Raw genomic sequence first — 55354 nt, 5'->3', positions numbered from 1 at the left:
GATTCGTCACCAGGCCGAGAGCACAGAAATCTTTGTCAGCATTTCACCAATTTGTCCGAATTGATGGCTCGACTCGCCCGATCGTGGCGACCGAACCGGGACGGCCTAGGATCGGGCCATGACCTGGTTGATCACCGGCGGTGCCGGATACATCGGCGGACACGTCGTCCGTCAGTTGCTCGACGCGGGCGAACGCGTGGCCGTCCTGGACGACCTCAGCACCGGCGACGCCTCCCGGCTGCCGGCCGGCGTGGCCCTGGTCGAGGGTTCCACCTTGGACCGCGCCGCCCTGGATGCCGCGATCCGCACGCACGAGGTCGAGGGTGTCCTGCACTTCGCTGCGAAGAAGCAGGTCGGCGAGTCGGTCGAGAAGCCGTTCTTCTACTACCGAGAGAACATGATCGGCCTGCAGACCGTGCTGGAGGCCGCCGCCGAGGGAGGCGTCAAGCGCTTCCTCTTCTCTTCCTCCGCCGCGGTCTACGGCATGCCGGACGTCGACCTGGTCACCGAGTCCACCCCGTGCGCCCCGATGAGTCCGTACGGCGAGACCAAGCTGGCCGGCGAATGGCTGGTCGCCGCGGCCGGCCAGGCCTACGGGATGTCCACCGTGGCCCTGCGCTACTTCAACGTGGCCGGCGCCGCCTCGCCGGAGCTCTCCGACGCCGGGGTGTTCAACCTGATCCCGATGGTCTTCGAGCGGCTCACCGCCGGTCAGGCGCCGCGGATCTTCGGCGGCGACTACCCGACCCCGGACGGCACCTGCGTCCGCGACTTCATCCACGTCTCCGACATCGCCTCGGCCCACGTGGCCGCCGCCAAGCGGCTCGCCGCCGACCCGGCCGGGGCGACCTCGCTGGTGCTCAACATCGGCCGCGGCGAGGGCGTCAGCGTCAAGGAGATGCTTGAGGTGATCGGCAAGGTCACCGGCTACGACACCACTGCCGAGGTGACCCCGCGCCGCCCCGGCGACCCGGCCCGGGTGGTGGCCTCCGCCGACCTGATCCGGCGCGAGCTTGGCTGGAGCGCGCGCCACGGCGTGGAGGAGATGGTCGCCTCCGCGTGGGAGGGCTGGTGCAGCCGCCACCCCGAGGCCCGCAAGGCCTGAGGCCCGTCCTGACCCCGCACCACCGGCACGGCGGTGTCCGCCCCACTCAGTGGGCGGGCACCGCCGTGCCGTAGAAGGCGTCCAGCGCGTACACGCAGCGGTCCTTGGAGCCGACGAAGACCCGCCCGCCGACCGCCACCGGGGAGCCGGTGAGCTCGCCCTTGGTGCCGAGCTCCCAGCGCAGCTGACCGCTCGCCAGGTCCACGGTGTGCAGCGAGTGGTCCCGGCTGCCGAGGTGAACCAGGCCATCGGCGACCGCCGGGGAGCCGACGATCTCGCCGCGCGCGGTGTAGCGCCAGCGCTCCCGCCCGGTGGCCGCCTCGAAGGCGTACAGCACCTCGCCGCTGCCGACCAGCACCATGCCGTCGCCGACCACCACCGGCTCGGCGCCCTGACGGCTGCCGGTGACACCGCGCCAGCGGTCCCGGCCGGTGGCCGCGTCCAGCGCGTACACCGTGCCCAGGTAGTCGGCCACGTAGACGGCGTCGGCGTCCAGCGCGGGCGGGGTGAAGAGCACCACCGGGGCCTCGAAGCGCCAGCGCTCGACGCCGCTGGCCGCGTCCAGCGCGTACACCCGGGTGCCGGCCGTCACGTACAGCACACCGCCGCGCTCGACCGGGTGCGAGGGGACGTCCTCGCCGACCGGGAAGGACCAGCGCAGGCCCGCGCCGCGCAGGTCGACGCTGCGCAGCCGCCCGGCGCCGTAGTAGTACGCGGCGCCGGCCACCAGGACCGGGCCGGACTGCGGGTTCTCGTAGTCCTGCTGCGCGTCGTCAGCGCGCCACAGCTCGGCGCCGGTGGCGGCCGAGCGCAGCTGGACGCCGCCGCCCCGGATGCCGCAGCAGAGCACGCCGTCGGCGGCGGACAGCGAGTAGACCCAGCCGTCCAGCGAGGTGCGCCAGCGCTCGGTGCCGTCCGCTACGTCCACGGTGTACAGGTGCGGGCCGTCGGCGGCGTGCACCCGGCCCGCGTCGACGGCGAGCGCCCAGGCGACGTCCCGGGTCTTGTAGCGGCGCTGGCCGGAGGCGATGTCCAGCGCGTGGACCTCGAAGCTGGACACGAACAGCGTGCCGTCGGCGATCACCGGGGTGCCCCAGACGTCGTTGGACATCCGGAACCGCCAGGGCCGCCAGCGCGGCGCCGGGACCGGGGGCTGGGCGGGCGGCTGGACCGGGGCCTCGACCGGCGGCGGGGTGGCCCGGCGGACCCAGTCGGTCTCGGCCGGCGCGGCCCCCGGGCCGGTCTGCTCGTGCTCGGCGCGCGGCCCGGGGCCTATCCGCACCGAGGCGCCGGGCAGCCGCACCTCGGCGCCGCCGCCGGGGGTGGGCGCGCGGTGCTTGTTGGGGGAGGCGATCTTCTCGGTGGCGATCTCACCCTCGGAGACCGCACCGGGACGGGCGTACACCGGCCCGAGCTGCGGCGGGGCGTGCCCGCCCGGGTGCTGGGTGCGCGGGTCCTCCTCGCCGGGGCGCTGCGTCGGCACCTGCTGGTGCTGCTGCGGCGGCTGGTTCGTCTGCGGCGGCTGGTGAACAGCCGGCCCGACCTGCGGCGGCTCGGGCCGGCCCAGCGGCGCGGTGCCCGGGGAGGGGACGGCGGGCGGAGAGGGGATGGCGGGCGGGGCCGGCTGGGCGGCCGGGCGGCGGCCGCGTTTGCGCTCGATCAGCTCCAGCGCATTGGCCGGCAGCCAGTCCCCGGCCTCGCCGGAGGCATCGTCCCGGGAGAACAGGTGCGGGGCCAGCTCGGCCTGGATCTGGGCCGGGGTGGGCCGGTGCTCCTGCGAGGGCCGCATGCAGGCGCGGACCAGGTCCATCAGCTCGACCGGCATCCCGGAGTAGTCGGGCTGCTCGCGCAGCAACTGGAACACCGTCTCGACCGGGTTGGAGCCCCGGAACGGCGGGTGGCCGGTGGCGCAGAACACCATCAGCGAGCCGAGCGAGAAGACGTCGCTGGCGCCCCGGACGGTCCGGCTGTCCCGGGCCTGCTCGGGCGACATGTAGGCGGGGGTCCCGACGGCGACGTTGGTCATGGTGAGCCGGGTGCTCGACACCCCCGCCGCGATGCCGAAGTCGATCACCTTGGGGCCGTCCTCGACCACCAGGACGTTGGAGGGCTTCAGGTCCCGGTGGATCAGCCCGGCGGCGTGGATGGACTGCAGCGCCTCGGCGATGCCGGCGATCAGCCAGCGGGTGGCGTCCACCGGCAGCGGGCCGCACTCCTCGACCAGGTCCTCCAGGGAGGGCGCCGGAATGTACGCGGTGGCCAGCCAGGGCACCCGGGCGTCGGCGTCGGCGTCCACGACGGCCGCGGTGTAGAAGCCGCCGACCGTCTTGGCCGCGGCGATCTCCCGGGCGAAGCGGACCCGGAACAGCTCGTCCTCGGCCAGCTCCCCCCGGACGGTCTTGATGGCCACTCGCCGGCCGGAGGCGGAGCGCGCCAGGTAGACCAGGCCCATCCCGCCCGCGCCGAGCCGCCCCAGCACCTCGAAGGGCCCGATCCGCCTCGGATCGTGCGCCGTCAGCTGGTCCACTCCGCTGCCACCTCCCCGTTTTCCGCACCCGCCGCGTGGTGCCGGACCCGATTCTCCATGGCCGCCCGGCCCATCTCCAACCTCCCCGCTCATCGCCGACGGGGGCCGCGGGCCCGGCACCGCCAGGTCAGTGGCGGCGGAACGGCCGGATTCTGACGCCCGCTCCGGATGTGGCTTGCGCCCGGACCGTCCGCCGCCCTCGTCGGCGACCGGTCGCGCGCCATCGAATCTCGTCACGCTCTGTCACCCGACCACCCCTCAGTGGACTCGCCGTCACGCTGTGAGATCAAAAGCACACGGGGGGGCTACAACGGAGCCGCCGGAGCGTGGTGAATATCCGTCCGAAGTGGTTCATGCCCCTATACCAACCCCCCGTGCGGAGTAATAGTCGCATCACCGAATCGCGCCAAGATCGTGCCACGGTAAGCTGACGGCATGACAGGACAAGTTCGCACCGTCGACGGTCGCGTCGCCGGGCGACGCGGACAGGAGACGCGGCAGAAGCTGCTCGACTGCCTCCGCGAGATGCTCAGCACGTCGCCCTATCGGGACGTCAAGGTCATCGACGTCGCCCGTATGGCGGGTACCTCCCCCGCGACCTTCTACCAGTACTTCCCGGATGTCGAGGGCGCAGTCCTCGAAATCGCCGAGGAAATGGCCAAGGACGCCGACACCCTCAAAGAGCTGGTGGCCGGAAAGTCCTGGGCAGGGAAGTCCGGACCGACCACTTCGGAAGAACTGGTCGACGGATTCCTCGCCTTCTGGCGCAAGAACGACGCCATTCTCCGAGTGGTCACGCTCGGTGCCGCCGAAGGGGACAAGCGGTTCTTCAAGATCCGCATGACGGTCCTCAACGCGGTCGCCAAGCCGCTCGCGGATTCCGTCAAGGAACTCCAGGCGAAGGGGCAGGCCGACAAATCGCTCGACCCAAATGCCGTCGCCGGGGCCCTGGTCTCGCTGCTCGCCTCGGCGGCCGAGCACCAGAAGGCCTTCACCTCCTGGGGCGTCAAGATCAAGGACCTCAAGCCCAATCTCGCTCCCCTGGTGTACCTGGGCGTCACCGGCAAGAAGCCGCCCAAGTAGACCATCCACTCATCCGACCATCCGCTCCGCGCGTAGCCCCGGCCTCCTGTCCGGGGAACGACGGACGGCGGCCGTGTCCTCGGGGGAGGTCCGCCGACGTACCGCAGCGCGCGCCAGAGCCAGACATGCCAGTGGGCGGGCACCCCTCACACAGGGTGCCCGCCCACCGGCATGTTTATGACAGACCGCTACGGACAGCGCACGACCTGGCCGGCGTAGGCGAGGCCGCCGCCGAAGCCGAACAGCAGGACCGGGTCGCCGGGCGACAGCTCCCCGCGCTCGACCAGCTTGGAGAAGGCCAGCGGGATGGACGCGGCCGAGGTGTTGCCGGAGTCCACCACGTCCCGGGCGACCACCGCGTCGGGAGCGCCCAGCTTCTTCGCGATCGCGTCGATGATCCGCAGGTTGGCCTGGTGCGGCACGAAGCCCTTCAGCTCGGACGGGTCGATCCCGGCCCGCTCGCAGGCCTGCCGGGCCAGCGGGGCGAGCTGGGTGGTGGCCCAGCGGAACACCGCCTGGCCCTGCTGGCTGATCACCGGGTCCCAGCCGGTGATCACCACGGCGTCGCCCCGCTCCGGCTCGGAGCCCCAGACCACCGGGCCGATGCCGGGCTCGGCGCCCTCCTCCTGGGCCTCCACGACCGCGGCCCCGGCACCGTCGCCGAAGATCACGCAGGTCGACCGGTCGGTCCAGTCGAGGGTGTCGGACATCCGCTCGGCGCCGATCACCAGCGCGCGCCGCGCCGCACCGGCCCGGATCGCGTGGTCCGCGGTGGCCAGCGCGTACGAGAAGCCGGAGCAGACCGTGTTGATGTCGTACGCGGCGGGCGACCGGACGCCGAGACGGGCGGCCACGGCGGCGGCCGTGTTGGGACTGCGCTCGATCGCGGTGCAGGTGGCGACGACGACCAGGTCGATCTCGTCGGCCGTCCGGCCGCTGCGGGCCAGCGCCTTCTGCGCCGCCTCGGTGGCGAGGTCGACGAGGCTCTCGCCCTCGGCGATGTGCCGGGTCCTGATCCCCACCCGGCTGCGGATCCACTCGTCGGTGGTGTCGACGAGCGCCGCCAGGTCGTCGTTGGTGAGGACCTTGGGGGGCTGGTAATGGCCGAGTGCCACAATGCGCGAACCGCTCATAGTGCCATGCAACCGGGTTACCCGCTGGTCAGCGGGGCGCGACCGGCTACAGGATCCGCCCCCGCGAACTGTAGGAGCCCAACAAGGGGCGTTGCGGCGTCTGGCCTCTGCGTCTGCCGAGGTCAGGCGGCCAGCGAGCCCGCGTCGCCCATGACGATCACCGGATGGGCCGCCGGGTCCAGGGAGCGGATCAGCTGGGCCATCTTGTCCTCGGGTATGGAGACGCAGCCGTGGGTGGGGCCGTCGTGGTCGACGTGGATCCAGATGCCGCCGCCCTTCGAGGCGCCGTTCGGGCGGCGGCTGTCGAGCGGGGAGTTGCCGGGGACCCGGTTGTAGTTGATCGCGACGACGTAGTCGAAGGAGCCGGCCAGCTGGTCGCCGAAGAAGCCCGTCCCGGAGACCACGAAGCTCGGGTCCTTGTCGTAGGGGAGCTTGCCGCCGGGGTCGGCGTTGCGGCCGCCGGCGTCGGTGAGGGTGAAGACGCCGACCGGACTGCGCAGGTCGCCCTCGCGGTGGTCGGCGGTCCAGCCGTTCTTGCCGTTGTGGCCCTGCCAGGTCTCGCCGGCCAGCCAGCGGCCCTCGGGGGTCCTGGTCCAGAGGGTGACGGTGTTCTTGTCGGTGTCCTTGCCCTGGCCGGAGGCGAGCACCACCTGGGTGGTCTCGGCCGGTATCCGGGCGGTGAAGGCGGCACCGAGGCCGGGTATCGCGGCGAGTGAGCCGTCGGGGCGGGTCTCGCTGCGGCCGGCGGCCGGGGTCTGGGTCTGCCGGTCGGCGGCGGCCTGGGCGGCGGCGGGAGCGGGCTGGTCGGGCGTGCTGACGCCCTCCGGGCCGGGGCCGTCGGCGGTGGTGACGCCGGGTTTGGCGGCGTCCTCCTGGCCGACGGTGTACCAGCCGGCGGCGGCCGCGACCAGGAGCGCGGTGCCGGCCATCACGGCCTTGCCGTGACGTTTCTTCTTCGCTTTGCGGCGGTGGCCCCGGGCGGCCGTCCGGGCGCCCACGGGGGCCGCGGCGGCCGGTTCCGGACGGGGCTCGGGCATCGGCTCGGGAGTCTGCTCGAAGGCGGTCTCCGGCGCGTAAACGGGCTCCGGCTCGTACATCGGCTCCGGCTCGCACAGCGGTTCCGGCTCGGACACGTACGGCTGGAACGGCTGGTCGTACGCGTCGAAGTACCCGTCATGCGTCTGCGGGTACGGCTGATAGTCGCCGTAGTAGTCCTGGTGAACCGGCTGCTGGTACGTCTCGTACACCTCGTGCGACGGCTCGTACGACTGCTGCGGCACCCCGTACACCGGCTCCGGCATCGGCTCGTACGACGGGTACGCGGTGACGCTATGAGAACCGGACATGCCGTCGATCCTGCCAAACGCCGTACCCGTTGGTAAACCCGGGACGCCGTACGGGAGCCGTGAAGACGACCGCCTCCCGGGCCGGCGGTGCGGCCCGGGAGGCGGGAACGTGCAGGTGGGGAGGGGTCAGAGGCGCATCGCCTGCGGGGTCTCGCGGCGCAGCAGGTCCGGGCCCTCGTACTCGCGGATGACCTCGTAGCGGGTGTTGCGCTCGACCGGGCGGAAGCCGGCGTCGCGGATCAGGCCGAGCAGGTCGTCGCGGCCGAGCTTGTTCGGGGTGCCGAAGTTGTCCGCGTCGTGGGTGATCTTGTACTCGACCACCGAGCCGTCCATGTCGTCCGCTCCGTGGCTGAGCGCCAGCTGGGCGGTGGTGACGCCGTGCATCACCCAGAAGACCTTGACGTGCGGGACGTTGTCGAAGAGCAGCCGGGAGACCGCGAAGGTCTTCAGCGCCTCGGCGCCGGTGGCCATCTCGGTGCGCTCCATCAGCCGGTTGCGCACGACGCCGTCCTTGGAGTCGTGGAAGTCGTGCTGGTAGCGCAGCGGGATGAAGACCTGGAAGCCGCCGGTCTCGTCCTGGAGCTCGCGCAGCCGCAGCACGTGGTCGACCCGGTGGCGGGGCTCCTCGATGTGGCCGTACAGCATGGTGCAGGGCGTCTTGAGGCCCTTGCTGTGGGCGAGGCGGTGGATCCGCGACCAGTCCTCCCAGTGGGTGTCGTGGTCGACGATGTGCTGGCGGACCTCCCAGTCGAAGATCTCGGCGCCGCCGCCGGTCAGCGACTCCAGGCCGGCGTCCATCAGCTCGTCGAGGATCTCGTCGGCGGACAGGCCGCTGATCTTCTCGAACCAGTGGATCTCGGTGGCGGTGAAGGCCTTCAGCGAGACGTTCGGCAGGGCCGCCTTGAGCTCCCGCAGCGAGCGCGGGTAGTAGCGCCACGGCAGGGTCGGGTGCAGGCCGTTGACGATGTGCAGCTCGGTGAGGGACTCGACCTCCATCGCCTTGGCGAGGCGGACGGCCTCCTCGATGCGCATCGTGTAGGCGTCCTTCTCGCCCGGCTTGCGCTGGAACGAGCAGTAGGCGCAGGAGGCGCTGCACACGTTGGTCATGTTGAGGTGGCGGTTGACGTTGAAGTGGACGACGTCGCCGTTCTTCCGCGTCCGCACGTGGTGGGCCAGCCCGCCCAGCCAGGCCAGGTCGTCGCTCTCGTAGAGCGCGATCCCGTCCTCGCGGGTCAGCCGCTCACCCGCGTAGACCTTCGCCTCCAGCTCGCGCTTGAGCCCTGCGTCCATGCGGTGCCCCGCCTCCTCCGACTTCGATTCCTTGCCGGAACGAGCGTACGCCTATGCCGACAGCAGCTCCGCGAGCAGTGCCGGTTCGATGTTCCCGCCGCTCACGACGGCCGCCACCGACCGGCCGCCGGTCTCGGCGGCGCGGTGGAAGTAGGCGGCGGGGGCGACCGCGCCGGAGGGCTCGGCGACGAGCCGGCCGCGGCGGGCGAGCAGGGCGACGGTGGCGCGGATCTCGTCCTCGGTGACGGTGACGATGTCGTCCACGTAGGCGGTCAGGTGCTCGTAGGGCAGCCGGCCGACGGACGGGGTGCGCAGGCCGTCCGCGATGGTGCGGTAGGTGTCGGCGACCGGCCAGCTGATCAGGCGGCCGGCCCGCAGGCTGGCCCGGGCGTCGGCGGCCAGCTCCGGCTCGACGCCGATCACCCGGATCTCCGGGCGGGTGAGCTTGAGCGCGGCCGCCGTCCCGCCGATCAGGCCGCCGCCGCTGACCGGCACCAGGACGGTGTCCAGCCCGGCCGGGGCGTCCTCGGCGATCTCCAGGCCGACCGTGCCCTGGCCCGCGATGATGAACGGGTCGTCGTACGGCGGCACCCAGACGTGGCCGTGCTTCTCGGCCAGCTCGCCGGGCAGGGTGTCCCGCTCCCCCGGCGGCACCAGGATCACCTCGGCGCCGTACGAGCGGGTGGCCTCCACCTTCACCGCGGGCGAGGTGTCCGGCATGACGATCACGGCCTTGATGCCGAGCAGCTGGGCCGCGTACGCCACCGCCTGCGCGTGGTTGCCGCTCGACTGGGCGACCACCCCGCGGGCCCGCTCGTCCGCGGTGAGCGCGGCCAGCCGGTTGTAGGCGCCGCGGGTCTTGAAGGCACCGGTCGGCTGGAGGTTCTCCGGCTTGAGCCAGAGCCGGCGCTCGCCCTCGGCCGCCCAGGGGGCGGGGACCAGCGGGGTGCGTACGGCCACCCCCGCGATCCGCTGCCGGGCCGCGCGCAGCTCCTCCAGACCGACCAGTGCCATGACGTCACTCTCCTTCGGGAGGGAGCTCGCTCACCCGGTTCTCCCACTTCGTGGAGAGTACGACGGTGGTGCGGGTGCGGGCCACGCCCTTCGTGCCCGAGATCCGCTTGACCACCGACTCCAGGCCGGCCACGTCGGCCACCCGGACCTTGAGCATGTACGAGTCGTCACCCGCGATGAACCAGCAGTCCTCGACCTCGTTGAGGTCCTTCAGCCGGAACGCGACGTCCTCGTGGTCGGCCGCGTCGGTCAGCTGAAGGCCGATCAGGGCCGTGACGCCGAAGCCGAGCGAGGCCGGGTTGACCGTCGCGCGGTAGCCGGTGATGACGCCGGCCTGCTCCAGGCGGTTGATGCGGTCCGTGACGCTCGGGCCGGAGAGTCCGACCAACCGGCCCAGCTCGGCGTAGGACGCACGGCCGTTCTCCCGGAGCGCCTGGATGAGCTGTCTGTCCACCGTGTCCATATACCGTCCGCGTCCTTCCGAACCTCACCAGACCCACAGATCATTATCCGGATTCAAAGGCGCCGCGCAGGGACCAACCCGGATATCGCAGAGAAGATACTCTCCTGCCCCCGGGCTTCTCACTCCCCCTCAGCCGTCGACGCGGCGCCGCCGTCGGCCCGGCGCGCCGCCGCTCCCAACTCCCCTTCCCAGCGCAGGTACAGGGAATGCGGCACGCCGACCGCGTCCAGCACCCGGCCGGCCACGAAATCGACGAGTTCGCGCACGGTGGAGCCGCCGGCGTAGAAACCGGGCGAGGCGGGGAGCACGACGGCGCCATGCGCGTCGAGTTCCACCAGATGCTTCAACGTCACCCCGTTGAGTGGCGTCTCGCGCACGCACACGACCAGCGGGCGGCGCTCCTTGAGGGTGACGCTGGCCACCCGCTGGAGCAGGTCCTTGCTCAGGCCGAGAGCGATCCCGGCCACCGCGCCGGTGGTCGCGGGGACCACCAGCATGCCCTTGGCCGGGTACGAGCCGCTGGACGGACCGGCCGCGAAGTCCCCGGCGGGCCAGTAGCGGACGTCGTCCAGGCCCTCGTCGGTGCCCAGCCAGGCGGCCAGGTCGGTGCGCCAATGGGCGTCCCGGAAGGAGATGCCGGTCTCGTCGAGGATGGTGAGCCGGGCGGCGCGGCTGACGATCAGGTCGACCGCCTCCCCGGCGGCGAGCAGGGCCCGGATCACGGAGGCGGCGTACGGCGTCCCGGACGCGCCCGAGACCCCGACCACCCACGGTTGACGCTTCACTGTTCCCATGGGCCATTTCTATCCGGCCGCACCGGCGTGGCCGCATCCGGAGGCGCCCCTGGGAGGATGGGGGCATGGCAGCGACCCTCGTCGACCTCACCCACCAGGTGACCACCGCGATGCCGGTCTACCCCGGCGATCCGGCCGTCGTCCTGGAGCCCGCGCTCACCACCGCCACCGCCGGGGTGAACGTGCTGGCCCTGCACCTCGGTTCGCAGTCCGGGACGCACGTGGACGCGCCCTACCACGTGGACGTCACCTGGCCGACGCTCGACGGACTGCCGCTGGAGCGGTTCACCGGCCCGGCCGTGGTCGCCGACCTGCGCGGGCTGGAGCCCCGGGAGGCCGTCACACCCCAACTGCTCGCGCCCGCGCTGGAGCGGGCCGGAGAGGGAACCGTCCTGCTGCTCGCCACCGGCTGGGCCCGGCACTGGGGCACCGACGCCTACCTCGCCCACCCGAGCCTGACACCCGACGCGGCCGAGGCGATCGTCGCCGCCGGGGTGCGGACGGTCGGCGTGGACGCGCTGAGCGTCGACCCCACCCCTGAGCCGGGGCCGGGCGACCCGGCGGTGGCCGCGCTGCTCGCGGACCTCACCGACGAGCACGACCAGCAGGCCACCGACGAGCCGACCCTGGCCGCGCACCGGGTGCTGCTGGGGGCGTCCGGCGGCGGGGTGATCGCGGAGAACCTGACCGATCTGCGGGCCCTGCTGGACGCCCAGGAGGCCGGGCGGCCGGTGGAGGTGTCACTGTTCCCGCTGCGGCTGGTGGCGGCGGACGGCGCGCCGGTCCGGGCGGTGGCCCGGCTGGGCTGACGGTTCCTGCGGACCGGCGGTTTTCGGCCAACTGCCCCACCGGACTTGGTCTAGACCATCCCCCGAGGCCGCCGGTACGCTGTCCGCTCATGGCAGAGATCATCGGAGTGATCGAGCGACTCTGGCGCTACCCCGTGAAATCCACCGGCGGCGAGCGGCTCGACTCCGTCGAGGTGGACGGGCGCGGCCTGGCCGGCGACCGCCTCTACGCCGTCCGCGACGCGGCCGGCAGGTTCGGCTCGGGCAAGAACACCCGCCGCTTCCGGCGGATGGACGGCCTGCTCCGGCTCTCCGCCCGGCTCGGCCACCGGATCGACGGGCCCGAGCTGTTCGACCCGCTCGGCCGCCCGGTCGCCGACCCGACCGCCTTCCTGCGCGCCTACCTCCAGCGCGAGGACGTCGAACTCGCCCGCGAGGACGCCGTCTCGCACTTCGACCAGCTGCCGGTCAGCGTGCTCACCACCGCCACCCTGGACTGGGTCCGCGAGGCCGCCCCGCTCGCCGTCGTCGACGACCGCCGGTTCCGGCCCAACATCCTGCTGCGCACCCCGCCCGGCACCCCGCCGTTCGTCGAGGACACCTGGTTCGGCCGGGATGGTCGCGGCAGCTCCCCGGGCGGCGCCCGGCTCGCCTTCGTCCGCTCCAGCGAGCGCTGCGTCATGACCGCCGCCGCCCAGCCGGGCCTCCCACACGCACCCGAGATCCTGAAGGCCATCGTGGCCGCCCACGACGGCCGCCTCGACGCCCTGGCCGAGGTCGCGGCCCCGGGCCGGCTGAGCGTGGGCGACCGGCTGACGCTCGCCTGAACCTAAGCGCGGATCAGGCAGAACGGGTGCCCGGCCGCGTCCGGGCAGTCGAGCACGAGGCACTGCAGCTTGCCGATCACGGTCTTCTCCTCCGACGGGGTTTCGCTCGGGGCAATTCTCGCCGGTGGCGCGGGGGTTCAGGCGGCGAGCCCGAGAACGAGTGCGGCGGCGGCCGGGGCGGCGTAGATGATCGGGAAGGCGACGTGCCCGTAGGCCCGCGCCCGGAGCACGGTGATGACGGCGCCTGCGAAGTACAGCACCAGTCCGAGCGCGGCCAGTTCGCCGATCACGGGGACGGCGAAGCCGGCCAGCAGGCCGACCGCGCCGGCCGCCTTGGCCACGCCCAGCCAGGTCCACCAGGCGCGCGGCACGCCGTACTCGGCCAGCGGGCCGACGACGTATTCGACCTTGAAGAACACCGACCCGGCCGAGAAGCCCGCCATGAGGGCGCCGAGGACGGTGACGATGACGTGGGCGACGGACATGTGAAGCTCCTTCAAGCGGCGTGTTGTGCTCGGTCACTTCACTGACCCGGCCCACCGCCCACGTGTGACAGCTCCCGCGAAGAATCGTCCCGGACCGCCCTACGGCAGCGCGACGGCCCGCAGGTAGGCGTCCGCGAACAGCTCGATGGACTCCTCCAGCGAGGGCATCCCGGCGCCGAACGCCGGGCCGAGCACCGGCCGCAGCAGCAAGTGGGTGACCATCGGCCCGAGCAGCAGTTGGACCAGCACCGGGAACGGCAGCGGCCGCACCCGCCCGGCCTCCACGTGCGGCAGCAGCAGCCGGGCCAGGGAGGCGAACAGCCGCGGGAAGTTGGCCGCCATCATCCGGGCCGCGGGGCCGTCCGGCCGGCTGAACAGGTCCGCGAAGACCGCCGGGACGACGCGCGGCTCGCGGTCGAAGGCCGCGACGAAGGTCCGGTAGAGGGCCCGCACGGTGTCCTCCAACCGCTCGGGCGGGTTCGCCGCCAGCGCCTCCAGGTCCGGCAGCGGGCCGTGCTGCTCGAAGACGGCGGCGAGCAGGCCGTCCCGCCCCTCGAAGACGGTGTGCAGGCTGGGCACCGAGCACTCCGCACGGTCCGCGACGGCGTCCAGGGTGACCCCGCCCAGGCCGCGTTCGGCCACCAGCCCGGCCGCCGCCTCGATCGCGCGCTCCCGCACCGGCGGCCGTCCGCCCGGGTCGACGCCCGCCTGCCTGACGGCCTCGTCCAGCACGGCTCGGGAGCCGCCGAGCCGGCGCAGCAGCGTGCTGCGGGAGACACCGGCCGCCGCCGCGATCGCCGTCAGCGGGACGTCCGCGACGTCCTGACCCCGTTCCTTCGCCGCCGCGAGGGCGGCTACCACCAGATCCTTCATGTGAACCATCGTACTACTTGACACCTGAGACGGTTCCAGAGAGTCTGTATATGCGAGTTCCATCGAGGAGCGATTGAGGGGAGAGTTCCATGAGCGTCGTCATCTCCGGGGGCGGACCGGCCGGCATGATGCTGGGCCTGATACTGGCCCGGGCCGGCGTCGAGGTGACCGTGCTGGAGAAGCACGGGGACTTCCTCCGCGACTTCCGCGGCGACACCGTCCACGCGTCCACCGTGCGGCTGATGGACGAACTCGGCCTCGGCCGCGCGTTCGCCGCCCTGCCGCAGAGCCGGCTCGGCAACATGGTCGTGCCGGTGCCCGGCGTCGGCCAGGTCGCGCTGAGCGCCTTCGAGCGGCTGCCCGCGCCGTACAACTACATCGCGATGATCCCGCAGTGGGACCTGCTCAACTTCCTCGTCGCCGAGGCGAAGAAGGAGCCCACGTTCACCGTACGGATGAACACCGAGGCCACCGGGCTGCTCCGGGAGGGCGGCCGGGTCGTCGGCGTCCGCTACCGCACCCGGGACGGCGAGGAGGGCGAACTCCGCGCCGCGCTCACCGTCGCCGCCGACGGCCGGCACTCCACGCTGCGGCGGGAAGCGGGCCTGGTGCCCGAGGAGTTCCCGGTGCCGTTCGACACCTGGTGGTTCCGGCTCCCCCGACACGCCGACGAGCAGGGCGTGCCGCCGAACCTCGCCCCCGGGTTCGGGGACCGCGAGATGGCGCTCAGCCTCACGCGCGACGACTACTTCCAGATCGCCTACTTCGGCCCCAAGGGCACCGACCCGCAACTGCGCGCCGAGGGCATCGAGGGTTTCCGCGCGCGCATCGCCCGCATGATGCCCCAGTACGCCGACCGGGTCGACCAGTTGGCGAGCATGGACGACGTCCACGTGCTCGACGTCAAGCTCAACCGGCTCGACCGCTGGTACACCGACGGGCTGCTGCTCATCGGCGACGCCGCCCACGCGATGTCCCCGGCCGGCGGGGTGGGGATCAACCTCGCCATCCAGGACGCGGTGGCCGCCGCCACCCTGCTCGCCGAACCGCTGCGCCGCGGCCGCCCGACCGTCGCGGCCCTGGCCCGGGTGCAGAAGCGGCGGTGGCGGCCCACAGTGATCATGCAGCGCCTGCAGCGCGTCCTGCACGGCATCATGTTCGAGCCGATCCTCACCGGCAGCCGAGTCGGCCCGCCCACCCAGCTCGTCATGCTCGCCCGCTTCGTGCCGGGCTTCCGGCAGATCCCGTCCCGCCTGATCGCCCTGGGCCCGCGCCCGGAGCACGCCCCGGCCTTCGCCCGGCGGGCGTCAGTATGATCCAGTGATCACGGAATCTGACGAACTCTGGCACCGGCTGGACGTCATCCGCCGCGAGCGCGGACTCCTTACCCCCGGCGAACTGCTGGCCCTCGCCGACCAAGGCGTGGCGGTCCTCGACCCGTTCTCGGTGCTCGTCTCCCGGCGGGTGGTCCTGCGGACCGGGACCGTCCTCTACCCCGGCGCCGCCATCGAGTGCGACGAGCGCAGCGCCGTCGCACTCGGCCCGGGCAACACCCTCCACGGCGGCACCCGGATCACCGCGACCGGCGGCGGACGCATCACGATCGGCCGCGGCTCCCGGATCGGCGAGGGCGGCACCCGCATCACGGCGGCAACCGGCGACACCATCGAGCTCGGCGACGAGACCAGGCTCACCAACGGCGCAGAGGTGACGGGTAGTTGCCGGATCGGCGACGGCGCCCAGATCCTCGGCCCGATCTCCGTCCGATCCGTCACCCTCGCCGCCGGCCACCCCCACACCTACCCCGACCCCGACGGACGGGCCGCCGTCCTCAAGGGCCACGGCCGCGCCCACGGAATCAATAACCGGACCGCTCACCCCGATGTCGCCCCTGCACGGGAAGTCGACCACGCCGACTTCCCGTGCAGACCGGAGGAACCCCCGGCTCAGCCGGCGGCCCCCAGCGCGAGCCCGACCACACCGCGCAATGCGTCCCGGGCTCTGGCGGCTCCGACGAGGGCGGTGGTCGGAGCCGGGGGCGTTTGTCGCGGGACGAGGCCGGCGCAGGCGCGGCAGATGCCCGGCCGGGACACCGGATCGCGGCACTCCGCGCATTCATGGGGGTCTGGCCGGGCGCTCGACCGGCGGGGTGGCGGAAGCTTTCTCTTGAGGCGGCTGCGAAGCACTCCCACCGGAGAGTGCATCGGCTGCGGCAGGCCGGGAAGCAGCGCCTCTGCCAGGTCGGCGTCCGTGCTGCCCCGCGCCAGCCACTCGGCGACGAGGGGTGCGAGGGCAACCACCTCGGCCTCGCCGAGGCGCAGGCGGGGTTCCCGCCGGATCACCCGGTACAGCGCCGCGACCGCCTCCCGGATCTGCTCGTCCGGCTGCGTCAACTCGCCGGGGAGGGCGGGTACTTCTTCCGGGTTCTTTACGGGAGGGACGACAGCGTGACCGGCACCCGCTTCACCGGCGGCCGGGAGGGGGACACTCGGCGGCGGCCCCAGCTGGGGCGTGTCGAAGACGTGGGCGTAGGAGTGGACCGTCCCGTCGGGCATCCGCACCCTGTCGACGCGGTAATACCGTTCCTCGCTTCGATGCGGTCGGCCCATTCGTCCCCACGATGGGGGAAGCTCACACGGGCGGCCGGCGTGTACCGGCCATGCCTGCTGTTGGCCAACTCCGCCAGCGGAGCGGGCAGCTTGACCGACACTTCCCCGTCGGGGGTGACCCGGATCGTCTCGTTGCCGTAGCGCTTGCCGGACTCCCCGTCAGCGGACAGGAACCAGCGGGATGCTTCCCAGCGATCACGCCACTGGGTCTCGGTCAGTTGGGCGGCGGTGAGGTTGTGCCGGGTGTTGGCCAACTTCCTTCCGCCCCGCACCACATGTACCCGTCCGGCTTCCCGGTCGGCCCGCACCTGAGCGGCCCGGTCCTCCAGCACCGCCAACCGACGCGACTTGACGAACCACTCGTGCGTCGAACGGTAGCCGCCCGGGGCCTTCCTGGCGCCCTTCTCGCCGACCGGCAGGGACAGCCGATGCCGGATGGTCCTGGTCCCGGATTCCAGGCCCTGCAGGTGGGCGAACTGCGCCCGGCGGGACAGCCCCCACTGCGCATGCGTCGCCCCCGTGACCGACCCCGCCCACCGGGACGACGACTCGGCCGTCAGCTCCCGCTTGCGCGCCGCCCACGTGTCAGTGGAGTGATCCAGACCGTCGGCGCAGCGCGCCTTGAGATCGCGGGAGGCCAGCGAGCCCATGTGCCCGCCGACCATCCGCAGAACCTTCTCGTCCTCCGGCGTGAGGCCCTTCAGCCGGTCCCGTATGCACACACCGCCGGCAGGATCGGCCACGAACGGCCGGGCGATCTGCCGCAACGTCTTCTTCTCGGACAACGGCAACCACCTCCCCGACGACCGATCCGGATCAAGACGCGAGCACCCTATACACACCATCAGAACGCCGCAAAATCAGGCAAATGGCCACATATTCAGCACGTCCGACAACACCACTAAACGGACCTTATGGGCACTCAGTGATACTCAACCGCCAGCAGTTCGCCACCCCGCATCCGTCAGCTCCTTCAGCGCCCGACGGACCGCGCCGCGCCCCTGCGTGCTGGTGTCGGCCATGTGCCGCCCGTCCTCGCGCCAGCCGTCGGGGCGGGAGAGGAGATCGGCCAGGAGGCCGCGAGCGGTGTAGCTGAGGCGACGGCCCTGGAGGATTCCGTTCGGAAGGACGGTGAAAGAGCGCGCGTGCGCAGCACGATGGATCTGCATAGGGAGTTGCTGCTCCTGGTGCCAGACCCCGGGGTGTTTCCGCACCGCCGGGGTCTTCTCTTCTCTGCTTGCGCGACGGAACGTAACACGCCGATAGCAGCCAGTGTTAACCAGCTTGACGTACAGTCAGCGCGCGAAGTATCAACAGGAGCGCGCAGGCATCGCCGCGCGCTCCCAGGCGGCCTCGTGCCGGCGGTCGGCATGGATCAGCTCTGCCAAGTGGGGACTCCCCCCAGCACAGCTGGCGAGACGCCTTCCCCCCGAACCCGTGGACCGTCTCACATCGCCGCGAGGCCGCTGGGAAGCCGCAGGTCACAGGCTTGAGCCAACTCACCGTCACATCTGGGACGTGAGACTGTTGCGGCCACCTCCTTGCCGGGTTCACCGTGGTCATCAGGCGGCGACGCGCATGGTGAGCAACCCCGTTCAGGGCCGACTGGACGTCACGCGGTGTCGGCCTGACCATCACCGGCGCACGGCACACAGCTTGTTCCGACAGCGCCTTACCCGGCACGAACATATTTCGAGGTGCACATATGAAGACTCTCGCGGCAAAGGCAGCGACCGTGACGGCAGTTTCCCTTCTCCTCGGCCTGGGGCTCACAGGGAATGCGCAGGCCGCGGCCTACGACGGGCAGGATCCGATCTCGGCGGGCTGCGCGGGTGATGCCATCACGGCGCAGGAGACCCAGATCTGGGACGGGTACACCAACAAGTACGACGGAAAGATCCAGCTTCGCTACAGCCCGTCCTGCCGGACGGTCTGGGGCCGTGTGATCGCCTACGGGGGCGTCGGCCAGGGCATGGCCCAGGTCTACCGCAACTCGGACAATGCCTACCAGCAGTGCATGATCTCCGGCGGGAACTGGAACGACAGCCTCGGCGGGTACAGCTGCTACACGCCGATGCTCAACGACGCCGGCGTGACGGGCTACGCCACCGGGTGGGTCCACGACATGTGGGGCCACGTCTCCTCGGACAGCACCGGAAGCTACTGAAGCTTGCCGTAGGAGCCTGCCGGGTCGGCGGCGCGGCAGGCCGGTAAGACGTTCCGCGCCCGGCGTATCGGTCAGCAGGACCGAGTAGCCGGGCAGGAACGGGACCGCCAGTCGGGCGTCACGTCAGATCGAGCCCATGCAGTACATCGACGTCGCCGGAGGCCTCGTGGCGTACTACGTCGTCCCCCGGCTTGAGCTCGTCGTCGTCTGCCAGTTGACTCCGTCGCCCGCTTGATCCAGGCCGGTCACACCGACGCGTCGAGTTCGGCGGTGATGGCGGCTCGGAGGGGGTCGTGGGCCGGGGCGAGGGCGTGCCGGGGGTCGTGCCAGTGGTCCGGGGTGTAGAGCCAGACGGGCTTCTGGACGAGGTGGTCCGGCTCCCAGTCGAAGCGGGGCCAGATGTGGGCGTGCAGGAACGGGTCCTTGTTGCCGAGGATTTCGAGGTTGACCCGGCGGAAGGCCGGGTCGGCGGCGCGGCAGGCCCGTTCGACCGCCTCGCCGAGCCGGTCGAGGTCGGCGAGGTAGGCGAGGCGGCGCGGGCGGGGCAGGTCGGAGAGGCGTTCGACGCCCGGCTCGTCGGTCAGCAGGACCGAGTAGCCGGGCAGGAACTGAACGTCCCCGATGACCGCGAACCCGGCGTCCAACCGCCGCAGCACGGTGGGATTCTCACCCCGCAGCGCACTGCCGATGCGGTCGGCGCGCCAGTCGGACGTCACGTCAGATCCCCAGTCCGCGAACGACCAGGTCCACCAGCGCGAAGAAGAACAGCGAGATCCCCACGAAACCGTTCGTCTGGAAGAACGCCCGGTTGAGCTTCGACAGGTCGTTCGGCTTCACGATGGTGTGCTCGTAGACGAACGCCCCCGCGACCACGACCAGGCCGATCCAGAACGCCGCACTGGCGCCCGTCAAGAACGCGAACCATCCCAGCAGAAGCGTTGTCAGGACGTGGCACACCCGCGCGCCCCAGATCGCCGCCGGGATGCCGAACCGCGCCGGCACCGACCGGACGCCACCGTGCCGGTCGGACTCCACGTCCTGGCAGGCGTAGATCAGGTCGAAGCCGCCGATCCAGATCCCCACCGCCGCGCCGAGCACGACGGCCTCCCACGACCAACTCCCGGTCACCGCAAGCCAGGCACCGACCGGCCCCATCGCCTGCGCCAGTCCGAGGATGGCCTGCGGGAAGTCCGTGAACCGCTTGCCGTACGGGTACACCACCATCGGCACCACGGCCACCGGCGCGAGCGCGAGGCACAGCGGGTTCAGCATCGCCGCCGCGCCCAGGAACACCACCAGTGCGACCGCCGAGCCGACGTACGCGGTCTTCAACGAGACGGCCCCGGTGACGAGTTCACGCCCCGCCGTGCGCGGGTTCCGGGCGTCGATCTCGCGGTCGATGATCCGGTTGGCGGCCATCGCGAAGGTCCGCAGGCCGACCATGCACACCGTGACGACGAACAACTCGCCCCAGTGCACCCGCTTGTCGGCGAGGAACATGGCCGTCAGCGCGGCGATGTAGGCGAAGGGCAGGGCGAAGACCGAGTGCTCGATCATCACCAGGCGCAGAAAGGCCCTCGTACGCCCCGGGGTTTCGACAGCAACCGTGCTCATCAGAGTCCGTATTCCTTCCAGCGACGAGACACCAGCGCAGCGGTGGCCGGGTCCGAGGACACCATCTCCGGCCACCCCCCGTCCCGGGTGTAGCCCTCCTCCGGCAGCTTCCGGGTCGCGTCGATACCGGCCTTGCCGCCCCAGAACTGCTGGTAGGAGGCGTGGTCGAGGTGGTCCACCGGCCCCTCCACCACCGTCAGGTCCCGGCTGTAGTCGACGTTCCCGAACGCCCGCCAGGCGACTTCCCGGTAGTCGTGCACATCGCAGTCCGCGTCCACCACGATGATCAGCTTGGTCAGCGACATCATGTGCGCGCCCCAGATCGCGTGCATCGTCTTCTGGGCGTGCTTGGGGTACTTCTTGTCGATCGAGACGATCACGCAGTTGTGGAAGCCGCCGGCCTCGGGCAGGTCGTAGTCGACGATGTCCGGGATGATGATCTTCAGCAGCGGCAGGAAGAACCGCTCGGTGAACTTGCCCAGCGGGCCGTCCTCGGTCGGCGGGCGGCCGACCACGATCGACTGCAGGATCGGGCGGCGGCGCATCGTGACGCAGTCGATCGTCAGGGCCGGGAACGGCTCCTGCGGGGTGTAGAAACCGGTGTGGTCGCCGAACGGGCCCTCGGGGAGCATCTCGCCGGGCTCCAGCCAGCCCTCCAGCACGACCTCGGCGTCGGCCGGGACCTGTAGCGGCACCGTCCTGCAGTCGACCATCTTCACGCGCTCCCCGGCCACGAAGCCGGCGAACAGGTACTCGTCGATGTCCCCGGGCAGCGGCGCGGTGGCCGCGTACGTCACGGCCGGCGGGCAGCCGAAGGCGATCGCGACGGGCAGCCGCTCACCGCGCTTCGCCGCCACCGCGTAGTGGTTGCGGCTGTCCTTGTGGATCTGCCAGTGCATGCCGATGGTCCGGCGGTCGTGCCGCTGGAGCCGGTAGAGGCCGAGGTTGCGGATGCCGGTGTCCGGGTCCTTGGTGTGGGTGAGGCCCAGGTTGAAGAAGGAGCCGCCGTCCAGCGGCCAGGTGAAGAGGGCGGGCAGCTCGTCCAGGTTGACGTCGTCGCCGGTGAGCACGACCTCCTGGACCGGGGCGTCCTTCACGTGCCGTGGCGGGACGTGCGCCATCGAGGCGAGCTTGCCGAAGGCGTCCCGGAAACCGGTGAAGCCCTGCGGCAGTTCGGGCTTGAGCAGGCCGGCGATCTTCTCTGAGATGTCGTCCGGGCCCTTGAGGCCGAGCGCCTTGGCGAGGCGCCGCTCGGTGCCGAAGACGTTCATCGCGAGCGGCATCGACGAGCCCTTGACGTTCTCGAAGAGCAGCGCGGGGCCCTTGGCCTTCTGCACCCGGTCGACGATCTCGCCGATCTCCAGGTGCGGGTCCACCTCCGCCTTGATGCGCTTGAGGTCGCCCTCGCGGTCGAGAGCCCGGAGAAACGAGCGGAGATCGTCGTATGCCATGCCAGTCAGTATCCGCCACCCGATAGCCTGGCCCGGTCAAGGGCCCCTAGGAAGCAGCCCGTCCCAACCGCCGTCGTCGGGGGAGATCGCCGCCGTGCTGAGGATTCTGACCTTCGTCATCCCGCTCGCCCTGTGGGTGTGGGCCTTCATCGACTGCCTGACCACGCCCGAGGACGAGGTGAAGCACCTGCCCAAGGTGGTGTGGGTGATCATCGTGCTGCTGTTCCCGCTGGTGGGCTCGATCGCCTGGCTGGTGGCCGGCAAGCGGCGCGGCGTCCCGCGGACCGCGACGGCGGGCGGCCGGACGCCCGGTCACCCCGAGGACGAGCGCCCGCGCGGCGGCCGTCCGCTCGCGCCGGACGACGACCCCGAGTTCCTCGCCTCGTTGAAGAAGAGCAACAACGAGCACGAGGACATGCTCAAGCAGTGGGAGGCGGATCTGCGCCGCCGCGAGCAGGAGCTGCGCGGCAAGGACGAGCCGGAGGACGGGCGCAAGAGCTGACCGGCGCCGTTCGGGGCTCCCCCGGACAGCCCACCCGGCAGGCCTCGGGTGGGCTGCGGCGTTTTTGGCGCTTCCCTACGACTTCCAGGCCATTGTCACGACCTTCCGTCCTTACCGCGCCGCGCTCGACCGACGCTTAAGCACCGCCCTAGCGGCCGGGCGTACGCTGCTGGTCGATGGCTCTGACCTGCGCTTTTCTTCATGCTCAGATCATCGGACCATCACCTGCCCGACAACCCCCGGTATTCGAACGGACACCGAGCGCAGCGGCTCCGGCCCCGTTGCTTCTGTGCAGGCCTGACAGCTAAACGAACTCGACCTTGTACGGAATCGACGCCGAAACCAGCGCACGGCCCCTCGTACAGTCATAAGTGAAGAAAGTGATTCGCAGCCGGGGGCACAGCAGACGTTGGCTGTCGGACAGTTCCCTCACCCTTGGAGTGGTTCGAGATGACGGTTGTGCATGAGGCGCCGGTCGGCGGCGAGGTCCCCGAGATCCCGGCCGACGCCCGCGGGCGGGTCGCCGAGCTGCACGAACTGCGCGAGAAGGTCCGGCGCGGCCCGAGCGAGAAGGCCACCGAGGCCCAGCACGCGAAGGGCAAGCTGACCGCCCGCGAGCGCATCGAGCTGCTGCTGGACGAGGGCTCCTTCCACGAGGTCGAGCCGCTGCGCCGGCACCGCGCCACCGGCTTCGGCCTGGAGGCCAAGAAGCCGCACACCGACGGTGTGATCGTCGGCTGGGGCACCGTGCACGGCCGGACCGTCTTCACCTACGCACACGACTTCCGGATCTTCGGCGGCGCCCTGGGCGAGGCCCACGCGCAGAAGATCCACAAGATCATGGACATGGCCATCGCGGCCGGCGCGCCCCTGGTCTCCCTGAACGACGGCGCCGGCGCCCGCATCCAGGAGGGTGTCACCGCCCTCGCCGGCTACGGCGGCATCTTCCAGCGCAACACCAAGGCCTCGGGCGTCATCCCGCAGATCTCCGTCATGCTCGGCCCCTGCGCCGGCGGCGCCGCCTACTCCCCCGCGCTGACCGACTTCGTCTTCATGGTCCGCGAGACCTCGCAGATGTTCATCACCGGCCCGGACGTCGTCCAGGCCGTGACCGGCGAGAAGATCAGCCAGAACGGCCTCGGCGGCGCCGACGTCCACGCGGGCGTCTCCGGCGTCTCGCACTTCGTCTACGACGACGAGCAGTCCTGCATCGAGGAGGTCCGCTACCTCCTGTCGCTGCTGCCGCAGAACAACCGCGAGATGCCGCCGTCCGCCCTCAACGACGACCCGGTCGCGCGCCGCAACGACAGCCTGCTCGACCTGGTGCCGGCCGACGGCAACCGGCCGTACGACATGCGCAAGGTGATCGAGGAGATCGTCGACCACGGCGAGTTCCTGGAGGTCCACGAGCGCTGGGCGACCAACGTGCTGTGCGTGCTGGCCCGGATCGACGGCCACGTCACCGGCATCATCGCCAACCAGCCGCAGTCGCTGGCCGGCGTCCTCGACATCAATGCGAGTGAGAAGGCCGCGCGCTTCGTCCAGATGTGCGACGCGTTCAACATCCCGCTGGTCACCCTGCTCGACGTCCCCGGCTTCCTGCCCGGCGTCGACCAGGAGCACGGCGGCATCATCCGGCACGGCGCCAAGCTGCTCTACGCGTACTGCAACGCCACCGTGCCACGGATCTCGCTGATCCTGCGCAAGGCCTACGGCGGGGCGTACATCGTGATGGACTCGCAGTCCATCGGCGCCGACCTCACCTACGCCTGGCCGACCAACGAGATCGCCGTCATGGGCGCCGAGGGCGCCGCCAACGTGATCTTCCGGCGCGACATCAACGGCGCCGAGGACCCGGACGCCATGCGCGCCCAGAAGATCAAGGAATACAAGAACGAGCTGATGCACCCGTACTACGCGGCCGAGCGCGGCCTCGTGGACGACGTCATCGACCCGGCCGAGACCCGCGAGGTGCTCGCCTCGGCACTCGCCATGCTCCGCACCAAGCACGCGGACCTGCCCAGCCGCAAGCACGGCAACCCGCCGATGTAGCGGCCCGCGGCAGCCCGCGTCGCAGCAGCACCCGGCACCGCGCGACCCACAGCGCGCGGCGCCGAGCGAGACCACACACCACTGCCCGGGGGAGAAACCAAACCATGACCGCTTCCGCCGAACCCCTCGTCCGTATCGTCCGCGGCTCCCTCACCGACGAGGAACTGGCCGCCCTCACCGCCGTGCTGATGGCGCGCGCGGCCGCGCAGCAGGCCGTCGCCGTCGCGCCGGTCGAGCCGATCGCCAGCTGGCAGCGCCTGGAGCGCCGCCCGGCCTACTACTCGCCGGTCAGCTGGCAGCAGGCCGCCTGACGGCCAGAGCGTCTCCCGACGGCCGGTCACCCCACCCGGGTGGCCGGCCGTCGGCGTTGTACCGTTCGTGCCCGCCCCGTCGCACCGGGCCGGGCTCGGGGCCCCGGTCGGCCCCCGGCGGCTCGGTAGAATACCTACTGGACGGTATGCGGCCCGCCCGCCCGTCGGCCCCCATAGGATCGGCCGCTGCCGAGGGACCAGAACTATCCAGGGAGGCTGCGATGGCCAGGCAGGCCCGCGCACTGGCGACCCGCCAGGCGGTACTCCTCGCGGCGGCCGAGGTGTTCGACGAGCGGGGCTACGCCGCCGCGACGATGTCGGAGATCCTGGAGCGGGCCGGCGTCACCAAGGGCGCGCTGTACTTCCACTTCCGCTCGAAGGAGGAGCTGGCGCTCGCCGTCATCCTGGAGGGGCAGAGCGCCTGGCTGGTCACCTGGGAGCCGTCCTCCGACAGCCCGGTGCAGACCCTGATCGACATCGGCTACGCCTTCGCCCACGCCCTCCAGGACGACCCGCTGGTCCGCGGCAGCATCCGGCTGACCATCGAGCACGGCAGCTTCACCCCGCCCCAGATCGCGGCCTACCAGGGCTGGTCGGACGTGGCGCGCGGGCTGCTGGAGCGGGCGCAGGAGGCCGGGGAGCTGCACCCCGGGATCGACCTGGCCGCGGCGGCCGCGGTGATCCAGGGGGCCGTCACCGGCATCCAGCTGAGCTCCCAGGTGCTGACCGACCGGCAGGACCTGATCCAGCGGATGGCCGACCTGTGGACGCTGCTGCTGCCCGGGCTCGTCCAGCCGCACGCGCTGGCCCGTCTGAGCGTCACCGAGCGCGCCCCCGCTCCCTGACGGCGGGACGCCCTGGCGGCGGGACACCCTGGCGGCGGGCCGTCAGACCCGGTACGCGGCGCAGCACCCGCCCGGCACCAGGGCCGGCAGTGCGGCCGTCCAGATCTCGCGGACGGCCTCCGGCCGCAGCCGGTCGGCGTCCTCGGCTGCCAGCAGGACCAGGCCGGCCGCGACCGTGGTGAGCAGTTCTGCGGCGGCCCGGCGGTCGATGCCGGGCCGCAGCTCGCCGGCCTCGGCGGCGCGGCCCAGCAGGCGGCGGACGACGGCGGTGAGGCTGCGCCAGGTGGCGTCCGGGCCAGGGGAGCCGGGGAGGCCCGTGGCGTCGGGCCGGCGGGGGCCGTGCCCGGTGCGGCCGAGCTGGACGCCGGCCCGGACCACGACGTCCTCGCGCAGCAGCCGGCCGAGTTCGTGCGAGAAGTCGATCAGGCTCTGGACGGCCGGTCCGCCGGCGCGCAGGGCGCGCAGCGCGGCCGAGCCGATCTCGCGTCCGGCGGCGGCGCGGACGCCGTCGGCGAGGGCCTGCTTGGAGACGAAGTGGAAGTAGAGCGCGCCCTTGCTGACGCCGGCCCGGCGGCTGATGTCGACCAGGCTGGCCGATTCGAAGCCCGCGTCCGCGAACGTGCACGCCGCGGCGAGCAGCACGGCCTGCCTGGTCCGCCCCGCGCGTTCCTGCTTGACCACTGCGCCCCTCCGGACTCGGCCGGCCACGACCCCCGCCGCCCGGCTGCTGTCAGGGCGTCGCCGACGTGGGGTGCGACGCCATGCATGCGTCCGGAACCGACCGAAACCGCATGGTTGGTATCTAATCTACCGCCTCGGCCAACCCCGCCGTCCAGCGGGTGGCCACCCCCGCCCAAGGTCCTGACTGCCCGCTTTCGGGCATTCCCGCAGCCCAGAGGCCGGGTAGCGTGGACCTGCCGGGCCGCTCGACAGCAGCTACCCCGCGCGCATGACACAAACCGGGTGGTCTGTATGTTTTGCTTACAGGCGTCCGCACCGGCCGCTCGACCGACACCCTGGAGTGGGGGCCCGTCATGCCACTGATCGTAGAGCCGGATGCCCTCGACCCCTACGCCCACCCCCGTTCCGGCTACGACTTTCACGAACGGACGGTCTCCCGCCACCTCGTGCACCGCACCTCGGTGTCCGAGGTGTTCCTCACCGGCTGGCAGGCCGCCGGCCCGTACGAGTTCCGACTCGGCGCCCAGTGGCCCCGGATGCACGGCTTCTACCGGCTGCCCGGGGACCGCCACCACGACCCGGTGCTGATGGCCGAGACCGTCCGGCAGGCCGGGCTGCTGATCGGCCACGCCGGGTTCGGCGTGCCCAACGGCCACCACTTCGCGATGGACGACCTCGCCTACACGCTCGGCCCGGCCGGGCTGGCCGGCCTCGCCGTCACCGCCGAACCGGCCTCGCTGATGCTCGACGTCGTCTGCGAGGACGTCCGGATGCGCGGCGGCCGGCTGTCCTCGCTGCGGCTGCACGCCGAGATCTCCCGGGACGGCCGCCCGGTCGGCCACGGCTCCGGGCAGCTGCGGGTCATCTCCCCCGCCTCCTACGCCCGGCTGCGCGGGCCCGGGCGGCGGACCACCACGCCGGTCCGGCCGGGCCCGCCCGCCGCGCCCGAGCTGGTCGGCCGGGCGTACCCGGGCGACGTGGTGCTCAGCCCGACCTTGCTGCCCGACAACTGGGTGCTGCGGACGGACGCCGGGCACCCGGTGCTGTTCGACCACACCCTGGACCACGTGCCCGGGATGCTCGTCCTGGAGGCCGCCCGGCAGGCCGCCCAGCAGCTGCGGCACCCCGAACCGGTGGTGCCGGTCGAGCTGGTGACCTCGTTCGACCGCTACATCGAGCTGGACCGGCCCTGCCTGGTCCGGGCCGTCCGCGAGGAGGCGCCGGACGGCCGCCGGGTGCCGGTCCGGGTGCTGCTGATCCAGGACGGGCGGACGGCGGCCGACTGCCGGCTGCTCACCGAGCCCCTCGACGATCCGCTGAGCGGCCCGGCCGACGGCCCCGCCGTGCCGGCCCGGCGGGACGCCTTCGACGGCCGCCCCACCGCGCCGGGCCTCGGCGGCACCGGGCTGCCACTCGCCAGCTGACCGGCCCGCTACGCGGCGACCAGGGCCGACCGCCGCCCGGCGTGCATCACGCTGAGGTTGGCGGCCAGCCGGACCGGGTCCTGGGCCAGCCAGAGCCGCAGCGCGGCGCCCAGCATGGCGCTGGCGGACTCGATCCGGACCTCGGTCACCTGGGCGATCCGCGCCGCGCCGGGCACCAGCAGGTCGGCCAGCGGGGTCGGCAGCCAGACCGTCAGCGCGCACGGCGCGGGCGTCGCGAGGGCGCCCAGCAGCCGGTAGGCGTCCGACGGCGAGCTGAGCGTGGGGATGATGTCCAACAGCCCGTCGGCCACCACTTCGGACACGTCACTGCGGTGCCCCTGGGCGAGCCGGCGGAGCAGTGTGCGCTCGGCGGCGGTGATTCGGACGGTCAGCATGACCTCGTCGCACTCCATTGCGCGATTTCCTCCTCAGTTCCCTCCCGTACCGGCACCAGGCGGCCGGCACGAACTACCCCTGTCGCACCTCGGCCCGGCGTCCTTCGGATGGAGTGCCGGGCCGTTGGGTGTGGTCCGCCCCGGTCAGATACCCGCGTACGAGTGCTTGCCGGTGACGAAGATGTTCACGCCGTAGTAGTTGAAGAGCCAGCAGGCGAAGGCCGCCAGCGCCAGGTAGGCCGCCTTGCGGCCCTTCCAGCCGGCCGTCGCGCGGGCGTGCAGGTAGCAGGCGTAGGCGACCCAGGTGATGAACGACCAGGTCTCCTTCGGGTCCCACTCCCAGTACTTGCCCCAGGCCGCCTCGGCCCAGATCGCGCCCGCGATGATGGTGAAGGTCCAGAGCGGGAAGACCAGGGCGTTGATCCGGTACGACAGCTTGTCGAGCGTCGACGCGGCGGGCAGGCGGTTGCAGACCGAGACCCGGACGCGGGCCAGGCCGGTCCGGAAGTCGCTCTGCTGCCGGCCGGCCGCGCGGGCGGCGCCGGGCTTCAGGTACTCGTACGCGCCGGCCTCGACCCGCCGGTGGTACGAGTCCTGGAACAGGTACAGCAGCGTGGCGATGAACGCCGCGTAGAAGGCGCCGCCGCAGAAGATCGCGGTGGAGACGTGGATCGCCAGCCAGTACGAGTGCAGCGCCGGGACGAGCTGCTCGGAGTCGGTGTAGAGCACCGTGGTGGCGATGCCGAGGGTCAGCAGCACCGCGACGGTCACCGGCAGGCCCAGCCAGCGGACGTTCTTCTTCGCGGCCAGCAGCACCAGGTACGCCGCCGTCATGGCCAGCGCGAAGGCGCAGGAGAACTCGTACATGTTGCCCCACGGCCAGCGGGAGACCGAGAGGCCGCGGGCGATCACACCGCCGACGTGCAGGAGGGCGGCCAGCACGGTGAGCGAGACCGCGATGCGGCCGGCCAGGTCGGCCTTCTCGCTGCTGCCGGCCGCGCCCGGGCCGTCCACCTCGTCCTCGCCGCGGCCGCTGGTGACCACCGTGGCGCCCGCGCCCGCCAGGGCGGTGCGGGTGAGGGTGGTGGTGCCGCCGCCCGCCCTGGCGACGGTGACGGTGACCTTCTTGGTGCCCTTGGCCTCCGCCGCGGCGACGGTCTCGGCCAGGCTGCCCGACTGCTCCTTCGAGCGGACGGCGACGGCGCCCTTGCTGCCGAACGTCCACTCGAACATGTGGGCGAACATGGCGATCGTGTAGACCGCCATCGCCGAATAGATCAGCTTGTTGGAGAGGTCGGCCAGCTGTGGGTCGACCCCCGAGGCGAGTTGCACCGTCTACTCCTTGGAGTTCTGGTCGGCAGGGGCTGCGGGGTCTGCGGGTGCTTCCGGGGCCTCGGGATCGCCGTCGGCCTCGGGGTCATCGGTTGGGGGGTCCTCGGTCCCGGCGTCACCGGTGTCGGACTCGTCGTCCGCTGCGGGGGCGTCGTCCTGGAGGTCCACCGCGAGTTCGGCCAGTTCCTCGGCGATCTTCGCCGACTCGCTGCGGGCCAGCCCGGCCAGCTCGACCAGGGTGCCGCCCTCCGGCAGCGCGACCGCCCGCACCCAGATCCGGCGGCGCTGCACGAACAGCGAGCCGATCAGGCCGAGGATCGCCAGCACCGCGCCGGTCAGGGCGATCTCGTTGCCCGGCCGGTGCGAGACGTTGAAGCTGGCCCACTGCTTGTAGCCCTCGAAGGTGACGCTGCCGTAGCCGTCCGGCAGGGTCCAGCCCTGACCCGGCTTGAGCCTGGCCTTGGCCGGCTGCTCGTCCTGCGTCAGCTGGGTCATCTTCCGCGTGTTCAGCTGGTAGATGTTCTGCGGCAGGCCGGAGTCGGTGCCCAGATCGCCCTCGAAGGCGTTCAGCACCAGTTCCGGGGCGGCGTCGCCCGGGAACAGCGAGACCGGGCCGGTGCCCTCGAAGCTCACCGGGGCGGTCGGCAGGAAGAAGCCCGAGAAGCCCAGCTGGGTCTTGGTGCCCTTGGGTCCCATGCCGTAGTCGGAGACCTTCACGACACCCGTCGAGGTCAGGTTGGCGTCCTGCGGCAGGAACGGCGTCGCGCCCGTGTAGACGACGTCGCCGTTGCTGTTGCGGACGGTGATGACCGGGGCGTAGCCGTGGCCGATCAGGTAGACCTTGCTGCCGCCGATGTCCAGCGGGTGGTTGACCTCGATCGTGCCCTGCCTGAGCTTCGACGCGTCGTCCCCGGCGTAGTACTCGACGTTCGCCGTGAACTGCCGGGCGGCGCCGATCTGGTCGCCCTTGTCCTGGAACTTGGCCGTGAAGCCCTTCAGCTTGAGGAAGAAGGGGTCCAGGTCGTCGCTGGTGTAGAAGGACGAGCCGGTGAAGTCGTCGAGCTGGGTGATGGTGTTGGAGTAGCCGTCGCCCTCCACCATCAGCTTGCCGCCGGTGCCGCTGGCCAGGCTCGCCCAGCCGAAGCCGCCGAGCAGTGCGAACAGCGACAGGTGGAACAGCAGGTTGCCGACCTCGCGCAGATAGCCCTTCTCGGCGGCCACCGCGCCGCCGGCCAGGTTGGCCCGGAACCGGCGCTTGCGGAGCAGCCGGTGGGCGGCGGCGCTCACCGTGTCGGCGTCCGCCCCGGTGCGCCAGGCCGCGTAGACCGGCATCCGGGTCAGGTTGCGCGGCGCGGCCGGCGGCTGGGCCCGCAGCACACCGACGAACTGCCAGGTGCGCGGAACGATGCAGCCGGCCAGCGAGACGAACAGCAGGATGTAGATCGCGGAGAACCAGATCGAGCTGTAGACGTCGAACAGCTGGAGCTTCTGGTAGATCGGCGCGACCGTGGTGTGCTGCGCCTTCCAGGTCTCGACCTTGAACTGGTTCTGGCCGTTCTGCGGGATCAGCGAGCCCGGGATGGCGGCCAGCGAGAGCAGGAAGAGCAGGATCAGCGCGACCCGCATCGAGGTCAGCTGGCGCCACATCCAGCGCAGCCAGCCGAACACCCCTATGCCGGTGGGGCCGTCGGACTCGACGGGGGCGGTGCTGAGCCGCTCGGCCTCCGCGTCGTCCGATGCCGGGGGCAGCTCGGTCTCGGTCGTGGTGTTGCTCACGGTCAGATTCCGATCTGGAAGTCGGCGGTGGTGTTCTGCAGCTCGCTCACCAGCGAGTCCCAGACCCCGGTGACGAGCAGCAGACCGACCGCGACGAGCATGCCGCCACCGATCCGCATGACCAGCGGGTAGTGCCGCTTGACCCAGCCGAAGGCGCCGAGAGCCCGGCGGAAGGCCAGCGCGGCCAGGATGAACGGTACGCCGAGGCCCAAGCAGTAAACGGTCGTCAGCAAGGCGCCACGCTGGGCGTCGGCCTGGTTGAGCGCCAGGTTCTGGACGGCGGTCAGGGTCGGGCCCATGCAGGGCGTCCAGCCGACGCCGAACACCACGCCCAGCATCGGCGCGCCCAGCAGGCCGACCGCCGGGCGGCGGTGGGAGCGCACCTCGCGCATGCTCAGCCCCGGCACCAGGCCCATGAACGCCAGGCCCATGACGATGGTGAGCCCGCCGAGCACGATGTCGATGGTCCGCTTGTAGTCCCGCAGCTCCTGGCCGAAGTAGCCGAACAGCGCGCCGGTGGAGACGAAGACCGCGGTGAAGCCCAGGATGAACAGCAGCACCCCGGCCAGCATCCGGCCGCGTCTGGCCCCGCGCGCGTCCGCGAGGTCGGCGGCGGAGAAACCGGTGACGTACGAGAGGTAGCCCGGGACCAGCGGCAGCACGCAGGGCGAGAAGAACGAGAGCAGGCCGGCCAGCAGCGCGATCGGCGCGGCCACCAGCAGCGCCCCGCTCTGCATGGTCGTGGTGGTGTCGGCAAGTTGCAGGGCGGTACCGGCGGCTCCCGGACTCACTGCTTCTGCTCCGCGAGCACCGGCTGGAGCATCGACTCCAGGCCGTCGTCGGTCTGCCCGCCGACGCCTCGCGCGGCGAGCTTGCCGTCCCGGTCGACGATCAGGGTGGTCGGGATGGACTGCGGGTTGAGGCTGCCCTTGGGGAACTTGAGCAGCTGGGTGCCGGCCGGGTCGTAAATGCTCGGGAAGGTGACGCCCTGCTCCTGCTCGAAGCGGATGGCGTTGGTCTTCTCGGAGTCGCGGGTGTTCACGCCGAGGAACTGGACGCCCTGGTCCTTGTACTTCTCCGAGATCGCCTGGAGGTACTTCGCCTCGGCGCGGCAGGGGCCGCACCAGGAGCCCCAGACGTTCAGCACGACGACCTTGCCCCGGTAGTCCGAGAGCTTGGCCTGCTGCCCCTCCAGGGTCTCCCCGGAGATGTCCGGGGCGTCCTCGCGCTTGCCGATGTCCGCCTTGGAGATGTTGGTGCCCTTGACGGTGACGAACCCGAGCTGGCCCTCACCGCTGCTCGACGAGGCCGACGAGGAACAGCCGGTGAGGACGAGCGCAGCGGCGGCGGCAGTGGCGGCGGCTGCGGCGACACGGGGACGGGGGCGCGCCATGGCAGACATGTGAAAAGTTTCGCATGGAGTTCCGAGCAGGTTCGGGGGGGTCCGACATTGCGCGCCACACCCCCTCTGACCTGCGGCGGGGCCGGACCGCGTGGCGCGGCCCGGCCCCATATTTACGTACCGCTTACAGGCCGTGCGAGGCCCTACGCGCCGAAGCTCTTGCCCACCGGCTTGCCCTTGCCACCCTTGCCGACCAGGTGCGCCGGCAGCAGGTCCCGTGCCGGCTCGCGGTAGCCGACCGACACGATCCTGTCGCCCTCGAAGGTGAAGTTGGTCAGCGAGGCCAGCGAGCACTGCCGGCGGCGCGGGTCGTGCCAGAGCCGGCGGCGCTCGACGAACGAGCGGACGATCCAGATCGGCAGCTGGTGGCTGACGCAGACCGCCTCGTGCCCGCGCGCGGCGTCCCGGGCGGCGCCGAGCGCGCCCATCATCCGCACCACCTGGTCGAGGTAGGGCTCGCCCCAGGACGGCTTGAACGGGTTGGTGAGGTACTTCCAGTAGCCCGGGTTCTTCAGCGAGCCGTCGCCGACGCCGAAGGTCTTCCCCTGGAAGATGTTGTCCGCCTCGATCAGCCGCTCGTCCACCGCGATCTCCAGGCCGTGCGACTTGGCGATCGGCTCTGCGGTCTCCTGGGCCCGCTCCAGTGGGGAGGCCACCACGTGGGTGATGTCCCGGCCGGCCAGGTCCTCGGCCACCCGCTCGGCCATCTGCCGGCCGAGGTCGGACAGGCGGTAGCCCGGCAGGCGGCCGTACAGGATGCCCTCCGGGTTGTGCACCTCACCGTGCCGCATCAGGTGGACGACGGTGATCTCTTTGGCGCTCACTTCTCGGTACTCCTGCTGGCTCGGGGTGAACTTAGGACGTCGGGGCCGTGGCCGCGGCGGCCGCACGCGCGGCCGCCGGCAGAGCGGCGGCGATCCGCTCGATCGCCTTCCCGTCGTGGGCCGCCGAGACGAACCAGGACTCGAAGGCGGACGGCGGCAGGTAGACGCCCTCGGCGAGCATCGCGTGGAAGAAGGCGGTGAAACGGTACGCCTCCTGGGTCTTCGCCTCGTCGTAGTTGGTGACCGCGGCCTCGGTGAAGAACACCGAGAACATGTTCCCGGCGGTCTGCAGCCGGTGCGCCACGCCCTCCTTGGTGAGCGCCTCCGACACCAGGCCGGAGACCTCGGCGGCGACCCGGTCCACCGTCGCGTACACCTCGTCGGTGCAGCCGCGCAGCTGGGCCAGGCCCGCCGCGGTGGCGATCGGGTTCCCGGACAGGGTGCCCGCCTGGTAGACGGGGCCGGCGGGGGCCAGGTGCGCCATCACGTCGGCGCGGCCGCCGAAGGCCGCGGCCGGGAAGCCGCCGCCCATGACCTTGCCGAAGGTCAGCAGGTCCGGCCCCCAGCCCTCGTGCGCCGCCTCCAGGCCGTACCAGCCGGCCTTGGAGACGCGGAAGCCGGTCATCACCTCGTCCGAGATGAACAGCGCGCCGTTGTCCCGGCAGAGCCGGGCCAGGCCGGCGTTGAAGCCGGGCAGCGGCGGGACGACGCCCATGTTGCCGGGCGAGGCCTCGGTGATGACGCAGGCGATCTCGCCCGGGTGGGCGGCGAAGGCCTGCTCGACCGCGGCGAGGTCGTTGTACGGCAGCACGATGGTGTCGCCGGCCTGGGCGCCGGTGACGCCCGGGGTGTCCGGCAGGCCGAAGGTGGCCACGCCGGAACCGGCGGCGGCCAGCAGGGCGTCCACGTGACCGTGGTAGCAGCCCGCGAACTTCACGATCTTCGCCCGGCCGGTGAAGCCGCGGGCGAGCCGGATCGCGGACATGGTGGCCTCGGTGCCGGAGGAGACCAGGCGGACCTGCTCGACCGGGGCGACCCGGCCGACGATCTCCTCGGCCAGCTCGACCTCGCCCTGGCCGGGCGTGCCGAAGGAGGTGCCGAGGGCGACCGCCCGCTGCACCGCGTCGATCACCGCGGGGTACGCGTGGCCGAGGATCATCGGACCCCACGAGCACACCAGGTCGACGTACTCGCGGCCGTCGGCGTCGGTGAGGTAGGGACCGGTGCCGGACACCATGAAGCGCGGCGTGCCGCCGACCGCGCGGAAGGCGCGCACCGGGGAGTTGACGCCGCCGGGCGTGACGACCGAGGCGCGGTCGAAGAGCGACTGGGACTGGGGGGCTTCGTAGGGGTAGCTCACGGGAGACATGGTCTCAAATCGTGTCCTTGACCTCTGCATGTCGGACCCGATCATCTGGAACGATGATCCGGGCACCGTTGTCTGTACGGTTGTCCGTACAGAAGGGGCCGCTGACTGCTCCCGAGCGGGGACCAGTCAGACTGTGCACTCAGAGTGCGCAGGCGCTCCGGTTGTGTGCAGGGGTGTGGAGAGGACTGCCGTGTACCTCTAGTGGGTACGGCCCGCGAGTGGGTACGGCGGCGCATGACGGGTAAGGAGCACGTCCGGAGGGACGCCGGGCGTGCGGGGGTCTGTCGATTCCGGCGAATTCCGGTGAGGATGGTCCGAGTGTCCGAGGCGCAGGACGGTTACGACGAGGCCGCGGGAGGCTCCCGCAGGCCCGCCGAGACCGCACGCGGGGGTACGGGAGCGGGGACGGGTCGTGGTCGCCGCGGCGGCGAGAGGCGGGGTGAGGGACGCGTGGGGGTGACGTACAAGTACTTCGGCGCACCGGACCGCGCGACCGCCGCCAGAGTCCCCACCGCGCTCGGCCCCGGCGGACTCGGGCTGGACGCGGGCGAACTCGGCTCGCTGGGGCGCCTCGGCGACCTGATGGAGACCAGCGGGTCCCCCAACGGCCACCTCTCCACCAAGATCAAGCCGGAGACCATGAGCGCCATGGTCCTCACCGGCATCCAGGGCGTCCCGCTGCACCAGGTCCCGCCGCTGGAACTCGTCGTGCTGCACCCCGACTACGCCGTCGTCCAGCTCCCGCAGAACGTCGTCGAACCGCTCCGCAAGGCCGACGAGACCGAGCTCGGCGCCGCCGCCTTCATCTGGTCCACCGTCCCCGACCGCCGCGGTCCGCGTGACGCCTTCGTGATCTACAGCATGCTCCACGAATGGCAGGACTTCGCGAACCGGCTGCACGACGCCGGGCACCAGTTGTACTGCCTGGTGTGGCCGTAACAGAGGCACAGCGGGGGATTGTTGACAACGGATATGGCATCGGCCGCGGGCGAGCGAGCCCGCGGCCGGTTCAATGCCGCTCTTCCACTGCTGGGGGCGCCACCGACGAGTGCACCCGCCCGCACCACGGATGGTGTTCGGGATAGCCTCAACTGTCCTGCGATGAAGCCCTGTTGACGGTAGGTCGAGCACGCGGTTCGCGTCCGCAGGCAGCCGGGTGAGCAGCGCGAGCGCGGCTACCAGCAGCGTCAGACCGGCCAGCATGCCCTGGCTCGTGGCGACGGCGCAGAGCAGCGAGGCGGCGGTGAGTCTCCGGAGCAGATCCGGGGGCCGCGTCAGCCCCGGGCGCGGCGCGCGCGCCGGACCGTCCGCTCGCTCTCCACCGGCTCCGCCAGATGCCCGTCCACCAGCCGCGTCAGGGCCGACACGAACACGTCGCGCTCCGGTTCGGGCAGCGCCTCCAGCACCTCCCGGTGCACCCGGTCGGCGATCGCGGTGCCCTGCTCGACGGCGCGCTCGCCCGCCTCGGTGACCGAGATGATCCGGGCCCGGCGGTCGGCGGCGGACGGGCGGCGCTCGGCCAGGCCCGCCTTCTCCAGCTCGTCGACGGTGACCACCATGGTCGTCTTGTCCAGGTCGGACAGCTCGGCCAGCTGGATCTGGGTGCGCTCGGCCTCCTGCGCGTGGAACAGCACGCAGTATGCGCGGGGGGTGATCCCGAGCTCGGTGAAGGCCGACGCCATCCGGGTCGCCAGCACGTGGCTCGCGTGGTCCAGCAAGCCGGCGATGTCGGGGATCTGCCGCACGGGCGGGGTGGTCGTCATACGTCCGAGGTTAGCAACGTGCCGTCTGCTGGCGGATGATCCCGTTGCCAACCACCCGCGCGTCCCGGGCCTGGCCTACGGAAGGCGGGCCTACGGAATGCCCAGCTCGAACAGCGCGTACCCGGCGTACCAGCCCGCCGCGATGGCCGGCATCACGAACAGCCCGACCAGCGAGGAGGTCCGCACCCGGCGCAGCGCGACCGCCAGGCCGATGCAGAGCGGGAAGGCCGGCAGAAGGTAGCGCGAGATGTTGTCGAAGATCTGGTTGCTGCTCAGCGCGGTGAAGATGGTGAGCATCGTGTAGATCACCAGGACCAGTGGCGGCCGGAGCCGCAGCAGCAGTACCAGCAGGCCGGGCAGGGCGATCAGCAGCGCGATCGCGATCAGGTCGGGGGCGGGATTGGACTGCCAGAAGTTCCAGTGGCCGGTGACCACGTCGAGAATCGAGCGGAAGGTGGAGGCGCCCCAGTCGAAGTAGCGGTTCCAGGCGCCGCGCTGGAGCTTGAAGTAGCCGCCCCAGTCCCCCATCCGGTAGCCGACCCAGGCGACGTACCAGATCAGGCCCCACGGCGTGATCAGCATCGCGAACAGCGGGCGCTTGACGCCGTCGGTGCGCCGGATGAGCGCCACCAGGGCGGCTATCGAGACGGCGGCGATCAGGGCGGCGGCCGTCGGGCGGTTGAGGCCGGCGGCCAGGGTCAGCAGGCCGGCCGCCACCCAGCGGCGGGTCATGACGCAGTAGCAGGCCCAGGCGGACAGCGCGACGAACAGCGAGTCCGAGTAGACCGCCCACTCGACGCCCGAGCCCGGGAACAGGCCCCAGACCACCGCGGCGATCACGCCCGCCCGGAAGCCGCCGAGCCGCTCGGCGACCGCGAAGATGCCGGCCACCGCGACGAACGAGGCGAGCACCGAGACCACGATGCCAGAACCGTACGGGCCGAGTCCGGTGATCGCGCCGACCAGCCGCATCAGCCACGGGTAGAGCGGGAAGAAGGCGGCGGAGTTCTCGTAGTAGGTGGCCAGCGGGAAGCCGTGCACCGGGATCAGCTGGGGGTTGTAGCCGTTCTCGGCGATCCGCTGGTACCAGATGCCGTCCCAGGTGCCGAGCACGTCCCACGGCTGGGCGCCGCCGCCGCGGCCGGGGTCCTTCTTCAGGAAGTCCCCGGTGTGCGACAGCAGCATCATGAAGACGGTCAGGCCGGTGGCCTTGACCACCGCGTACGCGCCGAGCGCGGGCGCGAAGCGGTCCACCAGGGCACCGAACCGGCCCGGCGCCCGGGTCTGCTCCTCGTCGGGCCGCTCACTCGTCGGCCCGGGCGTCGGCGTGCCCGGTTCGGCGTTGGACGACTCGGTGCTCGATGCCGTGCTCATCTGCTCTGGCTCTCCCCGCCCGGCTGGTGGTCGGCGCGCCAACGAACGCGGCGGCGTCGTGTGAGCCTACGACACCGGCCCGAGCGGGCCCGGAGCGGCGGGGTCGCAAGCCCGTCGGCGCACCGGAACGGCGGGTCCGCCGCCGCCCTCGGCGGGGGCGGCGGCGGACCGGGGGCGGGGTGGCTCAGCCGTGGAGGGCTCAGCCGTGGAGCGCTCAGCCGTGGAGCGCTCAGCCGTGGAGCGCTCAGCCGTGGAGGTAGACGATGCCGAGCTTGGTGAGCTGCCAGAGCTGGTTGGCCGCGCCGGTGTCGGTGGCGAGCGCGACGAGGGGGTTGCCCTGGGCGTCGAGGCCGCCGCCGGCGGTGAGCACCTTGCTCTGGTCCTGCGAGTCGGCCACCGTGTAGCGGCCGCCGCCGGCCGGCTTGAACACCCAGTGCTGGTTGCCGCCGCCGTTGCAGCCCCACTGCTGGATCCGGGTGCCGACGGCGGTGGAGGTGGCGTCGGCGTCCAGGCACATGTTCCGGTTGCCGCTGAAGTCGAGCTCGTAGCTGCCGCCCGCCTTCACCTCCAGGACGAACGACTGGTTGAGCCCGCCGGTGGCCGGGTAGCTGATGGCGGCCCGGCCGTCGGTGGAGTCGCCGTAGGTGCCGCCGCCGCTGAGGTCGAGCGCATTGCCGGTGGCCGCGTTGGTGAGCTGGTACCAGGCGCCGTCCTCGGGGACGTCGCCGAACGGCTGTCCGGGGGTGAGGGGTTGGATGGACGTGGTGTTCTGCTGGTTGAGCGTGCAGTAGGCCTGCTGCTGGTCGGGCCGGGCGAAGAACTGGCCGAGGCAGACGCCCTCGCCGCGGTAGCCGGCCACCCGCAGGTGGTACGACTGGCGGACCATGTTCATGCACAGGCCGGGGATGCCGATCTGCGAGTCGCAGCCGTTGCGCGCCCACTCGGAGAGGTTGATGACGTCCCCGTTGCTGTACTCGTACGGCGAGCTGGTCCACTCGGCGCAGACCTCGTGCCCGAAGGCGACCCGCCGCTGGTCCAGGTACCGGACGCCGGGCACCTGTTCGGCCGCGCCGCGCAGCGCGTCGCTGAAGGTCGGCACCACCCAGTTGTGGCCCCAGGCCAGGTCCTCGGGGAAGGCCGGGCAGCCGTCGGCGATCTTGCCGAGGTAGTCGTTGCGCCGGATGTCCGGGGTGATCGGGTTGAAGTACGACTGGTAGACCAGCTGGTACGAGGAGTCCGCGTAGCCGGCCTTCCGCATGGTCTGCCGGATGTTCTGCAGCGCGGCGACGACCTTGGGCTGGACCCGCTTGGCGCGCTGGGCGATGTCGGCGCTGCCGATGGTGTCCCGGCAGCCCTGGCTCTTCGGGATCGGGAAGTACTGCGCGAGGCAGTGCATCATGATCCCGCTGAAGTCGAAGTCGTCGTTGGCGCCGATCGTGACGACGACCAGTTTGACGTCGTACTTGCCAGCCACCTCGGCGAGTTTGACGTCCTGTTTGGGCTCGCCGAAGTCGCCGCTGCCGGAGCCGGTGACCTTGGCCAGCTCCGGGTCGCTGACCAGGTCGCCGGTCTGGGCGCCGGAGCAGGCGAGGTCGATCGGGGTGACCCCGGGGATGTCGGTGACGAAGATCTCCGACTTCGGGTGCCGGTGGCAGTAGTTGGTAGGGGTGTCGGTCTCCGGGAAGTAGCCGTCGCCGGTGTCGGTGCCGGCGCCCTCGCCGGAGATGGCGCTGTCGCCGAGGGCGACGATCGCGGCCGGGCGGGCGCTGCCGGAGGCGGGGGCGGTGTCGGCGAGGGCGGTGGGAGCACCTGCCAGGCCGAGGGTGGCGACGAGGGCGCCGGTGGCGAGCAGCGCGCCGTACGGGGAGCGGCGCGCCACCGTCCGGGGTCGTCTCGCCGCAGACAGTCGTGACCTGATCACACGCGTCTCCTTGCGGGGGTGGGGGGCCGCCCGGCTTGGGGTGCCGAGCGACGCGGAGCAAGAAAGGTGAGCAGGTCTCATATTCTAGGTACTGACAAGTAACGCAACAAGGCTTGTGACAGCACCGGACGTTGACGCTCCGGCAGCCGGCCGAGCGCCCCCGGACATGCCGAAAGCCGCCGTCCCGCACCCCAGGAGGGAAGCGCGGAGCGGCGGCTCGTACCGGCCGAACCGGACGCGGGCTCAGCCCAGGTTGGCGCAGTGGTTGCCGAACGCCGGGTTCAGCAGGCCGACAACGTCGACGGAGTTGCCGCACAGGTTGACCGGGATGTGCACGGGGATCTGGACCTGGTTGCCGGAGATGACACCGGGGGAACCCGCGGCGACACCCTCGGCGCCGGAGCTGGCCATCGCGGAACCGGCGCCGGCGGCCACGATTCCCACCACGGCGGCACCGACGGCGGCCGTCTTCTTGATGCTCATTCGAGCCTCCTGACTGTTCAACCTGTTCAACAGGGATGCACGGGGAGTGCGACATCTAGAACGAGACCCACCCGACCCGGTTGCGACACCGTGCCCACTGTCACCCGACCGGGCTAACAGCGACGGTGACGGGCATTCGGGTGATCAGCGGACCGGACCGTTTCCCCTCGGCCCCTGCCTCGTTCTCTCAGGCGGAACACGCTTCACCCGGCCCCCTACACACGAATCGAGTCACCGCCCATGCGCAAGCTCGCCCACGGCGTCGTCGGCACCGCGGCCACCGCCGCCCTGCTCGCCGCCGGCGCAGGCGCCGCGTCCGCCCACCACCTGCACGGCGCGTCCGCCGAGGGTGTCGCGGCCGGCTCGGCCGGCGTCGTCTCGGGCAACTCCGTGCAGATCCCCCTGCACATCCCGGTCAACCTGTGCGGCAACTCGGTCGATGTGATCGGCGCCCTGAACCCGGCGTTCGGCAACCACTGCCTGAACGCCTGACCGGGAATTCCTCCTGGTCGCGCCTTTACCCGAACCGTTCCCGGCCGTGCGGGAATTGTTCGCGAGGCGCTGCAACGCGGCGGCCGCGTCGACGCCCGAGCCATGGGCGGAACACGCCGGTGTTACGCCGCCGGAGTGACAATCACGGCAATCCCAGAAGCCAGCGGGTGAGTATTCCTGCTCGCCCGGCTCCCGACATTTCCCATCCGTCGGGCAGAAAACGGAGGAAAGAACATGCGTAACCTCAAGAAGGCCGCCGCCCTGTCGCTGGCCGCCACCGGCCTGGTCGTCGGCGCGGCCGGCGGCGCGTTCGCCAGCTCCGGCGCCGAGGGCGTGGCCGCCGGCTCGCCCGGCGTGCTCTCCGGCAATCAGCTCCAGATTCCGGTGCACATCCCGATCAACATCTGCGGCAACACCGTCAACGTGATCGGCCTGCTGAACCCGGCGTTCGGCAACCAGTGCGCCAACCTGGGCTGAACCGGCTGTCGCCGCACCGGCGACCGCTGATTTACCGAGCCCGTGCCGCGCCCCGCACGACCGGAGTGCGGCACGCTCCACCCGTGTGTGATCGAGGAGATCAACCCCCATGCAGAACGTGAAGAAGGTCGCCGTCCTCTCCGCCGCCGCCGCCGGCCTGGTGCTCGGCGCGGCGGGCTCCGCCGCCGCCAGCTCCGGCGCCGAGGGCGTGGCCGCCGGCTCCCCCGGCGTCATCTCCGGCAACCAGATCCAGGTGCCGGTGCACATCCCGATCAACCTGTGCGGCAACTCCGTCAACGTGATCGGCGCCCTGAACCCGGCGTTCGGCAACAGCTGCGCCAACGTGGACATGCACCCGAAGCCCGCGGACGACTGCTGATCCCCGATCGGCACGCGTTCCGGCCGAACTGCCCCCCGACCAGCCCGGCCGGGGGGCAGTTCGGCATCCCCGGACGGCGGGTGGCCGGCCGGGACCCCGATCCACCGAAGGGTGATTCCGCATGGTTTCGAAGAAGACCGGGGCCGGCCTCGCCGCCGCCGTCGGAGCCGCGATGCTGCTCGGCGCAGGCTCGGCGCAGGCCGCCACCACCGCACACCCGGCACCCCAGGGCGGCCCGGCCACGCTGGCGAAGACCGACGTGGGCCAGGCGCTGAACGGGACGACCTCCGGCCTCGGCTACGGCATCGCGCCGGTCAAGAGCCTGCGCCTGGACCCGTGGGCGAACTCCTCCGCCGACGTGCTCAACAACGGCGCGACCGTCCAGCCCGACCAGGGTGTGGCACCGGTCGGCACCGGCACGCTGACCGGCCCGCTGAGCGCCGGCGGCGGCGTCAAGGACCTCCCGCTGGTCGGCGGCCTGACGGGCGCCCTGCCCGGCTGAGCCGCGAAGCGCGCGAGAGAGCCCGGCACCCCCGCCGCGAACGGGGTGCCGGGCTCTCGCGGGTGTGGGCTCAGAGCTGCGTCAGGTCCGTCAGCCCGGTCTGCTGCACCACGCCGGTGGTGGTGGCCGTGGTGGTCGTGGCCAGGTCGCTCACCTCGTCGGTGACCGAGATCCGGTGGTGCTCGTCGCCGAGGGTCGCCGTGGCGCCCGGCACCGCCTGCACCGCGCCGGTGACCAGCCGCGGGTCGATCTCGTCCACCTTCAGCCGGCCGTCGGCCAGCTGGCCGGTGCCGTCCTGGGCGAGCGAGAGCGGCTTGCCGAGCGCGAGGCCGGGGGTGTCGGTGTGCAGCGGGGCGGCCGGGGCCTCAAGCAGCACCTTGCCGACGTCGGCGCCCTGGTCCACCAGCGGGACCGGCAGGTCGGCCTTGGCGCTCGGGCCCACCTTGCCGGTGCGCAGCTCGGGGATGAGCCGGTCCGGGATCAGCTCGGTGCTGGTGGTACGGCCCGGCGCGGGCGGCATGACCAGCGAGGTCGGGATGCCGGCCGTGAGGTGGCTGCCCAGCGGGGTGAGCGGCACGTCCGCCGGGACCTGCTGGGTGGCCAGCTTGTCCTCCAGGGCCCCGACCTGGTCGGGGCTGACCGAGGCCGCGGAGGCCGGTCCCTGGGAGGCGAGCATGCCCGCACCGACCGCCAGCAGCATCGCGCCGGCCCGCTTGGAGAACTTCATGCTTTTCACCGTTCTGCCTGTCCGTACTGGAGATCTCTGGGAGGAGCGGCTGCGACGCAGCCGGAAAGCAATCTGCCAACGAGTGACCGGGAGTACGGATTGCGGCGGTTAACCGGTTCGGCCTAATAATCCCATCGGAAACCACTCCCGGACGCGCCTCCCGGACTCTTTTCAAAAATCCCCGTAACCTTCCGTGCCGTCATTCTTTGATCTGGACGTCAGTGACTGCAGACCGGGTCTGAGCGTTCTACGCGTTGTACGCACGGAAACCAGAGAGCATTTCAGAGAGGGATCTCCCCATGATCCAGAAGTCCTTCGCCGCCGCCGGCCTGGCCATCGCCGCGCTGGCCGCCGCCGCCGCGCCGGCCACCGCCATCGGTGACGCGGACGGCGCCGCCGCCTCCATCGAGGGCAACGGCGGCACCAACTTCACCGGCACCGTCGGCAACAACAGCCCGAACTTCCACTTCCTGGACAACGCGAACATCTGCCTCCCCGAGGTCCACAACATCGCCGTGGGCGTCCTCGGTGTGGCCGTCCCGGTCGAGGTGCCGATCGCCAACAGCGGTGGCAAGCAGTACTGCACCCAGGGCCAGGGCACCCAGAGCCACGGCGACGGGGGCGTCTCCCACCTCGTCGGCTGACGCTCCCCCACAGCCGCACTCCCCCAGCACCACTCCCTGAACCACCCTCGAATCGCTCCCCGATTCACCCCTTGAGAGGAAAACCGGAAATGATCAAGAAGTCCCTCGCCGCCGCCGGCCTGGCCGCCGCCGCCATCGCGATGTCCGCGGGCTCGGCCTCCGCCATCGCCGACTCGGACGGCGCCGCCACCTCGGTCCAGGGCAACGGTGGCACCAACCAGACCGGCACCCACGGCAACGCCAGCCCGAACTTCCACACCCTGGACAACGCGAACGTCTGCCTGCCGGAGGTCCACAACATCGCCGTCGCCGTCATCGGCGTCGCGGTTCCGGTCGAGGTGCCCGTCCTGAACAGCACCCCGAAGCAGATCTGCAACGTCGGCCAGAACACCCAGTCCTCGGGCGACGCGGGTGTCTCGCACCTGATCGGCTGATCCAGGGGCATGGGACCGACGGAGGGCCCGGGGAGGAAGGTCTCCCCGGGCCCTCCGGGCTGTACGGACGAGTGTCCGGCCGGGCCGCCGAACGGGTGCGGCCCGGTCGGGTGATCACGCGCCGGTCGCGTGATCACGTGTCAGAGGCAGAGCGCCCGCCGAGGCGCTCCCGAAGAGAGGGCAGAACCATGAAGAGCAAGCTGGCCAAGGCCGCGCTGACCGCCACCGCCGCGCTGGCGCTCGCGGGTGCCGCCACCCCGGCGTTCGCGCACGTCGGCGTGGCGGGCGGCACCGAGTTCGTCGCCTCGGCCGACCAGCCGTTCGCGGCCCAGCAGTGGGCGGGCGTCGCCCACACGTCGCACATCCTCACCGGCGGCCAGGGCTGGGGCGCCGCCACCGACGAGGACGTGGCCGGCGGCGCGAAGGGCTTCGCCCACCTCAACGGCTGGCGGTAGGCGGACGACGAAGGCCGGGCCCCTCCTCGCGGGAGGGGCCCGGCCTTCTGCCGTGCGGCGGACGCTACTTGAGCATCGCGGCGGCCTCGACCGCCCAGTAGGTGAGGATCTGCCCGGCCCCGGCCCGGCGGATCGAGGTGAGCGTCTCCATGATCATCCGCTCCCGGTCGATCCAGCCGTTCGCCGCCGCGGCCTCGACCATCGCGTACTCCCCGGACACCTGGTACGCCGCGACCGGCACCGGCGAGGCGTCGGCGACCTGGCGCAGGATGTCCAGGTAGGCCATGGCCGGCTTCACCATCACCAGGTCCGCGCCCTCGGCCACGTCCTGCTGGAGCTCGCGCAGCGCCTCGCGGGCGTTCGCCGGGTCCTGCTGGTAGGTCTTGCGGTCGCCCTTGAGCGAGGAGCCGACCGCCTCGCGGAACGGGCCGTAGAACGCCGAGGCGTACTTGGCGGTGTAGGCGAGGATGCCCACGTCCTGGTGCCCGGCCTCGTCCAGCGCCCGGCGGACCACCGCGATCTGGCCGTCCATCATCCCGGACGGGCCGACCAGGTGGACGCCGGCGTCGGCCTGCACCCGGGCCATCTCGGCGTAGCGCTCCAGGGTGGCGTCGTTGTCCACGCTGCCGTCGGCGGCCAGCACGCCGCAGTGGCCGTGGTCGGTGTACTCGTCCAGGCACAGGTCCGACATGACCACCAGGGCGTCGCCCACCTCGGCGACGACGTCCCGGATCGCCTGCTGGAGGATGCCGTCCGGGTTGGTGCCCTCGCTGCCGATCGCGTCCTGCTTCGCCGGCACGCCGAACAGCATGACGCCGCCGAGGCCCGCCTCCGCGGCCTCGACCACGGCCTTGCGCAGGGTGTCCCGGGTGTGCTGGAGCACGCCCGGCATCGACGTCACCGGGACCGGCGCGCTGACGCCCTCGCGGACGAACAGCGGCAGGATCAGCTCCGCCGGGTGCAGCCGGGTCTCGGCGACCAGGCGGCGCATCGCCGGGCTCTGGCGCAGCCGGCGGGGACGAACGTACGGGAATTCAGCGGACACGGCTTCTCTCTCCGAACGGTTGTGCAGCGCCGGGGGCGACGGATCGCCGCCCCCGGGTCCCGACAGGGTGTCAGCGGGCCTTGCGGCGCGAGCCCGGACGGCGCTCGCTGGGCCGGTAGACCGGCTCACCGGCGGCCGTCGCGGCGTCGCGGCGCCTGGCCCCGAAGTCTGCCAGCGCCTGGGCCAGCGCCGCCGCCGACGGGGCCGGGGCCATCACGTCGACCCGCAGTCCGTGCTCCTCGGCGGTCTTGGCGGTGGCCGGGCCGATGCAGGCGATGACCGTGACGTTGTGCGGCTTGCCGGCGATGCCGACCAGGTTGCGCACGGTCGAGGACGAGGTGAAGAGCACCGCGTCGAAGCCGCCGCCCTTGATCGCCTCGCGGGTCTCGGCCGGCGGCGGCGAGGCGCGCACCGTCCGGTACGCCGTCACGTCGTCGACCTCCCAACCCAGCTCGACCAGGCCGGCCACCAGGGTCTCGGTGGCGATGTCGGCGCGCGGCAGCAGCACCCGGTCGATCGGGTCGAACACCGGGTCGTACGGCGGCCAGTCCTCCAGCAGCCCGGCCGCGGACTGCTCGCCGGAGGGCACCAGGTCCGGCTTCACGCCGAAGTCCACCAGGGCCTGCGCGGTGGTCTCGCCGACCGCCGCGACCTTGATCCCGGCGAACGCGCGGGCGTCCAGGCCGTACTCCTCGAACTTCTCCCGGACCGCGCGGACGGCGTTCACCGAGGTGAAGGCGATCCACTCGTAGCGGCCGGTGACCAGGCCCTTGATGGCCCGCTCCATCTGCTGCGGGGTGCGCGGCGGCTCGACCGCGATGGTCGGCACCTCCTGCGGCACCGCGCCGTACGAGCGCAGCTGCTCGGACAGGCCGGTGGCCTGCTCCTTGGTGCGCGGGACGAGCACGTTCCAGCCGAACAGCGGCTTGGTCTCGAACCAGGAGTGCGAGGAGCGGTGGGCGACCTGCTCGCCCACCACGGCTATCACCGAGGTGGCCGGGTCCACCGGGGCGGAGACCGGCGAGGGCAGCACCCGGGCCACCTTCAGGTCGGCCGCGATGGTGGCCAGGGTGGCGGTGAAGGTGCGCTGGCGGGTGGTGGTGCCGGACAGCGTCGCGCTCAGCGCCGACTCCGGCTTACGGCCGTTGGAGACCAGCGCGTTGGCGGTGGCCGGTAGCTGGCCCAGGGTCGTACGGACCACCAGGGTGGTCTCCGGCGCGCCCAGGTCCACCGGGCTGCCGGCCAGCAGCGCGGCGCCGTCGACGAAGCGGACGTCGGTGCCGGCCGCGCCGCGCAGCGGGACACCCGCGTACGCCGGCACGCCCACCGACTGGGCGACGCCCGGGATCACCTCGAACGGGATCCCGCCGCCCGCGCAGCTGAGCATCTCCTCGGCTGCGCAGCCGTCCAGGCCCGGGTCGCCGTCGACGGTCCGGACCACGTGCTTGCCGGCCCGCACGGCCTCGGCGACCAGCCTGGCCAGGTCGAAGTCGGTGCCCTCGGCGGCCGGGGTGTGCACCTGCACGCCGGCCGGGCAGTGGCTGCGCACGGCGGCGGCGGTCAGCGGGTCGGCGACCAGGACGTCGGCCGAGGACAGCACCTCGACCGCGCGCAGGGTCAGCAGCCCCGGGTCCCCGGGGCCCGCGCCCAGGAAGGTGCACCGGCCGGCGGCGGCCGGCCCGCCCGGGAAGGGGCTGTCGCCCGGGAACGGGCTGTCGGTGGCGGCGGTGGGGCTCATCGGGCTCGCTCCCCCATCAGGGCGGCCGCGCCCGCGTCGAGCAGCCGGGCGGCCAGCGCGCGGCCGAGGGCCGCCGCCTGCTGCTCGGCGGTCTCGTCGAGGACGATCGGACCGTTGGCGGACATCTTCAGCAGGGTGGCGCCGTCGGGGGTGCCGACCACGCCCTCCAGCTGCAGTTCGTACGAATGGCCCCAGGTGGCCAGCGCGGCCACCGGCGCCGAGCAGCCGGCCTCCAGGGTGGCCAGCAGCGCGCGCTCGGCGGCCACCGCGACCCGCGTGGGGGCGTGGTCGAGGGCGCCGAGTGCGGCGGTCAGCTCCGTGTTGGCGGTGGTGCACTCGATCGCGAGCGCGCCCTGGCCGGGGGCCGGGATCATCAGCTCGGTGTCGAGGTGCTGGGAGATCTCGGCGCTGCGGCCGAGCCGGTTCAGGCCGGCCGTGGCCAGCACCACCGCGTCCAGCTCGCCACTGGTCACGAAGCCGATCCGGGTGTCCACGTTGCCGCGGATCGCGACGGTCTCCAGGGCGGCGCCGCGGGCGGCGGCCCAGGCGTTCAGCTGGGCCATCCGGCGCGGCGAGCCGGTGCCGATCCGGGCCGGACGACCGGCGCCGGCCAGCTTCTCCACCAGCTCGTCGAGGGTCAGGCCCTCGCGGACGACCAGGGCGTCCCGGACGTCCTCGCGCTCCGGGACGGCGGCCAGCACCAGGCCCTCGGGGGCGGCGGTCGGCAGGTCCTTCAGCGAGTGCACGGCGAAGTCGATCCGGCCCTCCAGCAGTGCGTCCCGCAGCGCGGAGACGAACACGCCGGTGCCGCCGATCTGGGCCAGCGCCTCCCGGGAGGTGTCGCCGTAGGTGGTGATCTCGACCAGCTCGACGGGGCGCCCGGTGAGCCTGGTCACCTCGCGGGCGACCATGCCCGACTGGGCCATGGCGAGCGCGCTGCGCCGGGTGCCGAGCCGCAGGGCGGTGGCGGCCGGAGCCTGCTCCGTGATCGGTTGACCATTCATGAGGTGATCGTCCCGGTGGTACTCGTGGGATGGCTGACGGTTCATCCGGCGCTCCCGCCGGAGGGCTGGGGCCGGCCGCCGACGGGCGTGCCCGACACGGCGTGCACAGCCGCCGGGTCGAGGTCGAACAGCTCGCGCAGGGCGTCCGCGTAGGAGGCGCCGCCGGGCTCGGCGGCGAGCTGCTTCACCCGCACGGTCGGCGCGTGCAGCAGCTTGTCGACGACGCGGCGGACGGTCTGGGTGATCTCGGCGCGGGAGCGCTCGTCCAGGTCGGGCAGCCGGGAGTCCAGCCGGCCGAGCTCGGCGGCGACCACGTCGGAGGCCATCGCCCGCAGCGCCACGACGGTCGGCGCGATCCGGGCGGCCCGCTGGGCGGCGCCGAACGCGGCGACCTCGTCGGCGACGATCCGGGTGACCGCGTCCACGTCCCCGGCGCCGGGGGTGGCGGCGTGCGCGTGGGAGAGGCTCTCCAGGTCGACCAGCAGGGCGCCGGGCAGCTCGTGCACGGCGTGGTCGACGTCGCGCGGCATGGCCAGGTCGAGCAGGGCGAGCGGGCGGTCGGACGTCCTCACGGCGACCGCGGCGGCGACGTCCTCGGCCCGGATCACCACACCGGCCGCGCCGGTGCAGGAGATCACCAGGTCGACGTCGGCCAGCGCCTCCGGCACCTTGGCCAGGTCGAGGGTGCGGGCCACCTCGGGGCCGAGGATCTCGACCAGGCGCTCGGCGCGCGCGGGCGTCCGGTTGGCGACCAGCAGGTCGGTGACCCCGGAGCGGACCAGGGTGGCGGCGGCCAGCGAGCTCATCGAGCCGGCGCCGACCACCAGGGCCCGCTTGCCGGCGATCTCGCCCGCCCCGGCCGCGACCTGCTCCAGGCCGAAGGTCACCAGCGACTGGCCGGCCTTGTCGATGCCGGTCTCGCTGTGCGCCCGCTTGCCGACCCGCAGCGCCTGCTGGAACAGCTCGTTCAGGCCGCGCCCGGCGGTGTGCTCCTCCTGGGCCTTGGCCAGCGCGTCGCGCAGCTGGCCGAGGATCTGGCCCTCGCCGACGACCATCGAGTCCAGGCCGCAGGCCACCGAGAACAGGTGGTGGACGGCGCGGTCCTCGTAGTGGACGTACAGGTGGGAGGTCAGCTCCTCCAGGTCCACCCCGCTGTGGTGGGCCAGCAGCAGCGACAGCTCGGCGACGCCGGCGTGGAACTTGTCCACGTCCGCGTACAGCTCGATCCGGTTGCAGGTGTTGAGCAGCGCGGCCTCGGCGACGGTCGCGGTGGCCGCCGCGTCGTGCAGCAGTCGGGTCGGGACGTCACCGGTCAGCGCGGCGCGCTCCAGCACGCCGACCGGGGCCGTGCGATGGCTCAGTCCTACGACGAGAAGACTCACGCCCGCCCCCTGGTGCCACAGATCTCTGTGTTCATGCGAACCACACCGTTCATGCGGGCATCACCGCGGAGAGATCGCCCTCGCCGCCCTTGGCGGTCTTGCCCTTGGCCTGCTCGGCCTGGTCCTTGGCCGCGGTCTCGGCGGCGGCGCGGCCCTTGCCGCTGCCGCCGGCCGCGCGGCGCAGCTTGGCGGCCGCCGCCCGGACCGGGCCCGGGGCGCGGTCCAGCACCGACTCGGTGCGGTCGGGCTCCTCGCCGGCCTTGCGCTGCTCGTGGAAGGCCAGGATCTGCAGCTCGATGGAGAGGTCCACCTTGCGCACGTCCACGCCGTCCGGGACGGTCAGCACGGTCGGGGCGAAGTTGAGGATGCTGGTGACGCCGGCCTCGACCAGGCGGTCGCACACCTGCTGGGCGGCGCCGGGCGGGGTCGTGATGACGCCGATCGAGACGTGCTGGCTCTCGACGATCGACTCCAGCTCGTCCATGTGCCGCACCGGCAGGCCGGCCGCGCTGCTGCCGACCACGTTGGGGTCGGCGTCCAGCAGGGCGGCGACCCGGAAGCCACGGGACGCGAAGCCGCCGTAGTTGGCGAGGGCGTGGCCGAGGTTCCCGATGCCGACGATGACGACCGGCCAGTCCTGGGTCAGGCCGAGTTCGCGGGAGATCTGGTAGACGAGGTACTCGACGTCGTAGCCGACGCCGCGGGTGCCGTAGGAGCCGAGGTAGGAGAAGTCCTTGCGCAGCTTGGCCGAGTTCACGCCGGCCGCGGCGGCCAGTTCCTCGGAGGAGACGGTCGGCACCGAGCGCTCGGAGAGCGCGGTGAGCGCCCGCAGGTAGAGGGGGAGGCGGGCGACGGTCGCCTCCGGGATGCCCCGGGCACGCGAGGGTCGGCGCGCGGCGCCCTGGTCGGGCGTCTGCGAACTGCTCTGTGGTGATCGGCCGATTGCCACGGTGCTCCTGTGGGTGAAGCTGGGCTTTGACTGCCAGGCTATGCGTTTGTGAACGTGTGCACAAAGATGGTGTCCGTTTTGTCCCCGCACAGTGATGCGCATCACGCCGTGGACCCCATAGCACCGCGGTCCGACAGCACCACGGCCGGGGCGGGCACCCCGGGCAGCCACGGGCCGGACGGCGCCTCCCGGCGCAGCAGCGGGACGGGCGCCCCGGACGGGCGGGAGCGGGCCCGGCCCAGCCGCGGCCACGGCACCCGGGCCGCCTCGCGCAGGGGGACCGCCCAGTCGTCCGGCGGGCAGGACGGGGCGCCGACGCAGTGGCGCAGCAGCTCGGCGGTCACCCGGGCGTCGCCCAGCGCGGTGTGCGCCGGGTACCAGCCGAGGCCGGCCGCCTCCACGCAGGCCGCCAGGCCGTGGCCGCGGGCCTCCGGCAGGTGGGCGCGGGCCAGCCCCATCGTGCACAGCAGCGGGACGGGCGGCAGCGGGACCCCGATCCGGGCGAACTCGCGGTCCAGGAAGGCGTGGTCGCAGCTGACGTGGTGCCCCACCAGCACCCGGCCGGCCAGCAGTTCCAGCAGCCGCGGCGCGATCTCCCGGAAGCGCGGGGCGCCCTCCACGTCCGCCTGGCGTATTCGGTGGACGTGGGTCGGGCCGACCGGGCCCAGCGGGTCGAGCAGGGTGGCGAACTCCGTCTCCGGGCGCAGCTCCTCGTCCAGCAGCACCACCGCGATCTCGACCACCCGGTGCCGCCACGGGCTGCGGCCGGTCGCCTCCACGTCCACCACCGCGAAGCCCCGGGACCCCTCGGGGGCGACGGGCATCCCAGGGGTCGAGCCGGGAAGCATGGCGGCACTCCTCGCGTGCTCAGCCCCCCATGGGCGCAAACGAGTTCGATCGTAAGCCGACGAACACGCCCCGACCCACGCCGAACCGGAGTGTCTTTGGCAACGATTCGGCGAAGCGCCCCCGCCGGTCGACGGGGGTCCCGGAGGTCCTCAGGCGCCCAGCCCGGCGCGCAGGCGGCGCTCGTCGACCCGCCAGAAGTCGTGCTGGCGGCCGTCGATCAGGGTGACCGGGATCTGCTCCCAGTACCGGCGGTACAGCTCCTCGTCCTGGGTGATGTCCTTCTCCTCGAAGGTCGCGCCCAGCTCGCCCGTGACCCGGACGATCACCTCCCGGGCGTCGTCACACAGGTGGCAGCCCGGCTTGCCGACCAGGGTCACGGTACGGTCCGCCGGCGCGGGCTTGGGGCTCTTGTCACGTCGCAGCAGTGGGCTCACCCGGCCATTGTGCGCCCCTCTCACGCGCACCTCTCGCACGCAGCTTTCACCGGCACCTTTCGCCCGGGAGCGGGCACCGCGGGGAGGGGCCCGGGCTGCCCGGTGTTCACCGCACGGGCACGCCGCCGTCACGGCCGCTCCGCGCCCGGCTGGCTATGCTCGGTGGCATGGCCGTGCTCCGAAGGCTCACCCACGCAAGGCGCTCCACCACCGAGCGGACCGCCCTGGCGGGCGAGGCCGCGGCCGAGGCGGCGGAGGCGGCCCTGCACGCCGAGCCGGCACCGGACACCACGCCCGGGAGCACCGTCGCGGAAGCCCCGGCAGCGGCCCCGGGCAAGCCCGGGAAAGCCCCCAAGGCCCCGGCCGGGAACCACACCCCCGAGCCGGACGACCCGCACGCCGCCGCCTTCTTCGACTGCGACAACACCATCCTGCGCGGCGCCGCCATCTTCTACCTCGGCGTCGGCCTCTACCGGCGCGGCTTCCTCACCCGCCGCGACATCGCCCGCTTCGCCTGGCAGCAGGCCTGGTTCCGGCTGCACGGCGCCGAGGACCCGGACCACATCTCCGACGCGCAGCACACCGCACTCGGCCTGGTGGCCGGCAAGCGGACCGCCGACCTGGAGGCGCTCTGCGAGGAGGTCTTCGAGGAGGTCGTCGCCGACAAGATCTGGCCCGGCACCCGCGCCCTGGTCCAGATGCACCTGGACGCCGGCCAGCGGGTCTGGCTGGTCACCGCCGCCCCGCTGGAGGTGGCCCAGGTGATCGCCCACCGGCTCGGCATGACCGGCGCGCTAGGCACCGTCGCCGAGGCCGAGGACGGGCTCTACACCGGCCGGCTGGTCGGCGAGCTGCTGCACGGCCCCGCCAAGGCGGCGGCGGTGCGCGCGCTGGCCCGCCGGGAGCGGCTGGACCTCGACCGCTGCGCCGCGTACAGCGACTCGGCCAACGACATCCCGATGCTCTCGCTGGTCGGCCACCCGTACGTGGTGAACCCGGACGGCGCGCTGCGCCGGCACGCCCGCGCCCAGGGCTGGCGAGTGCGGGACTTCCGGACCGGGCGGAAGGCGGCCCGGGTAGGGCTGCCGGCCGCGGCGGCACTCGGCGTGCTCGCGGGCGCAGCAGCGGCCGGGGTCGCCCTGCACCGGCGCCGCCGCTGCGTCTGACGCGCCGTTCCGGACCCGCCGAACTTCCCCGGGCGGCGCTCCCCTTCACGGGTGACCAGCCGTCAACACCACCCCTGACCTGGCCCCTCGTACGGGCGAACTGCCGCTCGCCGTACGGCCATCCGGACCCCGTGTCCGAACCTGCCACCCGGCGACCGGTTCTGATCGTTCGCCAGGCCGGGAAAGTCTGCGATTACGAGGCCCCAAGGCTGGGAAACCGCCCGCCGGACCGCCGAATTGGTCACCCTGGGCGCCCGTTCGGTCACGTTGGGCCGGATGAACGATGACACGATCGGTCAGTGTCAGCCGAATATGCACCCGGAATGGATCCCATCCGACCACTTCGACCACACGGTGTAGCTGTCATTGCACAAAGCGTTATTCTCTCCTGGATGCACGTCACCCACGCGCCTCGCCCGAACGGGCTGCGGGGGCGTGCTCTCCGCGCAGGCGGAGGTGATCCGTCCACAGTTCTGCCTCTGGGAGTCCCGTGTACCCACCCGTCCGGAACGACGCGCCTGCACCCTCCCGCCCGTCGTCCGCGCCCCTGCGCTCCCGCACCGGCCTCCGCGGTCGGCCGGTCACCGCCCGGCAGATCTCCACCGGCCTGGAGCTGTTGCGCAGCCTGCTGCTCAGCCAGCTCGCCGCCTCACCCCAACTCGTCCCGGCCGGCGTGCCGTTCGGGCACGCCCACGCCGCCGGACTGGCGCTGCGCACCACCGCGGCCGGCTCGGCCGGCACCGGCTCCCGCACCCGCACCGGCACCACCGGCGTGGGCCGCAGCCGGGCCCGCACCGCGCCCAGCCCGGGCTACGAGACCGAGCACAACCCGATCATGGAGCTCGTCGAGCGGGCCCAGGCAGGCGAGAGCGAGGCCTTCGGCGGGCTCTACGACCACTACGCGGACACCGTCTACCGGTACATCTACTACCGGGTCGGCAGCCGGGCCACCGCCGAGGACCTCACCAGTGAGACGTTCCTGCGCGCGCTGCGCCGGATCGGCACCTTCACCTGGCAGGGCCGGGACTTCGGCGCCTGGCTGGTGACCATCGCCCGCAACCTGGTCGCCGACCACTTCAAGTCCAGCCGCTTCCGGCTGGAGGTCACCACCGGCGAGATGCTCGACTCCAACGAGTGCGAGCGCAGCCCGGAGGAGTCGGTGCTGGAGTCGCTCTCCAACGCGGCCCTGCTGGACGCGGTACGACGGCTCAACCCGCAGCAGCAGGAGTGCGTCACGCTCCGCTTCCTGCAGGGGCTCTCGGTGGCCGAGACCGCGCGGATCATGGGCAAGAACGAGGGCGCCATCAAGACGCTGCAGTACCGCGCGGTCCGCACCCTGGCCCGCCTGCTGCCGCCCGACGCGCGGTGAAGCGGCCGAAGAGCGAGGCTTCCCGGGGCCCACAGGGCTCCCGGGGCTCCGACGGGGAGATACGCGGTCGGGCCAGATCCGGCGGGCCGTCACCATCGGTGGCGGCCCGACACGTCCGGGTGAACGGACGGTCCGATGATCAGCCGTGCGTAACCGACCGCCCGCGCCGCTCGTTTGCCAGCGTGCAAGCCTCCACCAGGCGTACGGTCAAGCCGAATTGCGACCTGTCACCCGATGGAGTGGCTTTGGCCCGCCGAGGCAACCGTCCGGCAGGCCGGGCTGTCGACTACGACGAAGGGAGGTGTGGCCCGTGACGGCAAACGTGCTGGAGCACCGACGGGCGAAGGCCTTCGCCGAGGCGCTGGAGGCCCGCCAGGCAGAGCAACGCGGCGCGGCCGACGCCGAATCGGCCAACACCAGTGCCACCGGCCAGAATTCGACCGCGACCGGCGAACTGCTCGATCTGGCGGGCGCGCTGGGCGCGCTGCCCGGTCCGGCGCTCGACCCGGAGGTCAGGACCGTCCAACGCGCCCAGCTGATGGCCGCGTTCGAGCAGGCCTTCGCGGGCGGACCGGGCGCCACGGTGCCCCGCCAGCGCCGGCACCGGGCGATCCGGACCGCGCCACGCGGACGCTGGAGCCGCCGCTTCGCGATCGGCGGACTGGTCGCCGGGCTCGCCGTCGGCAGCCTCGCGGGCGCCGCCGCCGCCAGCACCAGCGCCCTTCCGGGGGACACGCTGTACGGCATGAAGCGCGGCCTCGAAGGGCTCCGGCTCGACCTCGCGGGCTCCGACTCCGAGCGCGGCCAGCTGCTGCTCGACAACGCCGCCACCCGGCTCGGCGAGGCCAAGACCCTGGTCGGCCGCACCGACACGGTCGGCTCGCTCACCCCGGGCACCGTCGAGCAGGTCCGCCGCGCGCTGGACGACATGCACACCGACGCCCTCAAGGGCCGCGAGCTGCTGCGCTCGGTCTACCGCAGCAACGGCTCGCTCGACCCGGTGCGCACCCTGGCCGGCTTCGCCCACGAGGAGGACGGCCGCTGGACCGAGCTGGAGGGCAAGCTGCCGGTCCAACTCACGGAGCAGGCCCACCTGGTGAACCAGCTCTTCGACGACATAAACGAGGACGCCGCGCCCCTGCGGCTGGTCCAGCCCCCCGCCAAGAGCGGTGGACCGGCCGGCACCGGGGCGAGCGGCGACACGGCCGGCCGGGCCGGCGACGGCGCCCGCGCCGACACCCCGGCGGGCGGCACCGGCACGGGCGCCGCACCGGCCCAGGGCGGC

General features: G+C 72.2%; 56 protein-coding genes and 1 pseudogene. 23 read left to right on the top strand and 34 right to left on the bottom strand.

Annotation, left to right across the window (positions count from 1 at the left end; translation table 11 throughout):
• Positions 1-118: 118 nt before the first annotated feature.
• Positions 119-1105, top strand: coding sequence for a UDP-glucose 4-epimerase GalE (gene galE / locus KV557_RS04250; protein WP_218198269.1), 987 nt, complete (start codon positions 119-121; stop codon positions 1103-1105).
• 46 nt (positions 1106-1151) lie between these two features.
• Here the strand turns inward: galE and KV557_RS04245 are convergent, their stop codons facing one another.
• Positions 1152-3632, bottom strand: coding sequence for an outer membrane protein assembly factor BamB family protein (locus KV557_RS04245; protein WP_218198268.1), 2481 nt, complete (start codon positions 3630-3632; stop codon positions 1152-1154).
• 435 nt (positions 3633-4067) lie between these two features.
• Between KV557_RS04245 and KV557_RS04240 the strand changes: the two genes are divergently transcribed.
• A complete protein-coding gene (locus KV557_RS04240) occupies positions 4068-4715 on the top strand; it encodes a TetR family transcriptional regulator (protein WP_218198267.1) in 648 nt (215 codons plus the stop codon).
• Positions 4716-4903: 188 nt separating this feature from the next.
• Here KV557_RS04240 and KV557_RS04235 read toward each other — a convergent pair whose 3' ends face one another.
• From KV557_RS04235 to KV557_RS04210, 6 genes are all read right to left on the bottom strand, one after another.
• Complete coding sequence (locus KV557_RS04235; protein ID WP_218198266.1) at positions 4904-5848, bottom strand: beta-ketoacyl-ACP synthase III; 945 nt, start codon at positions 5846-5848, stop codon at positions 4904-4906.
• Positions 5849-5970: 122 nt separating this feature from the next.
• Positions 5971-7194, bottom strand: coding sequence for a L,D-transpeptidase family protein (locus KV557_RS04230; RefSeq protein WP_308129764.1), 1224 nt, complete (start codon positions 7192-7194; stop codon positions 5971-5973).
• A 126-nt stretch (positions 7195-7320) separates the two neighbouring features.
• Positions 7321-8484, bottom strand: coding sequence for an aminofutalosine synthase MqnE (gene mqnE, locus KV557_RS04225; protein WP_218198265.1), 1164 nt, complete (start codon positions 8482-8484; stop codon positions 7321-7323).
• Positions 8485-8535: 51 nt separating this feature from the next.
• A complete protein-coding gene (locus KV557_RS04220) occupies positions 8536-9498 on the bottom strand; it encodes a threonine ammonia-lyase (protein WP_218198264.1) in 963 nt (320 codons plus the stop codon).
• Positions 9499-9502: 4 nt separating this feature from the next.
• Positions 9503-9961 (bottom strand): Lrp/AsnC family transcriptional regulator, encoded by a 459-nt coding sequence (locus KV557_RS04215; protein WP_030232219.1) that lies wholly within the window; start codon positions 9959-9961, stop codon positions 9503-9505.
• A gap of 119 nt (positions 9962-10080) precedes the next feature.
• Positions 10081-10755 (bottom strand): UbiX family flavin prenyltransferase, encoded by a 675-nt coding sequence (locus KV557_RS04210; protein ID WP_218198263.1) that lies wholly within the window; start codon positions 10753-10755, stop codon positions 10081-10083.
• Positions 10756-10820: 65 nt separating this feature from the next.
• Here KV557_RS04210 and KV557_RS04205 point away from each other — a divergent pair, with 65 nt between their 5' ends.
• On the top strand, positions 10821-11564 hold the full coding sequence (locus tag KV557_RS04205; protein WP_218198262.1) for a cyclase family protein: 744 nt from the start codon (positions 10821-10823) through the stop codon (positions 11562-11564).
• Positions 11565-11653: 89 nt separating this feature from the next.
• On the top strand, positions 11654-12370 hold the full coding sequence (locus tag KV557_RS04200; protein ID WP_218198261.1) for an MOSC domain-containing protein: 717 nt from the start codon (positions 11654-11656) through the stop codon (positions 12368-12370).
• A 137-nt stretch (positions 12371-12507) separates the two neighbouring features.
• Here KV557_RS04200 and KV557_RS04195 read toward each other — a convergent pair whose 3' ends face one another.
• Together KV557_RS04195 and KV557_RS04190 are read right to left on the bottom strand one after the other, a co-directional pair.
• Entirely contained in the window at positions 12508-12855 is a 348-nt protein-coding gene (locus KV557_RS04195) for a DoxX family protein (protein ID WP_218198260.1), read from the bottom strand.
• 99 nt (positions 12856-12954) lie between these two features.
• Positions 12955-13728: a TetR/AcrR family transcriptional regulator gene (locus tag KV557_RS04190; RefSeq protein WP_218198259.1), complete on the bottom strand. Its 774-nt coding sequence runs from the start codon at positions 13726-13728 to the stop codon at positions 12955-12957.
• Between the two features lie 89 nt (positions 13729-13817).
• Here KV557_RS04190 and KV557_RS04185 point away from each other — a divergent pair, with 89 nt between their 5' ends.
• Together KV557_RS04185 and KV557_RS04180 are read left to right on the top strand one after the other, a co-directional pair.
• Positions 13818-15044: an FAD-dependent oxidoreductase gene (locus KV557_RS04185; protein WP_218198258.1), complete on the top strand. Its 1227-nt coding sequence runs from the start codon at positions 13818-13820 to the stop codon at positions 15042-15044.
• 4 nt (positions 15045-15048) lie between these two features.
• Positions 15049-16179 (top strand): hypothetical protein, encoded by a 1131-nt coding sequence (locus tag KV557_RS04180; RefSeq protein ID WP_218198257.1) that lies wholly within the window; start codon positions 15049-15051, stop codon positions 16177-16179.
• Between the two features lie 124 nt (positions 16180-16303).
• On the opposite strand, the pseudogene KV557_RS04175 reads toward KV557_RS04180, so the two are convergent.
• Positions 16304-17182, bottom strand: a pseudogene (locus KV557_RS04175) (IS200/IS605 family accessory protein TnpB-related protein); the annotation flags it as partial.
• A gap of 87 nt (positions 17183-17269) precedes the next feature.
• Positions 17270-17506, bottom strand: a complete 237-nt coding sequence (locus KV557_RS04170) for a hypothetical protein (protein WP_256176933.1) — start codon at positions 17504-17506, stop codon at positions 17270-17272.
• A gap of 566 nt (positions 17507-18072) precedes the next feature.
• Here KV557_RS04170 and KV557_RS04165 point away from each other — a divergent pair.
• Positions 18073-18504: a DUF2690 domain-containing protein gene (locus KV557_RS04165; protein WP_308129763.1), complete on the top strand. Its 432-nt coding sequence runs from the start codon at positions 18073-18075 to the stop codon at positions 18502-18504.
• 245 nt (positions 18505-18749) lie between these two features.
• Here KV557_RS04165 and KV557_RS04160 read toward each other — a convergent pair whose 3' ends face one another.
• The 3 genes from KV557_RS04160 to KV557_RS04150 are packed head-to-tail and all read right to left on the bottom strand — an operon-like array spanning position 18750 to position 21569.
• A complete protein-coding gene (locus tag KV557_RS04160) occupies positions 18750-19220 on the bottom strand; it encodes a diadenosine tetraphosphate hydrolase (RefSeq protein ID WP_218198255.1) in 471 nt (156 codons plus the stop codon).
• A 1-nt stretch (position 19221) separates the two neighbouring features.
• Positions 19222-20118 carry a menaquinone biosynthesis prenyltransferase MqnP gene (gene mqnP / locus KV557_RS04155; protein ID WP_218198254.1) on the bottom strand — a complete coding sequence of 299 codons (897 nt, stop codon included), beginning with the start codon at positions 20116-20118 and terminating at the stop codon, positions 19222-19224.
• Positions 20118-21569 (bottom strand): menaquinone biosynthesis decarboxylase, encoded by a 1452-nt coding sequence (locus tag KV557_RS04150; protein ID WP_218198253.1) that lies wholly within the window; start codon positions 21567-21569, stop codon positions 20118-20120. The genes mqnP and KV557_RS04150 overlap by 1 nt, the downstream gene beginning before the upstream one ends.
• A 94-nt stretch (positions 21570-21663) precedes the next feature.
• On the opposite strand from KV557_RS04150, the gene KV557_RS04145 reads away from it, so the two are divergent.
• The 4 genes from KV557_RS04145 to KV557_RS04130 all read left to right on the top strand — a co-directional run bounded on the left by KV557_RS04145 (position 21664) and on the right by KV557_RS04130 (position 25279).
• A complete protein-coding gene (locus tag KV557_RS04145) occupies positions 21664-22071 on the top strand; it encodes a PLD nuclease N-terminal domain-containing protein (protein ID WP_218198252.1) in 408 nt (135 codons plus the stop codon).
• A 450-nt stretch (positions 22072-22521) separates the two neighbouring features.
• Positions 22522-24123, top strand: coding sequence for an acyl-CoA carboxylase subunit beta (locus KV557_RS04140; RefSeq protein WP_218198251.1), 1602 nt, complete (start codon positions 22522-22524; stop codon positions 24121-24123).
• Positions 24124-24227: 104 nt separating this feature from the next.
• Entirely contained in the window at positions 24228-24434 is a 207-nt protein-coding gene (locus KV557_RS04135) for an acyl-CoA carboxylase subunit epsilon (RefSeq protein WP_218198250.1), read from the top strand.
• Positions 24435-24655: 221 nt separating this feature from the next.
• On the top strand, positions 24656-25279 hold the full coding sequence (locus KV557_RS04130; protein ID WP_218198249.1) for a ScbR family autoregulator-binding transcription factor: 624 nt from the start codon (positions 24656-24658) through the stop codon (positions 25277-25279).
• A 42-nt stretch (positions 25280-25321) separates the two neighbouring features.
• Here KV557_RS04130 and KV557_RS04125 read toward each other — a convergent pair whose 3' ends face one another.
• Positions 25322-25960 carry a ScbR family autoregulator-binding transcription factor gene (locus KV557_RS04125; protein WP_218198248.1) on the bottom strand — a complete coding sequence of 213 codons (639 nt, stop codon included), beginning with the start codon at positions 25958-25960 and terminating at the stop codon, positions 25322-25324.
• A 353-nt stretch (positions 25961-26313) separates the two neighbouring features.
• Between KV557_RS04125 and KV557_RS04120 the strand changes: the two genes are divergently transcribed.
• Positions 26314-27384, top strand: a complete 1071-nt coding sequence (locus tag KV557_RS04120; RefSeq protein ID WP_218198247.1) for a ScbA/BarX family gamma-butyrolactone biosynthesis protein — start codon at positions 26314-26316, stop codon at positions 27382-27384.
• An 8-nt stretch (positions 27385-27392) separates the two neighbouring features.
• Here the strand turns inward: KV557_RS04120 and KV557_RS04115 are convergent, their stop codons facing one another.
• The 7 genes from KV557_RS04115 to hemL all read right to left on the bottom strand — a co-directional run bounded on the left by KV557_RS04115 (position 27393) and on the right by hemL (position 34482).
• A complete protein-coding gene (locus tag KV557_RS04115; RefSeq protein ID WP_218198246.1) occupies positions 27393-27797 on the bottom strand; it encodes a hypothetical protein in 405 nt (134 codons plus the stop codon).
• A 126-nt stretch (positions 27798-27923) separates the two neighbouring features.
• Positions 27924-29111 carry a c-type cytochrome biogenesis protein CcsB gene (gene ccsB, locus KV557_RS04110; RefSeq protein ID WP_218198245.1) on the bottom strand — a complete coding sequence of 396 codons (1188 nt, stop codon included), beginning with the start codon at positions 29109-29111 and terminating at the stop codon, positions 27924-27926.
• Between the two features lie 3 nt (positions 29112-29114).
• A complete protein-coding gene (resB, locus tag KV557_RS04105) occupies positions 29115-30887 on the bottom strand; it encodes a cytochrome c biogenesis protein ResB (protein ID WP_308129762.1) in 1773 nt (590 codons plus the stop codon).
• Positions 30888-30889: 2 nt separating this feature from the next.
• Positions 30890-31624 carry a cytochrome c biogenesis CcdA family protein gene (locus KV557_RS04100; RefSeq protein ID WP_218198590.1) on the bottom strand — a complete coding sequence of 245 codons (735 nt, stop codon included), beginning with the start codon at positions 31622-31624 and terminating at the stop codon, positions 30890-30892.
• Between the two features lie 50 nt (positions 31625-31674).
• Positions 31675-32289 carry a TlpA family protein disulfide reductase gene (locus KV557_RS04095; RefSeq protein ID WP_218198244.1) on the bottom strand — a complete coding sequence of 205 codons (615 nt, stop codon included), beginning with the start codon at positions 32287-32289 and terminating at the stop codon, positions 31675-31677.
• Between the two features lie 143 nt (positions 32290-32432).
• The gene (locus tag KV557_RS04090; RefSeq protein ID WP_218198589.1) at positions 32433-33080 is read right to left on the bottom strand and encodes a histidine phosphatase family protein; all 648 of its coding nucleotides are present in this window, start codon (positions 33078-33080) and stop codon (positions 32433-32435) included.
• Between the two features lie 64 nt (positions 33081-33144).
• Positions 33145-34482, bottom strand: a complete 1338-nt coding sequence (gene hemL / locus KV557_RS04085) for a glutamate-1-semialdehyde 2,1-aminomutase (RefSeq protein ID WP_218198243.1) — start codon at positions 34480-34482, stop codon at positions 33145-33147.
• A 456-nt stretch (positions 34483-34938) separates the two neighbouring features.
• On the opposite strand from hemL, the gene KV557_RS04080 reads away from it, so the two are divergent.
• Positions 34939-35421: a hypothetical protein gene (locus tag KV557_RS04080; protein ID WP_327678121.1), complete on the top strand. Its 483-nt coding sequence runs from the start codon at positions 34939-34941 to the stop codon at positions 35419-35421.
• 335 nt (positions 35422-35756) lie between these two features.
• Here KV557_RS04080 and KV557_RS04075 read toward each other — a convergent pair whose 3' ends face one another.
• The 4 genes from KV557_RS04075 to KV557_RS04060 all read right to left on the bottom strand — a co-directional run bounded on the left by KV557_RS04075 (position 35757) and on the right by KV557_RS04060 (position 40023).
• Complete coding sequence (locus KV557_RS04075; protein WP_218198241.1) at positions 35757-36245, bottom strand: MarR family winged helix-turn-helix transcriptional regulator; 489 nt, start codon at positions 36243-36245, stop codon at positions 35757-35759.
• 90 nt (positions 36246-36335) lie between these two features.
• Positions 36336-37619, bottom strand: a complete 1284-nt coding sequence (locus tag KV557_RS04070) for a glycosyltransferase family 39 protein (RefSeq protein WP_218198240.1) — start codon at positions 37617-37619, stop codon at positions 36336-36338.
• Between the two features lie 244 nt (positions 37620-37863).
• Positions 37864-39540: an RICIN domain-containing protein gene (locus KV557_RS04065; RefSeq protein WP_308129761.1), complete on the bottom strand. Its 1677-nt coding sequence runs from the start codon at positions 39538-39540 to the stop codon at positions 37864-37866.
• A 243-nt stretch (positions 39541-39783) separates the two neighbouring features.
• Complete coding sequence (locus KV557_RS04060; RefSeq protein ID WP_218198238.1) at positions 39784-40023, bottom strand: chaplin; 240 nt, start codon at positions 40021-40023, stop codon at positions 39784-39786.
• Positions 40024-40263: 240 nt separating this feature from the next.
• Between KV557_RS04060 and KV557_RS04055 the strand changes: the two genes are divergently transcribed.
• The 4 genes from KV557_RS04055 (at position 40264) to KV557_RS04040 (ending at position 41873) form a co-directional block, all read left to right on the top strand.
• Positions 40264-40515 (top strand): chaplin, encoded by a 252-nt coding sequence (locus tag KV557_RS04055; protein WP_218198237.1) that lies wholly within the window; start codon positions 40264-40266, stop codon positions 40513-40515.
• Positions 40516-40749: 234 nt separating this feature from the next.
• Positions 40750-40992, top strand: coding sequence for a chaplin (locus KV557_RS04050; RefSeq protein WP_218198236.1), 243 nt, complete (start codon positions 40750-40752; stop codon positions 40990-40992).
• Positions 40993-41101: 109 nt separating this feature from the next.
• Positions 41102-41371 (top strand): chaplin, encoded by a 270-nt coding sequence (locus KV557_RS04045; RefSeq protein ID WP_218198235.1) that lies wholly within the window; start codon positions 41102-41104, stop codon positions 41369-41371.
• Positions 41372-41492: 121 nt separating this feature from the next.
• A complete protein-coding gene (locus KV557_RS04040) occupies positions 41493-41873 on the top strand; it encodes a hypothetical protein (protein WP_218198234.1) in 381 nt (126 codons plus the stop codon).
• Positions 41874-41943: 70 nt separating this feature from the next.
• On the opposite strand, the gene KV557_RS04035 is transcribed toward KV557_RS04040, so the two are convergent.
• Complete coding sequence (locus tag KV557_RS04035; protein ID WP_218198233.1) at positions 41944-42600, bottom strand: hypothetical protein; 657 nt, start codon at positions 42598-42600, stop codon at positions 41944-41946.
• Between the two features lie 299 nt (positions 42601-42899).
• On the opposite strand from KV557_RS04035, the gene KV557_RS04030 reads away from it, so the two are divergent.
• From KV557_RS04030 to KV557_RS04020, 3 genes are all read left to right on the top strand, one after another.
• The gene (locus KV557_RS04030) at positions 42900-43244 is read left to right on the top strand and encodes a rodlet layer protein (RefSeq protein WP_218198232.1); all 345 of its coding nucleotides are present in this window, start codon (positions 42900-42902) and stop codon (positions 43242-43244) included.
• An 89-nt stretch (positions 43245-43333) separates the two neighbouring features.
• A complete protein-coding gene (locus KV557_RS04025; protein WP_218198231.1) occupies positions 43334-43678 on the top strand; it encodes a rodlet layer protein in 345 nt (114 codons plus the stop codon).
• Positions 43679-43866: 188 nt separating this feature from the next.
• Positions 43867-44133 (top strand): hypothetical protein, encoded by a 267-nt coding sequence (locus KV557_RS04020; RefSeq protein WP_218198230.1) that lies wholly within the window; start codon positions 43867-43869, stop codon positions 44131-44133.
• A 64-nt stretch (positions 44134-44197) separates the two neighbouring features.
• Here the strand turns inward: KV557_RS04020 and hemB are convergent, their stop codons facing one another.
• From hemB to KV557_RS03985, 7 genes are all read right to left on the bottom strand, one after another.
• Entirely contained in the window at positions 44198-45178 is a 981-nt protein-coding gene (gene hemB, locus KV557_RS04015) for a porphobilinogen synthase (protein WP_218198229.1), read from the bottom strand.
• A 70-nt stretch (positions 45179-45248) separates the two neighbouring features.
• A complete protein-coding gene (locus KV557_RS04010) occupies positions 45249-46916 on the bottom strand; it encodes a bifunctional uroporphyrinogen-III C-methyltransferase/uroporphyrinogen-III synthase (protein ID WP_256176931.1) in 1668 nt (555 codons plus the stop codon).
• The gene (gene hemC / locus KV557_RS04005) at positions 46913-47920 is read right to left on the bottom strand and encodes a hydroxymethylbilane synthase (protein ID WP_218198228.1); all 1008 of its coding nucleotides are present in this window, start codon (positions 47918-47920) and stop codon (positions 46913-46915) included. The genes KV557_RS04010 and hemC overlap by 4 nt, the downstream gene beginning before the upstream one ends.
• Positions 47921-47961: 41 nt before the next feature.
• Positions 47962-49302, bottom strand: a complete 1341-nt coding sequence (locus KV557_RS04000; RefSeq protein ID WP_218198227.1) for a glutamyl-tRNA reductase — start codon at positions 49300-49302, stop codon at positions 47962-47964.
• A gap of 49 nt (positions 49303-49351) precedes the next feature.
• Positions 49352-50251 carry a redox-sensing transcriptional repressor Rex gene (locus KV557_RS03995; RefSeq protein ID WP_218198226.1) on the bottom strand — a complete coding sequence of 300 codons (900 nt, stop codon included), beginning with the start codon at positions 50249-50251 and terminating at the stop codon, positions 49352-49354.
• A 101-nt stretch (positions 50252-50352) separates the two neighbouring features.
• Positions 50353-51099, bottom strand: coding sequence for a 3'-5' exonuclease (locus KV557_RS03990; protein ID WP_256176930.1), 747 nt, complete (start codon positions 51097-51099; stop codon positions 50353-50355).
• A 150-nt stretch (positions 51100-51249) separates the two neighbouring features.
• Entirely contained in the window at positions 51250-51534 is a 285-nt protein-coding gene (locus KV557_RS03985) for a glutaredoxin family protein (RefSeq protein ID WP_218198225.1), read from the bottom strand.
• A gap of 167 nt (positions 51535-51701) precedes the next feature.
• Here KV557_RS03985 and KV557_RS03980 point away from each other — a divergent pair, with 167 nt between their 5' ends.
• From KV557_RS03980 to KV557_RS03970, 3 genes are all read left to right on the top strand, one after another.
• Complete coding sequence (locus KV557_RS03980; protein ID WP_218198224.1) at positions 51702-52700, top strand: HAD family hydrolase; 999 nt, start codon at positions 51702-51704, stop codon at positions 52698-52700.
• A 595-nt stretch (positions 52701-53295) separates the two neighbouring features.
• Complete coding sequence (locus KV557_RS03975; RefSeq protein WP_374106595.1) at positions 53296-54069, top strand: ECF subfamily RNA polymerase sigma factor, BldN family; 774 nt, start codon at positions 53296-53298, stop codon at positions 54067-54069.
• Between the two features lie 310 nt (positions 54070-54379).
• On the top strand, positions 54380-55354 hold a 975-nt coding region (locus KV557_RS03970), incomplete at its 3' end, for a DUF5667 domain-containing protein (RefSeq protein ID WP_218198223.1).

The organism is Kitasatospora aureofaciens (assembly GCF_019192735.1).
Taxonomy (GTDB): Bacteria; Actinomycetota; Actinomycetes; order Streptomycetales; family Streptomycetaceae; genus Kitasatospora; species Kitasatospora aureofaciens_A.
The sequence above is the reverse complement of the archived record's forward strand: the minus strand, read 5'-3'. Positions and strand labels throughout refer to the sequence as shown.

Excerpts from the sequence above, each read along its gene's own strand:
- KV557_RS03980 (WP_218198224.1), top strand. The coding sequence starts at position 51,702 with ATGGCCGTGCTCCGAAGGCTCACCCACGCAAGGCGCTCCACCACCGAG.
- KV557_RS04195 (WP_218198260.1), bottom strand. The coding sequence starts at position 12,855 with ATGTCCGTCGCCCACGTCATCGTCACCGTCCTCGGCGCCCTCATGGCG.
- mqnE (WP_218198265.1), bottom strand. The coding sequence starts at position 8,484 with ATGGACGCAGGGCTCAAGCGCGAGCTGGAGGCGAAGGTCTACGCGGGT.
- KV557_RS04050 (WP_218198236.1), top strand. The coding sequence starts at position 40,750 with ATGCGTAACCTCAAGAAGGCCGCCGCCCTGTCGCTGGCCGCCACCGGC.
- KV557_RS04140 (WP_218198251.1), top strand. The coding sequence starts at position 22,522 with ATGACGGTTGTGCATGAGGCGCCGGTCGGCGGCGAGGTCCCCGAGATC.
- KV557_RS04040 (WP_218198234.1), top strand. The coding sequence starts at position 41,493 with ATGGTTTCGAAGAAGACCGGGGCCGGCCTCGCCGCCGCCGTCGGAGCC.
- KV557_RS04210 (WP_218198263.1), bottom strand. The coding sequence starts at position 10,755 with ATGGGAACAGTGAAGCGTCAACCGTGGGTGGTCGGGGTCTCGGGCGCG.
- KV557_RS04215 (WP_030232219.1), bottom strand. The coding sequence starts at position 9,961 with ATGGACACGGTGGACAGACAGCTCATCCAGGCGCTCCGGGAGAACGGC.
- KV557_RS03990 (WP_256176930.1), bottom strand. The coding sequence starts at position 51,099 with ATGCTTCCCGGCTCGACCCCTGGGATGCCCGTCGCCCCCGAGGGGTCC.
- KV557_RS04035 (WP_218198233.1), bottom strand. The coding sequence starts at position 42,600 with ATGAAGTTCTCCAAGCGGGCCGGCGCGATGCTGCTGGCGGTCGGTGCG.
- KV557_RS04025 (WP_218198231.1), top strand. The coding sequence starts at position 43,334 with ATGATCAAGAAGTCCCTCGCCGCCGCCGGCCTGGCCGCCGCCGCCATC.
- hemC (WP_218198228.1), bottom strand. The coding sequence starts at position 47,920 with ATGAATGGTCAACCGATCACGGAGCAGGCTCCGGCCGCCACCGCCCTG.
- mqnP (WP_218198254.1), bottom strand. The coding sequence starts at position 20,118 with ATGAGCACGGTTGCTGTCGAAACCCCGGGGCGTACGAGGGCCTTTCTG.
- galE (WP_218198269.1), top strand. The coding sequence starts at position 119 with ATGACCTGGTTGATCACCGGCGGTGCCGGATACATCGGCGGACACGTC.
- KV557_RS04100 (WP_218198590.1), bottom strand. The coding sequence starts at position 31,624 with ATGCAGAGCGGGGCGCTGCTGGTGGCCGCGCCGATCGCGCTGCTGGCC.
- KV557_RS04070 (WP_218198240.1), bottom strand. The coding sequence starts at position 37,619 with ATGAGCACGGCATCGAGCACCGAGTCGTCCAACGCCGAACCGGGCACG.
- KV557_RS04240 (WP_218198267.1), top strand. The coding sequence starts at position 4,068 with ATGACAGGACAAGTTCGCACCGTCGACGGTCGCGTCGCCGGGCGACGC.
- KV557_RS04150 (WP_218198253.1), bottom strand. The coding sequence starts at position 21,569 with ATGGCATACGACGATCTCCGCTCGTTTCTCCGGGCTCTCGACCGCGAG.
- KV557_RS04045 (WP_218198235.1), top strand. The coding sequence starts at position 41,102 with ATGCAGAACGTGAAGAAGGTCGCCGTCCTCTCCGCCGCCGCCGCCGGC.
- KV557_RS04205 (WP_218198262.1), top strand. The coding sequence starts at position 10,821 with ATGGCAGCGACCCTCGTCGACCTCACCCACCAGGTGACCACCGCGATG.
- KV557_RS04020 (WP_218198230.1), top strand. The coding sequence starts at position 43,867 with ATGAAGAGCAAGCTGGCCAAGGCCGCGCTGACCGCCACCGCCGCGCTG.
- KV557_RS04120 (WP_218198247.1), top strand. The coding sequence starts at position 26,314 with ATGCCACTGATCGTAGAGCCGGATGCCCTCGACCCCTACGCCCACCCC.
- hemL (WP_218198243.1), bottom strand. The coding sequence starts at position 34,482 with ATGTCTCCCGTGAGCTACCCCTACGAAGCCCCCCAGTCCCAGTCGCTC.
- KV557_RS04115 (WP_218198246.1), bottom strand. The coding sequence starts at position 27,797 with ATGGAGTGCGACGAGGTCATGCTGACCGTCCGAATCACCGCCGCCGAG.
- KV557_RS04190 (WP_218198259.1), bottom strand. The coding sequence starts at position 13,728 with ATGAAGGATCTGGTGGTAGCCGCCCTCGCGGCGGCGAAGGAACGGGGT.
- KV557_RS04135 (WP_218198250.1), top strand. The coding sequence starts at position 24,228 with ATGACCGCTTCCGCCGAACCCCTCGTCCGTATCGTCCGCGGCTCCCTC.
- KV557_RS04090 (WP_218198589.1), bottom strand. The coding sequence starts at position 33,080 with ATGCGGCACGGTGAGGTGCACAACCCGGAGGGCATCCTGTACGGCCGC.
- KV557_RS04185 (WP_218198258.1), top strand. The coding sequence starts at position 13,818 with ATGAGCGTCGTCATCTCCGGGGGCGGACCGGCCGGCATGATGCTGGGC.
- KV557_RS04055 (WP_218198237.1), top strand. The coding sequence starts at position 40,264 with ATGCGCAAGCTCGCCCACGGCGTCGTCGGCACCGCGGCCACCGCCGCC.
- KV557_RS04010 (WP_256176931.1), bottom strand. The coding sequence starts at position 46,916 with ATGAGCCCCACCGCCGCCACCGACAGCCCGTTCCCGGGCGACAGCCCC.
- KV557_RS04220 (WP_218198264.1), bottom strand. The coding sequence starts at position 9,498 with ATGGCACTGGTCGGTCTGGAGGAGCTGCGCGCGGCCCGGCAGCGGATC.
- KV557_RS04230 (WP_308129764.1), bottom strand. The coding sequence starts at position 7,194 with ATGTCCGGTTCTCATAGCGTCACCGCGTACCCGTCGTACGAGCCGATG.
- KV557_RS04235 (WP_218198266.1), bottom strand. The coding sequence starts at position 5,848 with ATGAGCGGTTCGCGCATTGTGGCACTCGGCCATTACCAGCCCCCCAAG.
- KV557_RS04130 (WP_218198249.1), top strand. The coding sequence starts at position 24,656 with ATGGCCAGGCAGGCCCGCGCACTGGCGACCCGCCAGGCGGTACTCCTC.
- KV557_RS04200 (WP_218198261.1), top strand. The coding sequence starts at position 11,654 with ATGGCAGAGATCATCGGAGTGATCGAGCGACTCTGGCGCTACCCCGTG.
- KV557_RS04030 (WP_218198232.1), top strand. The coding sequence starts at position 42,900 with ATGATCCAGAAGTCCTTCGCCGCCGCCGGCCTGGCCATCGCCGCGCTG.
- KV557_RS04060 (WP_218198238.1), bottom strand. The coding sequence starts at position 40,023 with ATGAGCATCAAGAAGACGGCCGCCGTCGGTGCCGCCGTGGTGGGAATC.
- KV557_RS04075 (WP_218198241.1), bottom strand. The coding sequence starts at position 36,245 with ATGACGACCACCCCGCCCGTGCGGCAGATCCCCGACATCGCCGGCTTG.
- KV557_RS04170 (WP_256176933.1), bottom strand. The coding sequence starts at position 17,506 with ATGCAGATCCATCGTGCTGCGCACGCGCGCTCTTTCACCGTCCTTCCG.
- KV557_RS04095 (WP_218198244.1), bottom strand. The coding sequence starts at position 32,289 with ATGTCTGCCATGGCGCGCCCCCGTCCCCGTGTCGCCGCAGCCGCCGCC.